Annotated in this window: 51 protein-coding genes (2 of these 51 running past the window's edge); 20 read left to right on the forward strand and 31 right to left on the reverse strand. The window is 41.1% G+C overall.

Translation table 11 applies throughout. The features are described from left to right. Together NIE32_RS04860 and NIE32_RS04865 are read right to left on the reverse strand one after the other, a co-directional pair. Positions 1 to 430: the 5' portion of a DUF2705 family protein gene (locus NIE32_RS04860; RefSeq protein ID WP_253053644.1), read on the reverse strand. The gene continues 377 nt to the left of window position 1, outside the view; only the first 430 of its 807 coding nucleotides appear in the window; it begins with the start codon at positions 428 to 430; the stop codon falls past the left edge of the window. Further along, entirely contained in the window at positions 430 to 1,326 is an 897-nt protein-coding gene (locus NIE32_RS04865) for an ABC transporter ATP-binding protein (protein ID WP_253053560.1), read from the reverse strand. The genes NIE32_RS04860 and NIE32_RS04865 overlap by 1 nt, the downstream gene beginning before the upstream one ends. A 183-nt stretch (positions 1,327 to 1,509) precedes the next feature. Between NIE32_RS04865 and cynS the strand changes: the two genes are divergently transcribed. Next, the gene (gene cynS / locus NIE32_RS04870) at positions 1,510 to 1,953 is read left to right on the forward strand and encodes a cyanase (RefSeq protein WP_253053561.1); all 444 of its coding nucleotides are present in this window, start codon (positions 1,510 to 1,512) and stop codon (positions 1,951 to 1,953) included. A gap of 85 nt (positions 1,954 to 2,038) precedes the next feature. Beyond that, the gene (gene tlp / locus NIE32_RS04875) at positions 2,039 to 2,266 is read left to right on the forward strand and encodes a small acid-soluble spore protein Tlp (protein WP_253053562.1); all 228 of its coding nucleotides are present in this window, start codon (positions 2,039 to 2,041) and stop codon (positions 2,264 to 2,266) included. Between the two features lie 81 nt (positions 2,267 to 2,347). On the opposite strand, the gene NIE32_RS04880 is transcribed toward tlp, so the two are convergent. After that, the gene (locus tag NIE32_RS04880) at positions 2,348 to 2,845 is read right to left on the reverse strand and encodes a GNAT family N-acetyltransferase (protein ID WP_253053563.1); all 498 of its coding nucleotides are present in this window, start codon (positions 2,843 to 2,845) and stop codon (positions 2,348 to 2,350) included. Between the two features lie 74 nt (positions 2,846 to 2,919). Between NIE32_RS04880 and NIE32_RS04885 the strand changes: the two genes are divergently transcribed. Further along, positions 2,920 to 3,375 carry an NUDIX domain-containing protein gene (locus NIE32_RS04885; RefSeq protein ID WP_253053564.1) on the forward strand — a complete coding sequence of 152 codons (456 nt, stop codon included), beginning with the start codon at positions 2,920 to 2,922 and terminating at the stop codon, positions 3,373 to 3,375. On the opposite strand, the gene NIE32_RS04890 is transcribed toward NIE32_RS04885, so the two are convergent. The 3 genes from NIE32_RS04890 to NIE32_RS04900 all read right to left on the reverse strand — a co-directional run bounded on the left by NIE32_RS04890 (position 3,358) and on the right by NIE32_RS04900 (position 5,512). Beyond that, the gene (locus NIE32_RS04890; protein WP_253053565.1) at positions 3,358 to 3,846 is read right to left on the reverse strand and encodes an NUDIX hydrolase; all 489 of its coding nucleotides are present in this window, start codon (positions 3,844 to 3,846) and stop codon (positions 3,358 to 3,360) included. The genes NIE32_RS04885 and NIE32_RS04890 overlap by 18 nt on opposite strands. A 160-nt stretch (positions 3,847 to 4,006) precedes the next feature. Next, positions 4,007 to 4,975 (reverse strand): nuclease-related domain-containing protein, encoded by a 969-nt coding sequence (locus tag NIE32_RS04895; protein ID WP_253053566.1) that lies wholly within the window; start codon positions 4,973 to 4,975, stop codon positions 4,007 to 4,009. A gap of 270 nt (positions 4,976 to 5,245) precedes the next feature. Continuing rightward, on the reverse strand, positions 5,246 to 5,512 hold the full coding sequence (locus tag NIE32_RS04900) for a hypothetical protein (protein WP_253053567.1): 267 nt from the start codon (positions 5,510 to 5,512) through the stop codon (positions 5,246 to 5,248). A 124-nt stretch (positions 5,513 to 5,636) separates the two neighbouring features. Here NIE32_RS04900 and NIE32_RS04905 point away from each other — a divergent pair, with 124 nt between their 5' ends. Beyond that, positions 5,637 to 5,801 (forward strand): hypothetical protein, encoded by a 165-nt coding sequence (locus tag NIE32_RS04905; RefSeq protein ID WP_253053569.1) that lies wholly within the window; start codon positions 5,637 to 5,639, stop codon positions 5,799 to 5,801. A 4-nt stretch (positions 5,802 to 5,805) separates the two neighbouring features. Here NIE32_RS04905 and NIE32_RS04910 read toward each other — a convergent pair whose 3' ends face one another. Next, entirely contained in the window at positions 5,806 to 6,963 is a 1,158-nt protein-coding gene (locus tag NIE32_RS04910; protein WP_253053571.1) for an MFS transporter, read from the reverse strand. A 379-nt stretch (positions 6,964 to 7,342) separates the two neighbouring features. Here NIE32_RS04910 and NIE32_RS04915 point away from each other — a divergent pair, with 379 nt between their 5' ends. The 6 genes from NIE32_RS04915 to NIE32_RS04940 all read left to right on the forward strand — a co-directional run bounded on the left by NIE32_RS04915 (position 7,343) and on the right by NIE32_RS04940 (position 12,605). Beyond that, on the forward strand, positions 7,343 to 9,364 hold the full coding sequence (locus NIE32_RS04915; protein WP_253053573.1) for a sigma 54-interacting transcriptional regulator: 2,022 nt from the start codon (positions 7,343 to 7,345) through the stop codon (positions 9,362 to 9,364). Positions 9,365 to 9,527: 163 nt separating this feature from the next. Continuing rightward, on the forward strand, positions 9,528 to 10,235 hold the full coding sequence (locus NIE32_RS04920; protein WP_290443447.1) for an MIP/aquaporin family protein: 708 nt from the start codon (positions 9,528 to 9,530) through the stop codon (positions 10,233 to 10,235). 39 nt (positions 10,236 to 10,274) lie between these two features. Further along, positions 10,275 to 11,276, forward strand: a complete 1,002-nt coding sequence (dhaK, locus tag NIE32_RS04925; RefSeq protein WP_253053574.1) for a dihydroxyacetone kinase subunit DhaK — start codon at positions 10,275 to 10,277, stop codon at positions 11,274 to 11,276. Positions 11,277 to 11,294: 18 nt separating this feature from the next. Continuing rightward, positions 11,295 to 11,927, forward strand: a complete 633-nt coding sequence (gene dhaL, locus NIE32_RS04930) for a dihydroxyacetone kinase subunit DhaL (protein ID WP_253053575.1) — start codon at positions 11,295 to 11,297, stop codon at positions 11,925 to 11,927. A 77-nt stretch (positions 11,928 to 12,004) separates the two neighbouring features. After that, positions 12,005 to 12,391, forward strand: coding sequence for a dihydroxyacetone kinase phosphoryl donor subunit DhaM (gene dhaM, locus NIE32_RS04935; protein WP_253053576.1), 387 nt, complete (start codon positions 12,005 to 12,007; stop codon positions 12,389 to 12,391). Between the two features lie 76 nt (positions 12,392 to 12,467). Then, on the forward strand, positions 12,468 to 12,605 hold the full coding sequence (locus NIE32_RS04940) for a hypothetical protein (protein WP_253053577.1): 138 nt from the start codon (positions 12,468 to 12,470) through the stop codon (positions 12,603 to 12,605). Positions 12,606 to 12,675: 70 nt separating this feature from the next. Here NIE32_RS04940 and NIE32_RS04945 read toward each other — a convergent pair whose 3' ends face one another. The 6 genes from NIE32_RS04945 to NIE32_RS04970 all read right to left on the reverse strand — a co-directional run bounded on the left by NIE32_RS04945 (position 12,676) and on the right by NIE32_RS04970 (position 27,016). Beyond that, on the reverse strand, positions 12,676 to 17,421 hold the full coding sequence (locus NIE32_RS04945) for an InlB B-repeat-containing protein (protein WP_253053578.1): 4,746 nt from the start codon (positions 17,419 to 17,421) through the stop codon (positions 12,676 to 12,678). A gap of 224 nt (positions 17,422 to 17,645) precedes the next feature. Beyond that, positions 17,646 to 20,660, reverse strand: a complete 3,015-nt coding sequence (locus NIE32_RS04950; RefSeq protein WP_253053579.1) for a hybrid sensor histidine kinase/response regulator — start codon at positions 20,658 to 20,660, stop codon at positions 17,646 to 17,648. Beyond that, positions 20,657 to 21,790 (reverse strand): response regulator, encoded by a 1,134-nt coding sequence (locus tag NIE32_RS04955; protein WP_253053580.1) that lies wholly within the window; start codon positions 21,788 to 21,790, stop codon positions 20,657 to 20,659. The genes NIE32_RS04950 and NIE32_RS04955 overlap by 4 nt, the downstream gene beginning before the upstream one ends. Before the next feature lie 180 nt (positions 21,791 to 21,970). Then, a complete protein-coding gene (locus NIE32_RS04960) occupies positions 21,971 to 23,470 on the reverse strand; it encodes a malate:quinone oxidoreductase (RefSeq protein WP_253053581.1) in 1,500 nt (499 codons plus the stop codon). A 375-nt stretch (positions 23,471 to 23,845) separates the two neighbouring features. Then, on the reverse strand, positions 23,846 to 25,813 hold the full coding sequence (locus tag NIE32_RS04965; RefSeq protein ID WP_253053582.1) for a methyl-accepting chemotaxis protein: 1,968 nt from the start codon (positions 25,811 to 25,813) through the stop codon (positions 23,846 to 23,848). Between the two features lie 264 nt (positions 25,814 to 26,077). Further along, entirely contained in the window at positions 26,078 to 27,016 is a 939-nt protein-coding gene (locus NIE32_RS04970) for an aldo/keto reductase (RefSeq protein WP_253053584.1), read from the reverse strand. A gap of 284 nt (positions 27,017 to 27,300) precedes the next feature. On the opposite strand from NIE32_RS04970, the gene NIE32_RS04975 reads away from it, so the two are divergent. From NIE32_RS04975 to NIE32_RS05005, 7 genes are all read left to right on the forward strand, one after another. Then, positions 27,301 to 28,158, forward strand: a complete 858-nt coding sequence (locus tag NIE32_RS04975) for a fructosamine kinase family protein (protein ID WP_253053585.1) — start codon at positions 27,301 to 27,303, stop codon at positions 28,156 to 28,158. Positions 28,159 to 28,349: 191 nt separating this feature from the next. Then, complete coding sequence (locus NIE32_RS04980; RefSeq protein ID WP_253053586.1) at positions 28,350 to 28,817, forward strand: GNAT family N-acetyltransferase; 468 nt, start codon at positions 28,350 to 28,352, stop codon at positions 28,815 to 28,817. Positions 28,818 to 29,791: 974 nt separating this feature from the next. Continuing rightward, on the forward strand, positions 29,792 to 30,787 hold the full coding sequence (dhaK, locus tag NIE32_RS04985) for a dihydroxyacetone kinase subunit DhaK (protein WP_253053587.1): 996 nt from the start codon (positions 29,792 to 29,794) through the stop codon (positions 30,785 to 30,787). Positions 30,788 to 30,808: 21 nt separating this feature from the next. Beyond that, positions 30,809 to 31,393 (forward strand): dihydroxyacetone kinase subunit DhaL, encoded by a 585-nt coding sequence (gene dhaL, locus NIE32_RS04990; protein WP_253053588.1) that lies wholly within the window; start codon positions 30,809 to 30,811, stop codon positions 31,391 to 31,393. Between the two features lie 509 nt (positions 31,394 to 31,902). Beyond that, entirely contained in the window at positions 31,903 to 32,244 is a 342-nt protein-coding gene (locus tag NIE32_RS04995) for a hypothetical protein (RefSeq protein ID WP_253053589.1), read from the forward strand. Positions 32,245 to 32,308: 64 nt separating this feature from the next. After that, positions 32,309 to 32,920, forward strand: a complete 612-nt coding sequence (locus NIE32_RS05000; protein ID WP_253053590.1) for an RpnC/YadD family protein — start codon at positions 32,309 to 32,311, stop codon at positions 32,918 to 32,920. Between the two features lie 29 nt (positions 32,921 to 32,949). Continuing rightward, a complete protein-coding gene (locus tag NIE32_RS05005) occupies positions 32,950 to 33,192 on the forward strand; it encodes an Rpn/YhgA-type helix-turn-helix domain-containing protein (RefSeq protein ID WP_253053591.1) in 243 nt (80 codons plus the stop codon). A 277-nt stretch (positions 33,193 to 33,469) separates the two neighbouring features. Here the strand turns inward: NIE32_RS05005 and NIE32_RS05010 are convergent, their stop codons facing one another. The 12 genes from NIE32_RS05010 to NIE32_RS05065 all read right to left on the reverse strand — a co-directional run bounded on the left by NIE32_RS05010 (position 33,470) and on the right by NIE32_RS05065 (position 48,982). Next, a complete protein-coding gene (locus NIE32_RS05010) occupies positions 33,470 to 33,718 on the reverse strand; it encodes a hypothetical protein (protein ID WP_253053592.1) in 249 nt (82 codons plus the stop codon). An 81-nt stretch (positions 33,719 to 33,799) separates the two neighbouring features. Beyond that, on the reverse strand, positions 33,800 to 35,275 hold the full coding sequence (locus tag NIE32_RS05015) for an ATP-binding protein (protein ID WP_253053594.1): 1,476 nt from the start codon (positions 35,273 to 35,275) through the stop codon (positions 33,800 to 33,802). 314 nt (positions 35,276 to 35,589) lie between these two features. Further along, entirely contained in the window at positions 35,590 to 36,834 is a 1,245-nt protein-coding gene (locus NIE32_RS05020; protein ID WP_253053596.1) for a tyrosine-type recombinase/integrase, read from the reverse strand. A gap of 3 nt (positions 36,835 to 36,837) precedes the next feature. Further along, entirely contained in the window at positions 36,838 to 37,050 is a 213-nt protein-coding gene (locus NIE32_RS05025) for a DUF3173 family protein (protein WP_253053597.1), read from the reverse strand. Further along, the gene (locus NIE32_RS05030) at positions 37,037 to 37,657 is read right to left on the reverse strand and encodes a replication protein (RefSeq protein ID WP_253053598.1); all 621 of its coding nucleotides are present in this window, start codon (positions 37,655 to 37,657) and stop codon (positions 37,037 to 37,039) included. Before NIE32_RS05030 ends, NIE32_RS05025 begins: the two co-directional genes overlap by 14 nt. A gap of 133 nt (positions 37,658 to 37,790) precedes the next feature. Continuing rightward, positions 37,791 to 38,375 (reverse strand): hypothetical protein, encoded by a 585-nt coding sequence (locus NIE32_RS05035; protein ID WP_253053599.1) that lies wholly within the window; start codon positions 38,373 to 38,375, stop codon positions 37,791 to 37,793. Position 38,376: 1 nt separating this feature from the next. Then, the gene (locus tag NIE32_RS05040) at positions 38,377 to 39,453 is read right to left on the reverse strand and encodes an ATP-binding protein (RefSeq protein ID WP_253053600.1); all 1,077 of its coding nucleotides are present in this window, start codon (positions 39,451 to 39,453) and stop codon (positions 38,377 to 38,379) included. Next, entirely contained in the window at positions 39,450 to 39,767 is a 318-nt protein-coding gene (locus tag NIE32_RS05045) for a hypothetical protein (protein ID WP_253053601.1), read from the reverse strand. The genes NIE32_RS05040 and NIE32_RS05045 overlap by 4 nt, the downstream gene beginning before the upstream one ends. Before the next feature lie 236 nt (positions 39,768 to 40,003). Then, positions 40,004 to 40,750, reverse strand: coding sequence for a hypothetical protein (locus NIE32_RS05050; RefSeq protein WP_253053602.1), 747 nt, complete (start codon positions 40,748 to 40,750; stop codon positions 40,004 to 40,006). 1 nt (position 40,751) lies between these two features. Further along, on the reverse strand, positions 40,752 to 45,578 hold the full coding sequence (locus NIE32_RS05055) for a DEAD/DEAH box helicase (protein WP_253053603.1): 4,827 nt from the start codon (positions 45,576 to 45,578) through the stop codon (positions 40,752 to 40,754). Between the two features lie 387 nt (positions 45,579 to 45,965). Beyond that, positions 45,966 to 47,507 (reverse strand): glutamine-hydrolyzing GMP synthase, encoded by a 1,542-nt coding sequence (gene guaA, locus NIE32_RS05060; protein WP_253053604.1) that lies wholly within the window; start codon positions 47,505 to 47,507, stop codon positions 45,966 to 45,968. A gap of 194 nt (positions 47,508 to 47,701) precedes the next feature. Next, positions 47,702 to 48,982 (reverse strand): ArsB/NhaD family transporter, encoded by a 1,281-nt coding sequence (locus NIE32_RS05065; protein WP_253053606.1) that lies wholly within the window; start codon positions 48,980 to 48,982, stop codon positions 47,702 to 47,704. Between the two features lie 200 nt (positions 48,983 to 49,182). Here NIE32_RS05065 and NIE32_RS05070 point away from each other — a divergent pair, with 200 nt between their 5' ends. Next, complete coding sequence (locus NIE32_RS05070) at positions 49,183 to 49,959, forward strand: carbon-nitrogen family hydrolase (RefSeq protein ID WP_253053607.1); 777 nt, start codon at positions 49,183 to 49,185, stop codon at positions 49,957 to 49,959. Between the two features lie 27 nt (positions 49,960 to 49,986). Here NIE32_RS05070 and NIE32_RS05075 read toward each other — a convergent pair whose 3' ends face one another. Then, positions 49,987 to 51,159: a cation:proton antiporter gene (locus tag NIE32_RS05075; RefSeq protein ID WP_253053608.1), complete on the reverse strand. Its 1,173-nt coding sequence runs from the start codon at positions 51,157 to 51,159 to the stop codon at positions 49,987 to 49,989. A gap of 298 nt (positions 51,160 to 51,457) precedes the next feature. Between NIE32_RS05075 and NIE32_RS05080 the strand changes: the two genes are divergently transcribed. Beyond that, on the forward strand, positions 51,458 to 53,161 hold the full coding sequence (locus tag NIE32_RS05080) for a GH25 family lysozyme (RefSeq protein ID WP_253053609.1): 1,704 nt from the start codon (positions 51,458 to 51,460) through the stop codon (positions 53,159 to 53,161). A gap of 393 nt (positions 53,162 to 53,554) precedes the next feature. Here the strand turns inward: NIE32_RS05080 and NIE32_RS05085 are convergent, their stop codons facing one another. Then, positions 53,555 to 54,262, reverse strand: a complete 708-nt coding sequence (locus tag NIE32_RS05085) for a DUF3298 and DUF4163 domain-containing protein (protein WP_253053610.1) — start codon at positions 54,260 to 54,262, stop codon at positions 53,555 to 53,557. Positions 54,263 to 54,396: 134 nt separating this feature from the next. Here NIE32_RS05085 and NIE32_RS05090 point away from each other — a divergent pair, with 134 nt between their 5' ends. Further along, entirely contained in the window at positions 54,397 to 54,693 is a 297-nt protein-coding gene (locus tag NIE32_RS05090) for a hypothetical protein (protein WP_253053611.1), read from the forward strand. Positions 54,694 to 55,047: 354 nt separating this feature from the next. Here the strand turns inward: NIE32_RS05090 and NIE32_RS05095 are convergent, their stop codons facing one another. From NIE32_RS05095 to groL, 4 genes are all read right to left on the reverse strand, one after another. Continuing rightward, positions 55,048 to 55,500, reverse strand: coding sequence for a hypothetical protein (locus NIE32_RS05095; RefSeq protein ID WP_253053612.1), 453 nt, complete (start codon positions 55,498 to 55,500; stop codon positions 55,048 to 55,050). Then, positions 55,493 to 55,798, reverse strand: a complete 306-nt coding sequence (locus NIE32_RS05100; RefSeq protein WP_253053613.1) for a PepSY domain-containing protein — start codon at positions 55,796 to 55,798, stop codon at positions 55,493 to 55,495. The genes NIE32_RS05095 and NIE32_RS05100 overlap by 8 nt, the downstream gene beginning before the upstream one ends. Before the next feature lie 127 nt (positions 55,799 to 55,925). Then, a complete protein-coding gene (locus NIE32_RS05105) occupies positions 55,926 to 56,357 on the reverse strand; it encodes a YrvL family regulatory protein (RefSeq protein WP_253053614.1) in 432 nt (143 codons plus the stop codon). A gap of 303 nt (positions 56,358 to 56,660) precedes the next feature. Next, positions 56,661 to 57,671, reverse strand: the 3' portion of a protein-coding gene (gene groL / locus NIE32_RS05110) for a chaperonin GroEL (protein WP_253053616.1). 612 nt of this gene lie beyond the right edge of the window; 1,011 of the gene's 1,623 nt are visible here — the last part of the coding sequence; its start codon lies off the right edge, out of view — the gene reads right to left on this strand; its stop codon occupies positions 56,661 to 56,663.

The following is a 57,671-nucleotide window of genomic DNA, read 5'->3' on the forward strand; positions in this document are numbered from 1 at the left end:
AACTTACAAAGGCAAAAATCATTGAAATGAGCCAGTAAGTCGTATAGATGAGACTGTTTGCGACCATTTTCGATGCAACAATGGATAAACGCGAAATCGGTTGTGCGTACAGATAACTGATTGTCCCCTCCGATTCTTCTCGTGCCAATGCATTTGTACCAAGCATCGCTGAAAAAATGCCGGTTGCGATCATCACATATTGAAATTCGTAGCCAAAATATCCTTTAATTGTAGACAGTGCCGCCATATCTGAAAGGTTGAATGCCTTCAGCATTTCCTTTGGCATCGCCTTCAAATCCATTTGCTGAAGACCCATATCCTTCATCGCAGGAAAAAGTGAAACCAATCCAAGGGTCAGTAGCGCAACCACAATGATCCAAACCAACAGCGTTTTCCTATGCGTTTTGCACTCCAGTCTGAAAAGTGTCATCACCGTGCCGCCTCCTGATTCTCATACATTGCCATAAATTGTTCTTCGAGATCACGATCACCTACCGTGATATCGTCGAGATCCGCCGCAAACTGAGATAAGGTCGCAAAAAGTCTGCCTAATTCTTGTTCATAGATAAAACGTGCTTCATGATCTTCTTGTTTGATACATTCGGCACCAATCGCTTCCATCTGTTCAACAGGCAGTTTTTCACCTTTTAGGGTTATGATCTTCACCTTTTTATTGACGGTGGTCAAATCTTCCACACCGACGAGACGACCCGCTTTGATAAACGCCACTTTTGAACAGTAATCCTCTACTTCTTTCAGGTTGTGGCTGGATAAAAAAATGGTGACCCCTTGATTTTGTTTTTCCTTCAATAAACGGAAGAGTCTGGCATGCATCAATGGATCCAGCCCGTTGGTTGGTTCATCCATGATCAGTAGCTCTGGATGATGAATCATTGAACAGACAAGGGCCACTTTCTTTTTATTTCCCAGTGAAAGATCACCAAATTTCTTTTTCCGATCAATTTGAAAAAGATCACAATAGCGATCAATTTCCGCCTTGTCTCCTTTGATGTGATGAAAGTCGAGTGTATAGTGAATTAAATCCTGAACACTTAGCTGTGGATAGAAGCGCACATCACTTGGGACATAACCAATCCTTATTTTCACATCAAGCTCATGTTCGGGTATTTGTTGACCGAACAACGCGATTTCACCACGACTCTGTTTGATAAAATTTAAGATCATGTTCATTGTTGTAGATTTACCTGCACCATTAGGTCCGATAAAGCCAAAAAATTCGCCTTTTTCCACGGTAAACGACAAATCATCGACCGCAACAAACTTTCCAAAGCGCTTGCTAATATGGCTCAATTCAATCACGGACATCTCCATGAACCTCCTCTTCTCAAACACATTGACCACTCGGTCAACAATAACTATATACCCCGTTGACCATGTGGTCAATACGTTAAATTCTATGGCAGATCATATAACAAATTACCCCTAGTTTTTATGCAGAGTGTTAACCTTTATTTGTAAATAAATGATGATCTGGGAGGCATTGCAACTATGGCTTATTCTTCAGCAACAGAATTACTATTGGAAGCAAAAGAAAAGAAAAATCTTACTTTTTCCCAAATTGCAGAAGCCGCGGGTTGTTCAGAGGTATTTTGCACAGCCGCCCTCTATGGACAGCAGACACTAAGTCCCGATCAGGCAAAAGCGGTCACTGAATTACTTGAATTACCAGAAGAAGTTGAACGGGAATTAAAATCGATCCCATACCGCGGTACGAATTTCTCCTTGCCGCCAACAGATCCAACCATTTATCGTCTTTACGAACTTGTCCTTGTCTATGGTGATACCATAAAAGCATTGATCCATGAAAAGTTTGGTGACGGCATCATGAGTGCGATTGACTTTAAGATGGATCTGGATAAAGAGGAGGATCCACACGGTGATCGTGTCGTCATTACGCTGAATGGTAAATTTCTCAACTATAAAACATTCTGATACCTGCGCTGTATCCTTAGAATTTTAGGTATATCTCTCCCCCAAGGTCGCATAATAAGGAGCGAAAAATGAGGAGGGATATACAATGGCTAAACCGGATGATCGTTCAGATAATGTAGAAAAAATTTCGAAGAACATCGGTCATACCCTAAAAAACATGGATGAAGCGAATGACTACTTGAAAGCGCATGGGCAACAAATGAGTGAAGAAGAAAAGCAACAAATTAAAGAAAAGAATCAGCGCCGTGAGCAAAGCATTGAAGGCTTACGCGAAGAAATCAAAGACGAAGCTGCATTTAGTAAATCTAGATAACTAAGAAGAGCGTCACCAGGATTCCGGTTGACGCTCTTTATTTCATTAAGCGAAAAAAAACAGCAGAAGAACACACCAAAATTAGATATACTTCACCATCAAATATTCATCCACGTAGCCATCTTTCTCCTTCATCGCATCCCGGTCTTCCCCATAGATGACGAACCCGAATTTTTTGTAAGCTCTGATCGCCGGCTCATTATCTGTCATGACAAAGAGATATATTTTCGTAACACCTGTTTCTTTTACCGCATCAATCATATACTCAATAATCTTTCTTGAAATTTGCTGACCGCGATAATCGGGGTGAACATAAACACTTGTGAGCGTGGCACGGTGGGCCATTTTTGGTAAAGACTCCCGATGAAGCGAGGCAATTGCAATAAGCCGGTCACCATCAAATCCTCCGACGACCAGCATCTGCTCATCGGATAAATGGGTTCTAAAATGATCCATTGATCGATTTTGCTCTGTTTCAAAATCAGAAGCATAGGCTTCAGGATGCGTTTTTAACGCTTCTAATCTAACGGTTCTGTAGAGTTCGGCATGTTCTGCGGTTAATTTTTTAAAAATGACCACGGGCGGACGCCTCCAAAAAGTATTCTCTGTGTTATTATGAGCGTATTCTCTAAATTTATTGGAAGGTGAATCTCATGCGGATTTTTGGAACAGGCATGAGCAATGTTGATTATTTTGTTCGAAAAGGTGCTTATGCTGTTATCTTCTCCGAAGAAGATCCGGAAAAAGTTGCGCTGATTCGCGCCCATGGCAATCAATATTTTCTGCCTGGTGGAGGGATTGAATCCGGTGAAACAGACGAGCAATGCCTTCGACGTGAACTGCTGGAGGAAACGGGGCATTTGATTGATACGATCCAGTATCTTGGTCATGCGCAACGCTATTTCTTATCAACACTACCCGTTGTTCAGCCGATGATCAATGACGGCTACTTTTACACCGCGCGTTTCGGTCCGAAGATTCAAACTCCTGTTGAACCCGACAACTTTCTAGAATGGGTTGATGTTCAGCAAAGTGCGGATCTCATGTTTCATGAGCACCAGGCATGGGCGATTCAAAAAGCACTTGATCACTTAAAGAACCGACCATGAATCATACACGGTGGCTTCGCTTGGTATCTCTTGGTGCTTGAGCCATTCTACTGCTTTTAACACAAGCGGTGATGCATTTTCTAAGTTCAGTTCGCTCAGACTGACCCAATGTGCACCTGAAGAATCCTGGCCATCAAACTGCTTCGGAAGTTCAAATTGACCTTCCATCTGTGTAATCTGGTAGAACACCGCAACGTGATGCACATGTGTAAAATTTCGCCACATCCACGGCAGAAAGAAATCAAACGTACCAATTTGTGAGTAGTTGGAAACCGTCATGCCGGTTTCCTCCTTAATTTCTCGAATTAATGTTGCTTCCAATGATTCACCCGGCTCCTGGCTTCCGCCCGGCAGATCATAGCGATGAATGTACGGTCCGCCAGTCTTGTCGATCACAATCATTTTGCCGTCACGAGCGGCAATACCGTAGCAACCAAACGCCGTGTGGTACTGTTTTTTCTGCTCATTCATGTTGATCACCTCCAAATCGCAGATATTTAGTGCGTGCAGCGTTTATCGATCATTTTCAAAATTTTATCAGTCATTTTGAAATTTTTATCGATCACTTTTAATTTTTTATCGATCGTTTTGAAAAATTTATCAGTCATTTTCAAAATTTTATCGATCATTTTCAATTTTCATGGAGTATATCCCTCGATAAATAGTAAATTCTGGCTTTATTTTTTCCTTCAAAGTAATCGCATAGTGTATGAAGTAATCGTCTAGCAGTTAATTCAGATTTTAATAGTAGAAAATCCCTGCATTTCTGATTCGTGATCTCTGGACCATAGATCAAAAAATAATCACGAAGCGCAGCTAAATGAGTATTTCGTGAGGCATGGCCGCAATTGCATACCCACTTTTGTTTCATTTTGAGTATTGGTACCGTATCGCAATTCGGGCACTGGACACCTTTTATTATATCGTTAGGTTTTAGTTTAGTCGTGAATTTTTTAATCACCCGTGTTTGATGGTTTGCGAGAAGTGCATCAGCTACCTTTTTCAGCGACTCATACGAGACATAGTCTTTAGAAAATTGTTGATTCACTTGGAGAAGTTCCGCTTTGAGTTTGGCTCTTCGCACAATTTTTTTAATCCGATCATTTTTTAAATCGGTGACCTGAAGCTGGGCGGAAGAAGCAATAACGACTCGATCTACAATCGGTATGGATATCCCGTAGTATCGCTCCAGCCAATCAAGCAACTGCATGTTTAGATTCTCAGCTTGCAAAATTGGATCATCAAACACATCAGTTGAATCATCCACTTCCCGAATTAATTGATTTAAATCGGTATCAAAAGTCAGCTTTCCGATAATATTTTTCACTTCTAAAATGAGTGCAAATCTTGAGCATAGGATAAGAAAATCGATCTGAAAATGGTGATGGCCATCAAATAAGCGAAGATCATGAAAAATGAAGAAATCATCCTTGGGGAGATAACTAAGCGGATAGTCCAGCGACTGTTCACCGCGAAAGCCTGCCATTGCTCTTTTGTAGAGCGACGTTAGATCGTCACGATACGCGCTCGGTTTTACTCGACGAATCAGTACCTCAAGCTGTGACACATGGTAAGGAAGTTGAATGGGTTTTACGTACACGCCACCGCCTCACTTTCTTTTAAAAAAAGTTCGCCGGTAACGCTGTGCATTCCTTTTTGCATGAGGCCACTATTGAGACTATTTTGTGAACAATCTGTATGTATCGCTTAAGTAGATCCTACCTTTGTACTGCGTATATCGATCATTTTAAAAATTTTATCAGTCATTTTGAAATTTTTATCGATCACTTTTAAATTTTTATCGATCGTTTTGAAAAATTTATCAGTCACTTTCAAAATTTTATCGATCATTTTCGAAATTCACTTACAATCAGCTCTCTAAAATCAGATCAAGGCTCTGCTTGCCCCCATCGACGATCTCCTGGTTTTTCAGATCATGGCCATACATCAGCAAAGAAACAGTTGTGAAAATCGCTTTCCATCGAGCACGTACCCTCGTCGAAGCATCTGCTTCCCCATATTGTGAATAAAATAATTCTCGCCCGATTCTCGGCAAGAAACTGTACACAATCGATAGGTCTACAGCAGGATCACCGATATGGGCATCGCCCTTTTTCCTTCCATCATACCCTCTCATTGTCTTTTCCTTTTATTAAAGATAATATTAAGTCAAATAAATACAACTTTTCACTGTTTGAATGTGAGTTGAGAAAGATATTCTTCCTACGCTTCCCTTCCCCACCGATGTAAAAGAAGCACTGATGGGTCAAGACAATGAACTTAGAACCCATCTGAGCGGCGTCCTATTACTCGAACAAGCACATTGGGCAGCATTAATCGACTACTTAGAACAATTCACAATTCCAAAACATGCCTACATGACAGCTTATCTCGATGCAATCCGGTGGCAGCAATATCTTCCTTAATCATTTATAACCAATTCCGAGTGTTCTTTGTCAGCTGCGGAAGTGCCAACACTAATAATGCCAGCACACCGCCCATCACTCCGAAACTGATTGAAAAATTCACCCGCTCAATCAGCCATCCTGTAAACGGGAAAAGGACAATCATCGTCACACTGAACAGCATGCTGGACACACTAAGCAATGTTGCACGGCTAGACGACGGAATCAGTTGATTAAAATAGTTGCTGAAGATTGGCTGACTAATCGCGATCAGCACATTCATGCAGATAAAGCAGATGATCAGAACCGCAAGCTGATTTGTAAATGATACGAGAAGAAAAATGCAGAGCAAGAGCGAAAACGTGTGAATAAGCATCATCTGCCCAGCTCTTTTTTCAATTTGAGGAGATATTTTCGCCCCGATGATTTGGAATACTGCAGACACAATCATTAATAGGCTGATTTGAACGCCTTTAAATCCATTCTTGTCGATCAGTGATTGAAAGTAAAAATAATAGGTTGCGGCGACCCCTTGAAAAAGCGCAAAGAAGATCATTAGGAAGCGTAGCCGACTATTTTCCTTGAGAAAGCGTGCTGCATTCTTCAAGATCGTAAAATAACCAGTAACTTTTTCAGTCTTCTTCTCTTTTTTCTCCGGCTCCACCATCATGAACACAGATACTATCGCAAATAATGAGATGACAATCTGAATCCAATACACGCCTTCAAAGTAGCTGTTGACAAACCACCCGGCTACAAAAATCCCTAAAGTATCCGCAAATTCATATATGGCATTAGTATTCGCCGACACCTTAATGTACTTATCTTTCGCATTCAGATTGCGCAATGATTCATAGACGAGCGCGTCAATCGTTCCGGAATTCAAATTATAGGACCATGCGGAAATGATGAACCCAACTGCAAACCAAAGGAAATCATGCGAAAAAATAAGGATGATGCTACTGATTATTGCGCAAACGCGTCCCAAAATCAGAACGGCTCGATAGTTCAGCCGATCCGCAAGTGCACCGCTCGGCACCTCAAAAAGAAAACTGCTGACGTGAAAAATACTTTCCAGCAAGCCCACTTCGACAAGTGACATGCCGCGATGAGTCAAATACAGTACCCAAAGTGCCGTCACACCAAAAAAGGAACAGAAATTATAAATATAGTTGTAACGCACATTGTTGCTTTTGCTTCTTCCCCACACCATCATCCACTCCGTCCGTGCACATCAAAGAATACTCCTTATGTAAGACAATCAACCTATTTATCGTATCAAAAAAGGGTTCCCTGGCATAGGGGACCCCTTATTATTGAAAGAACCGAATGGGTTCATCAATGACAAAATGCTTTAAACTTAGGCCCCTAGGTTTTGAAACTTATCCCTTAGACAAGCCAACAGGAGAGAAGCTCATTTTATTCAATTAACGATTGTCCTAGTAAACGATTGATTTTTATCCCAGACAGATATACCGTTAATGATGAGCACATTAGTTTCCGCTCGATCCTATCTCTTAATCCTTTTTAGTGATTAATGATTTTTTTCAGGAGTGATTTTCTTGAGGAGTCGCGAAGTTATATTAAATTATGCAAAGGGTTTGCATACACGTACGGCTGCAGCTGTTGTCAATACGGCCGACGTGATTCAGAACAAATACCAGGTCCGCTTATTCATTAACTTTCGTGACCGACGTGTACCCGCCACCAGTCTAATGCCGCTGGTTAATTTAAAGATCCGAGACAAGGACAGGCTAATACTTATCGCATCAGGATCGCATGAAGAACAGGCATTGAATGAATTTGAGCACTTATTTGAAAGCGGATTCGAAGATTTAACCACTCAAACAATCAATGATATTGATGACATTTTAAACGAAAATATGATTACGAACGAAGAAATTTTTCATAACATCGCAAATGGGATTATCGTCACGGATCAAGCCGATCGCGTGATTCTCTTTAACTCGTTTGCTGAACGTTTGTTCAAAATGTCGAGCGATCATGTCATTGGCGAACCATTCGCCTCATTACTCCCCTATCCTGATCTAGAGCTTAAAGCAGATGCGCCTGAAACGATGATCCGCAAGGTTATTCATAACCAGGTGCTCTTAATTACCCGACGACCGCTGGTAATCGATGGGAAGGCCCGAGGAACAATTGCCATTTTGCAAAACATCTCCCGGCTGGAAAAAGTCAAAGGAGAATTGAAAGAGGTCAAAGAATTAAAAGAACGCCTTCAATTAATTTTGAAATTTGTGCAAGACGGGATCTGCGTCATGGATAAACAAGGCATCATCAATTATGTCAACGATGCCTATTTAAAAATACAGAAGCTCAAAAGGTCAGATGTTATCGGAAAAAGTATCAGTGAGCTGTCTCCTCATGGCGTCAGACAGACTGTATTAAAAACCGGCCATGGCGTAAAGAACAAAATTATTAAGAAAAACAACGACGTCATGATCATCTCGAACGTCAGCCCGATTGTTGTCGACGATGAGCAAGTCGGCGCGATTTCGATCGTTAAAGATTTTCGTGAAATCCAACACCTTACTGAAAAATTGAATCGCGTGACCTCGCGTGCCGAATATCTTGAAGAGGAATTGATCCGTTCGCGGAATCCAGAGAAGATCTTCAGCAATTTTATTGGTAAAAGTGGAAAGATTATCGATGCCCTATCCGTTGCCCTTAAAGCTGCACGCACGAAAGCAACGATCTTGATCCGCGGAGAAAGCGGTACAGGCAAAGAAATGATCGCCAAAGGAATTCACTATGCGAGCGCTTATCGCAATGGCCCATTCATTCGCGTCAATTGCGCATCGATTCCAGAGAATCTGTTTGAGAGCGAACTGTTTGGCCATGAAAAAGGATCGTTCACCGGAGCTATCTCCCGCCGGCTTGGTAAATTTGAACTGGCGCAGCACGGTACGATTTTTCTCGATGAAATCGGTGAACTGAATACACATATGCAGGCAAAAATTCTCCGCGTGCTGCAAGAAAAAGAGATCCAGCGTATCGGAAGTGAAACGGTTCAGAAGCTGGATATCCGGATCATCGCTGCAACCAACCGCGATTTAGAAGCGATGGTCAAAACCGGTGATTTCCGCGAAGATCTCTATTATCGCTTAAATGTCATTCCGATCTATTTGCCGCCGCTGCGCGAACGAAAGCAAGACATCGCCCTGCTCGTAGACTACTTCATGAATCGATTTCAAAATGATCGCGAGCACCCGCTTCTGGGTATCTCCAATGATGCAATGGAGTCCCTGCTCGCCTATGCATGGCCCGGAAATGTGCGAGAGATCGAGAACTTATTTGAACGTTTATTCACTCTGGTCGACAATGATTACATTGAAGCGGAAGACCTTCCCGCCTACATTCGCGGCAAAAAATTAAGCACGCAACATGTACAGGACCATGATCTATTCGCCTCCGACCGCGTGCTGCCGATGGATGACTATGAAAAAGCAATCATCAAAAAAGCGCTGGAGAAATACGGGAGCTGCAATGCCGCGGGCAAAGCGCTGCATTTAAATCATAAGACCGTTGCTGCCAAAGCAAGAAAATTTAATCTTATCCAATAGAAACCGTTGATATTGGTGCTTATTACCAATATCAACGGTTTTCTTGTTCTTTTTTACCATGTTCCTATTTGGATAATTCAATTCTCATGCCCTTTTCGCTCTCCCACTCAATTGGCATCAAAATTGCTTAAGTAATTATGGCAAGAGAAAGGGGAGACGGACTATGGAAGCGTTTTTGGGTGAATTGGTTGGTACGTTTATTATGGTTCTCTTAGGCGACGGCGCTGTTGCCAATGTCATTTTGAAAAAATCCAAGGCAGAAAATTCGGGCTGGATCGTGATCAGCGCTGGATGGGCATTCGCGGTCGCTCTTCCGGTTTGGCTTTTCGGTAGCATCAGCGGTGCGCATTTTAATCCTGCTGTGACCTTGGGACTTGCCTGCATTGGAAAGTTTCCTTGGAGCAGCGTGGGCTTATATATCACCGCGCAGTTTATCGGAGCCTTTCTTGCGGCTGTTGTTCTTTTCCTTCATTTCTACAAGCATTTTGAAGCAACAACAGATCCAGCAGTTAAATTAGGCGTATTCTCCACTGGACCGGCAATTCGAAGCAAATTTTTCAACTTCTTTGGCGAATTCGTCAATACCTTTGTACTTTTGTTTGGCATTATTGGCATTGTTTCACAGAAAATGGCACCCGGGCTCATGGGGCTCGCAATTGGGATTCTGATCTTTGCTATCGGACTATCGCTTGGGGGAACAACCGGATACGCTATTAACCCCGCGCGGGACCTGGCTCCGAGAATTGCCCATGCACTTCTCCCCATTCCCGGAAAGGGTAGCTCGGACTGGGCCTATGCTTGGGTACCCGTCGCCGCCCCAATTCTCGGCGGTATTTTCGGTGCAGCTGCCTATATTCTTCTCTTCCATTGAATAAAATAGCTTATCAAACGGAGACAGGGAGGCATCAAGATGAAAAAATTGATCAATCAACCGGAAAACAGTTTGAATGAAATGCTGATTGGCATGGCGAAAGCATACCCTGATTATTTAACAAGACTCGACAATACAAACGTCCTTGTTCGTAAAAACTTAACTGAACAGAAGGTAGCCGTTGTCAGTGGTGGCGGCAGCGGCCATGAACCAACGCACGCTGGTTATATTGGCCAAGGCATGCTCGACGCTGCTGTTGCCGGCGACATTTTCACCTCACCAACACCGGATCAAATCTATGAAGCAATCAAAGCCGTGGACAGAGGCAAAGGCGTGCTGCTGGTCGTAAAAAATTACAGTGGTGACGTGATGAACTTTGACATGGCGAAAGAAATGGCTGAAATGGAAGGCATTGCGGTTGAACAAGTTATTGTGAATGATGATGTCGCTGTGGAAGACAGCACGTTTACTACAGGACGCCGCGGAATCGCAGGAACCGTCCTTATTCATAAAATTGCCGGTGCAGCCGCAGAACGTGGATGGGACCTGCAAAAAGTTAAAGAAACAGCAGAAAAAGCGATCAAAAGTATTCACAGTATGGGCATGGCACTCAGTCCATGTATCGTCCCTTCCGCCGGAAAGCCCAACTTCACGTTAGCTGAGGATGAAGTCGAAATCGGCACCGGTATTCACGGCGAACCGGGTACTCATCGTGAAAAGATCAAGTCGGCTGATGAAATTACGCAAGAACTTTTTGATAAAATCCAGGCGGATGCCCCGATTCAGTCAGGCGATGACGTTGCGCTAATGGTAAACGGTATGGGCGCTACCCCACTGATGGAACTTTATATCGTCAATAACAAAGCTCATGATCTTCTCGTATCGCTCGGTGCACACATCCACCGCACCTTTGTCGGTGAATTTATGACCTCGATTGAAATGGCCGGAATGTCGCTGACCGTGCTGAAATTGGACGATCAACTGAAATCGCTTCTTGACGATGCCGCAGATACACCGGCACTCAAAGTAATCAAAAAATAAATAAGGGATGGATGACTTATGGCAGAACTGAATCAACTAATTGGCGCTTTGAATCACGCCGCAGACGTCATTGAAGAAAACAAACAGCATTTGACGGAGCTAGACGGAGCGATCGGCGATGGAGATCACGGAATCAACATGAGCCGCGGCTTCTCCTTCGTGAAGAAAACACTCGATGAAGGCGGGTTTCAAACACCGGCCGATCTATTCAAAAAAAGCGGTATGGCACTCGTTGCCCATGTTGGTGGAGCATCTGGTCCACTGTTCGGCACTGCATTCCTAAGAGCCTCAATGGCACTCAAGGATAAAACAGAGATCAATTCTGAAGATTATATCAGTATCCTCAAGGCTGCCGCTGAAGGAATTAAAATGCGCGGAAAATCGCAAGCCGGTGAAAAAACAATGCTTGATGCCCTGATCCCCGCTTATGAGGCCGGCGAAACAGCATTGTCTCAAGGTAAAGATACTCAGGAAGTTCTTCAGGCAGTCAAAGCAGCCGCAAGAACAGGCGCTACAGATACTGAAAAATTAGTCGCTAAAAAAGGTAGATCCAGCTATCTCGGTGAACGAAGCCTCGGCCACCAGGATCCGGGAGCTGCATCCACCGCACTCATTCTCGGTGCAATTGCTGATTATTTTGCAGCTCTGTAAGACAAAATGGGTACTCTTTTTCATCCCCGACTTTTCATTAAGAACGTCACAATTAATAGAGAAAGGATTTGTTGAAAATGGTTGGAATCGTATTAGTTTCACACAGTCGTAAAATTGTTGAAGGGATAAAAGAACTCGCTTCTCAAATGTCAAAAGATGCACCTGTAGCGCTTGCAGGAGGAACCGACGATGATCGGCTCGGTACCGACATTACAAAAATCAGCAGCGCGATCCATGACGTGTACTCTGATGACGGCGTCCTTGTTTTCTTTGACATGGGCAGTGCTTACATGAACGCACAAATGGCACTCGATTTTCTGGAAGAGGATAGCAGCAAAGTGGAGATCGTCGACGCAGCATTTGTTGAAGGCGCGATCACCGCAATTGTTGACAGCGGATTAAACAAAAGTATGGATGAAATCAAAGCAGACATTGCCTCGATGAAACTCGGAAAGATGCCGTGATCAAGTAGCCACTTGAACACTAAAAATAACAACAGCCCCATCTGCGCAGCAACTACGCGGAAGGGGCTGTTGTTTAATGTCCGGATTAATTATCCCAGTCGTGGATAAGCGGAATCCGGTCGTTCCAGTGGTTTATCCGGTCTTCGGAAAAATTAATCTGGGCATTTTCGAGCATAATTCGGTCGTTATCTCAATTTTTCCGATCCCTATCTAATGTTATAAAAAAAGGGCGTCCCACAGTCCATAACTGACTTTTGGGACACCTCCATTAATCCATTATTCTTTTAGGATCTTCTCTTTTTTCTCCTGTTGCGAACCGTCAAGAACAGCCCAGACAATACAAGGATCATTCCAGCGATAATCGAATTTCTATCAAATTCGTCTCCCGTTTTCGGCAAGGAAGCCTTTGATTTTGTATCCTTGGAAGGACTTGCTGATCCTGTTTTCTTCTCCGCGGGCTGCGTTGTGCTGCTTCCATGATCTTTTCCCTTAGCTCCTTGATGTTGATCCGTAGTTCCAGATGTTTTGGCAAATAATTTATCTGCGTTTTTCACATACAGCATGGTAAAGGTAGAAAACTTCGTAACGTCAAACTGGATGCCGCGTACACCGGATTCATAGTTTACCAATTGACCACGGATAACTTCTCGCGTTCCATCGCTATGCTCGATAAAGATCACCAAATTATTGAGCATCTCATCCGTTAATTGGACATCCGTCGGAATTGGCAACGTCAATGTCACACGATGATTCTGCATGTTGGTTTCAATTTGCATCGGTTGGCCCAGGACTTGCATAGATGATGAATCCCCGTTAAGTACCGCTCTAACAATGGATTGTTGGGTCGCTTGTTCAACGATTCGTTGTCGATCTGATTGGTTTCTCACTGGAACAAGAGAGAAATACAAATCCTGATTAAAATCAGCAAGCGAACGATGGGGCACAAGGATATGTGCATCATTCGTGATGATTTGCAGACCCGTTCTCGATTGGGATAGAGTGTCCACTGCTTGGTTCGGGACGGAAACATTCACTTTCGACACTGGATCTTTTCCATCAGGAATAACGATACTGATAACCTTATTATTGGTGTCGTTAAGATTTTTCACTGCTTCCAACGCATTTGCATTGGTTAACGAAACAGAATTCGTTACTGTACCATCGCTATTTTCAGATTGAGTGATCGGCGTTTTGGTAAGCGTATCTTTTATACTCTTCGATGTGACATCAGCATAGATAATCTTTGATGTAGATTTAGCAGCTTCAGCTCGTGTCACATGCAGTGTATAGGTTCTTTTTGTCACGCCATCAGCAGCTGTGACCACAATCTTGATTGTATTTTTTCCAACAGTGAGCGGAACGTTCGCATGATCACCTTCGACTGGTGATCCGTCTACTGTAACGTTTTGGCTTCCTTCACTTCTAGAAAAAGTAATCGTTAATTGCGCAATCTTATTATCTACCATTGCCATATAATCCGATTGACCAACATTAAATACCGGTGACAAAGTAGCTGAATCTGGAAGTTTCAAAGCTGACAATGTGCTTTCTGCTGACAGCCATTTCGCATAGAATGTTGTATCTCCGGTAACCGGTGTATCGAAATCATACGGTCTATTAAACGCTGAATCACTATACCAACCAGCAAACGTATAACCAGCTCGTATTGGCTCTGCGGGTTTGTTTGCTTTGTCCTCAAAATCAATGGTTTGATCCGAAACGCTACTTCCACCGTTCGAGTCATAAGTGACCGTATAGCGGTTTTTATCCCACTTAGCATACAGTGTTGTGTTCCCTGTTACCGGCGAATGGAAATCATATGGTTCCGTTAGGTCCGAATCCTTGTACCAACCAGCAAATGTATAGCCGGTTCGTGTTGGCTCTGCGGGCTGGCTTGCCTTGTCTTCAAAATCGATGGTTTGATTTGAAATGGCGCTCCCACCGTTCGAATCAAAAGCAACTATATAATGGTTTTTGTTCCATTTCGCATAAAGTGTTGCGTGCCCGGTAACCGGTGTATCGAAATCATATGGGCTATTAAACTCTGTATCACTATACCATCCAGCAAACGTATAACCCGTCCTTGTTGGGTCCGCAGGCTGGCTTGCCTGGTCCTCATAATCGATGTGTTGATCACCTATAGCACTTCCGCCGTTCGAATCAAACGTTACATCATAGCTATTTTTGTCCCACTTCGCATAAAGCTTTACGTTCCCAGTTACCGGTGTCGTGAAATCATATGGGCTATTAAACTCTGTATCACTATACCATCCAGCAAACGTATAACCAGTTCGTGTTGGGTCCGCAGGCTGGCTTGCCTGGTCCTCATAATCGATGTGTTGATCACCTATAGCACTTCCGCCGTTCGAGTCATAAGTGACCGTATAGCTATTTTTGTCCCACTTCGCATAAAGCTTTACGTTCCCAGTTACCGGTGTCGTGAAATCATATGGGCTATTTAACTCTGTATCACTATACCATCCGGCAAACGTATAACCAGTTCGTGTTGGGTCCGCAGGCTGGCTTGCCTTGTCCTCATAATCGATGTGTTGATCACCTATAGCACTTCCACCGTTCGAGTCATAAGTGAACGTATACTGGCTTTTATTCCATTTCGCATATAAGGTCACATTACCTGTGATTGAAAAAGTATCACCTGATTGATAGTCTGTTCCAGACCCGTCTGCTTTTGTATTCCATCCATTGAACGAATACCCCGTTTTTGTAAGGTTTAATGGATTAAGTATGGTAACAAGAGTTCCTGGGCTATAAGACTGATTATCAACAGGCGCCGCTCCACTGGTGTTCCCATTTTCATTATAAGTTACGGAATAGGTTGGATTTACGATCAATAGTGCAGGAATACTCGTAATTACTCCACCAGCATTTGTCACTTTTACATAATATTGCCCTGCATCAGACAATTGTGCATTACTAATTGTTAAAGAAGGTCCTGTCTGACCAATAATCGGAGCCCCATCTTTATACCATTGAAATGTATTTTCAAAGGATAGAGAAAATACTGAGAATGTAGCTGATTGGCCCCTATTAATCGTCTGATTCATCGGCTGTGAAATAATGGATGGCGGCATTACGCTCCATTTTGCATAAAGTGTTGTGTTTCCGGTAACTGGTGTATTGAAATCATATAGATTTGTCAGGTTTGAATCACTATACCAGCCTGAAAATAAAAATCCCGTTTTGAAAGGAATTAGCGGATTTAATATTTTATCCTGATAGGCAATCATTTGTGGCGGAACAGTACTCCCTTCGTTCGAATCAAAAGTGATCGTATACAGGACTTTGTTCCATTGCGCATATAGTGTTGTATTTTCAGTAACAGGTGTATTGAAATCATACGGCTCTGTCAGACCCGAGTCCTTGTACCATCCAGCGAACGCATAGCCGGTTCGTGTCGGCGCTATGGGTTTGCTTACCCTGTTTTCATAATCAACGGTTTGATTTGCAATTGAGCTTCCGCCATTCGAGTTATAAGTAACTGTATACTGGTTTTTGCTCCATTTCGCATATAGTGTTGTATTTTCGGTAACTGGCGTGTTGAAATCATATGTGTTATTAAATTCTGAATCACTATACCACCCACCAAACGTATAGCCGGTCTGTGTTGGGTCAGTAGGTTTGCTTGCCTGACCTTCATAATCGATGGTTTGAGCAGCAACGGCACTCCCACCGTTCGAGTTATAAGTGACCGTATACTGGTTTTTGTTCCATTGCGCATACAACGTCACATTGCCTGTAACTGTCAAAGCAGACTCCGGCTGATAGGCGGTTCCGGTACCATCTGCTTTTGTATTCCAACCATTGAATGAAAAGCCGGTTTTTACTAAATTGCCGCTGTTTCCCTTAACTGTTACTGAATCACCATTACTATAGTTTGTTGGATCAGTTGGAACCGTTCCCGTTCCACCATTCGGATCATAAGTGATTTGATAAGCCTGATCTACTTGGTAGGAGAGTTTTGGATATTCCCCTGGATTCATTTTCCAGATTGAATTAAAATCCCAACCGGCATTCGTATATGTAGACTTTGTTTGCATTTCCACTGTTGATTTAGCTGCGTTATCAGTAGAGCTACTTAAACCGGCTGTTTCTTTATCATAAAAGCTGTTCGTAATCGTTACTCCACTGGAAGCACCTGTAATACCACCAACACTATTAGTACCGGAAATTGATCCACTTGCATAGGAATTACTGATCGTTACAGATCCAGGCATAAAAATCTGCGCTCGCCCAATCAGTCCACCAACCCCATTACTCCCTTGTACTGATCCACTTGCGTAACTGTTGTTGACCGAAATTGGATCTCCAAAAAAGTCAAAATCAGATGATTGAAAATAGCCAACTAAACCACCGACACTGCCGGTACCTTGTACGTGTCCACTTGCAAAGCTCGTATTAATATTTCCATCATTCTCACCAACTAATCCGCCAACTTCCTGAGCTCCTATTACGTCAGCTGTTGAATAACTTCCATTAATCGTGCCCTCACTATATCCTACCAAACCGCCAACATAACTGGATCCATTTATTTCCCCCGACACACTGCTGTTGCTAATTGTGTCTCCTCTATAAAAGCCAACCAATCCACCGACATTGATACGGCCGTTAACATTCACATTTTCCAATTTTACGTTTTTCACAGTCCCATTCTCAAGATGTGCAAATAGCCCGACATCATCTAGATCAGGGCGATTGATTTTTAAATTACTTATCGTGTGTCCGTCACCGTCAAAGGTTCCAGATAATGCTTGTCCATTGTCAATGGTTCCTATTGGCTGCCAATTGTCATAGCTACTAAGGTCAATATCATTGCCCAATTTGTAACTAGCACTTAGGTCATTCCTCACACTGTCAAGTTGCGCAGCTGTAGTGATTATATAAGGATCAGCAGATGTTCCCGATCCTTGCATAGGTATCATTCCGGCATATGCAACGGTTGCTCCGAACGTTGATTGAATGAGATAAATAAACATTATGATGATCAATCCGACTGAGATACTTCGTTTCAATGAATCGTCCCCCTGTTGAAATCGAGATTGCCTAGTGACACAGCAATGTTCTCGATCCCTGTGCATAAGACGAATTCCCCATTTTTTAACAGCGTACGACAAAGCACCTTAAAAAAACCTTAAAAATGACATCAAATAGACACATTTTGCCGCTTAAATACAATGTCTTAAGAGAAAAAGCCGTACCATGGGTTCTCTCCATGATACAGCTCGTCCTTTATTTTTTATTCAGCAGGAATCCGAAACGAAATACAAGTTCCTTTTTCCGGTTCGCTTTGCACATTCAATTCAGTTCCATATTCGTATTTGAGCCGGCTGCTGATATTCTTTAAACCGACACCACGCTCGGAATCTGTTCGTTTCTCCAGTTGGTCAAACCGTTCGCGCGGCATGCCCACACCGTTATCCTCAACTTTAATTACGTAATCTTCTCCAGCAACAAAGGCGGATACTTTCACTCTCCCGCCTTCTTCACGCTTGCTGATTCCATGACGAATCGCATTTTCAACAAGTGGCTGAATCAAGAGCGGGGGGAGTTTGATAGAATCCAATTGTTCATCAATCGCGTACTCAATGTGAATGCGGTCTTTAAATCTCGCTTTCTCAATTGCTACATAAGTGCGCACGAGATGCATTTCTTGACTGAATGGAACGCATTTTTGAATATTACTGAATTGAAAACTACCTCTCAAGTAATCGGCAAGATGCGTGATCAACTTTCGTGAAGCACCCATGTCGGTATAACTTAGCGCAGCAATGCTGTTTAAGGCATTAAAAAGAAAATGCGGTTTGATTTGCGATTGCAAAAAGGCGACTTCCATATCGAGTGCTTTTCGAAACGAATGTTTCATATTGAGCAGACTACTGATCCTCGCCTTCAATTCAGATCGATCAAAGGGCTTGGTCAAAAAATCGTTCGCTCCCGCCTCGAGTGTCGCAACCTTGTCTCTTGGCTCAATAGCTGCCGTCACCATCAGCACAGGAAGTTCTGCCGGCATATATTTTTCTCGAATGTGCTGGCAAACATCGTATCCGGATAATTCAGGCATACGTATGTCTAATATCGCCAAGTCGATCACTCTGGTCTGTTCGATTTGTTCGAGTGCTTCACGCCCATTTTTCACAGCAATCACATCACAATCAAGCGGTTGAAGCGCATCAATCAATATTTTCAGATTGGCAAAGTTGTCGTCGGCGATCAGAACGGTAGACTTGCCTGAACGATTAACGAATAGAGGTGTGGGAAAACGATAATCAGGTTCTTTCTCATTCGCCCATTCATAGTCGTTTCGAACCGCATCACTCTGAGCAATGGGAAGCGTGATGCGAAACGTTGTCCCTTTTCCTTTCTCAGAGGACACTCTAATTTCTCCATTTTGCAGTTCGACCAGCTGTTTAACAATCGAAAGACCAAGGCCGACCCCTTTCTGTTCATCCGATGAATCGAGCGAGAGAAAGGGTTCGAATATGAGCGGCAATTCTTGAATATCAATCCCGTCACCTGTGTCATGAACAACCAGTTCAATGTGTTCTTCTTGAATTGTTGCGTCAACTTCTACACGTCCATTCATCGTATGCTTGATCGCATTATCTAAAAGATTGCTGATGATCTGCCCAAAACGGACTTCATCTGCATAAACAGATGGAAGATGCTCTGGAACAAGGTTTAATAGCTGAATACCTCTTTCCTTTGCACGGTACTCATGTATGCGCACCAGAACATCAACAGTTGTTTGTACATCGACAGGCTCCGGTTTCACCACCAGAATCCCCTGCTTCAGCTTTGAGAAATCGAGAATGTCATACACAAGCTGTGACAAATCTCTGGAAATGTGCGTAATTAATCCAAGGCTCTTCTTCTGTTCGGTACTCAGCGGATGTTCTGAATCGTTCATCATTGATTTAGAAATATTCATGATGCCATGCAGAGGCGATTTGAATTCATGCGACGTCCGTACAAGAAACTCATCTTTTAACTGATCATTTTTAATCAGTCTCTCAGACAGATCGTTGATTTTCTGATAATCATTCGCAAATCTAAGCGACAACAGCAACGCAAGTATGAGCAAGAAGATCAGCGGATCAAACGAGGACAGCTTATAAATAGGAAAAGAAAAATAAACCGATGCACGTTGCGCCAGTACGTACGTGTCTATAGATACTGCAGCAACAACCAGGTACACGCTTCCAGATCTTCGATGAAACATGGCCAGTAAAAAGACATAGGTCGCATACAAAAAGATGAACATTAAATAGACAGTGACGAGAGAAAAACAGAAATTGACGAGAACATGACCGATAAATCCAAGAACCGCCAAAGTGATCAGACTGCCCGCGCCAATACAGCACTTAATTAGCCATTTTGAACAAAAGGTCTGAAATTCCTTTTGTAAATAAAGAAGTAAGGTGATGCACATCCAAACAACAGACAAGATCTGAAGCCGATAGTAAAGCCAGAAAGGTGTTGATCCGAACAGATCATAGAAGATACGTTCTCCGCTTGTCGCCTTGCCTATAGACACAAAGATACAGGTCAATCCTAAAATTATTAGGGAGTGATCTTTTTTTCGCTTCATGAATAAACTGATGTAATAGATTCCGACAATCAGAAAAGAAACAACAATAATCCAGTCATAAGCAAGCGCCTTATTGTACAACCCGGCAATTTGCCCCGCACGCCCAAAATAAACAGAACCATTGATACCACCACTGCCGATCAAGTCATGGTTTGCCACTTGAATCATGATTGTATTCCAACCGCGATGCAGCGTGAAGTAAGAGGCATAGGGTTTGTTTTTCGCCCAATACCCTTCATGCTCTGCCGGACGCCCGCTCTGTCCCACCGTGAGGCCATTCACAATCAACCGATTTGCCATTTGGATGGAAGACGTTTTCAGACCATATACACTTTTGATATCTGAAATTTTAATGTGCAAGACATAAGTGAATGCACCGAGCGCATGCATTTTTTGATAGGCATTGCCCGGAATCGATAGAGTATCCGGATCGTTATCTGCAGACAATTGCTGGTAAGAAAGAAGTTTATTAGGATAGAAATCCCACTGCCCATTCAGCGGGACGGGACCTTCTTTTGCAAAGTTCCACTTGGTCAAATCGAGATTGCCATTGACTGCCTGCGGGGTTGATCGCTCATTATAAGTAAATACGACAAAAAGCACACCTATCATTAGCGCCAGGATACATACCGTGATTGCCAGTGCTTCAATTCTTTTTTTCATTCGCCTCTCCTAACCCCTGCTGCCATTTGTTCATACAGCTCCACGGTTTCCGGTTCCAGAGATGCACCGATATGTTCCTGAACGTAATCACTCAAACGCTGATAAACTTGGAAAGCCTCGCGACGCTTTCCACTTTTCAGATAAAAGTGAATCAGCGCCCGTCCGTCCTGTTCTGAATCGGGTAGCAGTGTTACTAGGCTTTTGAGGCAGTCTTCCTCATTTTCCAAACTTAACGTCTCTTGGAAAGAGGTACAGAGTTTACGCAACACTTGTATGTAACGTTCTTCAAGTCCCGTTTTTCGCACATGTGCCCAGGAGTAATCACAGCCTTCCATGTAGGCGCCGCGATATTGCTGTTTCAAATGATGATAAACATCGGGATCTGCTACATCTTTGGTCAGAACATCCTTTAGCTGCCGCTCCAAATGCTCAACATCATTTTCTAAATTTAACCCCTCGAATAAGAACCCCTTGCCGATCTTATTAATCTGCGCAGGAATATGATTTTCGGATAAATCTTTTCTCAGATAAGATAAACATGTGTACAAATAACTCTTTGCTTTCGTCAAATCATGTTCCGGCCATATTGAAGCGATGATGAAATCTGAATCTACCGGTTCTTTGCTGTGATGAATCAGGAACGCACAGACTTCCTTCTCTTTTTTCGTTTTCCAAGCAAGCGGTTGATTTCCCGGTAAATAAATATCAAAACCACCCATGCATTGAATGGAAAATTCCTTGACCTGAGCTGTTGCGCTTTGACCTTCTTTAAGAGAATCTCTAAGTAATGAGACGCACTTACTCAGCCGTTCCAATGAAAAAGGTTTGAGCAAGTAGTCGCGTGATTGAATTTCGAACGCCTCAACGGCATATTCTGAATAGGCCGTTGTAAAGACGATCATGATTTTTTTATCTGCAGCTCGGATTTTTCGTGCCAGCTCCGTTCCTTTGATCTTAGGCATCTCGATATCCATGAAAACTGCATCAGGATGCAGGCTGTTTATCGCTTCCAGTGCCTGAACGGCATCTGAATACCGGTCGACCACATCCACATCACCAATTTGTCCAAGTAAAATTTCTAATAAATCCAAAGCATCACTTTCATCGTCAATCAAGAGTACCCGCAGCATTACTAAATCCTCCAATGATCATTTCAGACAGGTTGATATGTTATTAAACTAATATACTACGAATCAGTGAAAAACTCGTCCCTGAATTAACATTTATAGTTATGGGTTAAATACGCCTACAGCCAAAAATTTTCCGGTATCAAGAACAACACCCTCCGCTAAAAAGTGGAGGGTGTTGTTCTATTTATCTGAATCAGATCCATCTAGGCCAAGCGTCTGCGCTGTTGATGTATGAATTTCTTGGAACAGCTCTGGGTTTTCCGCTAATGACACGCCATGTGAAGGGATCATTTCTTTTATTTTCGGTTCCCACTCGTTCATCTGATCTGGGAAGCATTTTTGTACTACTTCAAGCATTACGTGAACGGCAGTTGAAGCACCTGGAGAGGCGCCGAGCAATGCAGCGATGGAGCCATCAGCGGATCGAACAACTTCCGTACCAAATTGAAGAGTTCCCCTGCCGCCGGCATCAGTATCCTTGATCACTTGCACGCGTTGCCCTGCAACAACAATATCCCAATCCTCACTTTTGGCTTTAGGAATAAATTCGCGTAACGCTTCCATGCGCTGGTCATTCGATAACAGCACTTGCTGGATCAGATATTTTGTTAAGACTCTTTGCTTTACGCCTGCCGCAAGCATCGTCAAAATATTGTTCGGATTTATCGAACTTATCAAATCCAGATGCGATCCGGATTTTAAGAATTTCGGTGAAAAACCGGCGAACGGTCCGAATAACAAAGTTTGCTTACCTTCGATATATCTTGTATCAAGATGCGGTACGGACATTGGCGGAGCACCAATCTTCGCTTTCCCATATACTTTTGCATGATGCTGCGCAGCAACTTCCGGATTGTGACAGACCATAAATAGACCACTGACCGGAAATCCGCCAATATGTTTGGACTCAGGTATGCCGGTTTTCTGCAGTAAAGACAAACTTCCGCCCCCAGCTCCGATAAAGACGAATTTGGCTTTATGGTCTTCAATTGTCCCGCTCTCGATATCCTGCACAGTCACTTTCCATAAACCGTCACTTGTACGTTTTATCTTCTCAACACGAGTTTTGTAGGTGATCTCGACATTGTTTTGCTTTAAGTGATCAAACAACATCCGTGTTAAAGCACCGAAATTAACATCCGTTCCCGAATCGATTTTTGTTGCAGCAATGGGCTCTGAAGACGTGCGTCCGTCCATGATCAGCGGAATCCATTTCTTCAGTTGTTCCGGATCATCGGAAAACTGCATGCCTTGAAACAGCGGATGATTCGAGAGCGCGTGAAAACGTTTCTTCAAAAAGGCTGTGTTCGTTTCCCCTTCGACAAAACTCATATGCGGAATCGGCCGGATAAAGTCCCGCGGATTATGGAGTTGTCCGCTCTTCACAAGATAGGACCAAAATTGACGTGAAAGCTGAAACTTTTCATTGACGTTGATTGCTTTCGTAATATCAATTGATCCGTCTGGTTTTTCAGGCGTATAGTTCAGTTCACACAGTGCGGAATGTCCGGTTCCTGCATTGTTCCACTCATTCGAGCTCTCTTGTCCGGCATTTGCGAGTTTCTCAAACACTTTGATTTTCCAGTCAGGCGCTAACTCTTTCAATAATGTTCCCAGAGTCGCACTCATGACCCCGGCACCAATTAAGATCACGTCCGTATTCGTCTGATTGCTGCTCATAATAACCTTCCTTGTCCTTATTTATGAAAAAAGCAGGTATTCCTGCTTAGACGTCACAAAAATAAGTGACCACTTAAGAACATGCCTTGTTGGTCTCAACAATAACTCTATCATAATTTATTGTGTTTATAGAATACAACATCTGCTAGTATCCAATAAATGAAACGACTATTTTTATAAAAAAGTGAGCATTTCTCCATAAAGTCATAGAAACATTCAAAAACTATGCCGTTAACTCAGCTTATGGTAATAAAAATTAGTAATGACGTAAAAAGAATGTTCTAAACAAAATGGCTTTATGATTAGAAAAACTGTCTGCACAATGAAAGTTGCAGACAGTTTCACATTTAATCAACGTTTTTATGTACTACAAAATCATTTAATTTTAAATGTCGACACGAGTTGCTGAAGCTCTTCAGCCATTTCTGACAGAGAGGTTGCATTGCTCGCGATTTCTTCCATTGAAGCAGATTGTTCTTCAGAAGCGGCAGAAGCACTTTGGGTTTCACTGCTGACTTTCGAAGTTGCTTCATTAATACTCTTGACAGCTTCATCAACTTGCTTGGTATCTTGGGTAATCAATTTGATTGCCTTTGTCACTTGTTGTACTTCCTCTGATACGCTATGCATGGAATGTGTAATATTCTCAAATGAGTGAGCTGTTACATTTACCAATTCAATACCTTTACTTATCTCACTGCTGCCCGTTGTCATCGATTCTAATGATTTTTTACTCAATTCTTGCAACATGTTCACAACTTCCGAAATCTTCTTTGTAGAATCATTAGACTGCGCAGCTAATTTTCGAATTTCATCAGCTACTACCGCAAATCCACGTCCTTCTTCACCTGCACGAGCTGCTTCGATCGCTGCATTTAGTGATAGTAATTGCGTTTGTTCGGAGATATCATCAATGAGCTGATTCATTTTCTCAATATTGACCACTTGTTTGTTAAATTCTTCGAAAGTTTTTAGTGCTTCAGCTTGTTTTTCATCGATTATTTTAATTTGATTGCTTGTTTGATTTAATGTTGTTTGTCCAAGTTCAACTTTATTCATGGCATCATTTGAAGCTTGGTGCAGTTGATCTGCATTCCCATCGATGTTAATAATTTGTTGTTTAATTGATTCAGTGGAACCGGCAGTTGCCTCCGTTTGTTGATATGAATGATTTGCTCCAATAGCCATTTCTTGAATCGATTTAGCAATCTCATCAATGGTAGCCTTACTTTCTTCTGTCGAAGCTGTTAACTCTTCTGATGAAGAAGCAAGTATTCCTGATTTTTCATTTACGCTACGCAATATATCACTTAATTCATCAATCATTTTATTGAATCCTTCACCCAATTGTTCAAATTCAACAAAACTTTTTATCCTTACTTTTTGCGTTAAGTCTTTACTCATGACACGAGACGATACTTCGGCAATTTTTTTGATCGGTTTTATGATTATCTGAACAATAAATAATGCGATTAGCGATCCTATAATTGCCATGATCACACAAATAATGATTGTCTGAATGAAAATTCCATGTAGGTCAGCATTAATTTCTGTTTCTGAAATATTTCCTATAATAATCCAACCTGTTAATTTATCGTGGATAAAATTTACTTGATGACGATCGCCTTTTTGATTTGAAAAGTACGACCCCTCACTCTTAGTAAGAAGTTCTTTGTTCGGTGCCAGATTCCCTACTTTAACCAAATTGCTTACTAGCGCAATATTTTTACTACTATAAAGGCTTGCATATCCTTCTTTTCCAATATGTACTTTCTTAACTAATTTCTGTAAAGCGCTTATATCTATAGTTAAATTAATGACTCCTTTATTATCTCTAGTTGTTTTGGCTAGCGACACAACATAATTGCCGGTAGATGTTGAACGATAGGGTTCAGTAAGTACCATTTTTCCAGGATGATTCATCGCTAATTTATACCAAGGACGTGATTGGGGTTTAAATCCTTTTGGCGTTTTTTCCCCATTTCCATTAATATTGAATCCTTGTTCATTAGCAGCCGAAACATTTTCTGTTACATGTGTCCCGTGAAATTGACTACTTAACAGTTGCTTCACAGAATCACTCTTCATACGATCAGCCTGAATCATTTTAGCCAGATAGTTTAATCGAACTTCTTGATCGCCAATGGTTTGGTTAATGTTTTCACTGAGTATATTGATACTATTTCGTGCATTACTGTTAATACTATTCATCATTGCTCTTTTAGCACTTTGATACGAAAAAACCCCAACAACGATTGAAGGAATAATAATCATTAATATAGATGTGAGAATTAAAAATGTCTTAAATGTAATTTTAAAATTTCTTCGTTTCTTTTCGAACATCAGGTTGTCTCCTCTAGTGGTTGTTTTTAATTCTCAGTTGTTAAACCCATCGCAAATTTCTATCTATTCCGCCAACTGCCATTATTATTCTCGGTAATCGATTTTGTAAAATTAAGCTCTTCGCAAATAATTCACATTATTTTTTACACATCAAGTAATTCCATATTGAAAAGATCCTTCCGTTCTGATCCTCGATATAATATAAAAAGAGCGCCACTCAGGCGCTCTTTTTGATTTCCGCTATCATTTTGAAAAATTTTCGAATTACAAAGTCGAAAAGCTTCGATCGATGAGATCGTATTCTTCTTTTGAAAGTTCAACTTTAGCTGATTGCACAATTCCCGGAATTTGACCTGCATTACGGGCACCTGGAATCACTGCTGTCAAACTTGGATTAGCCAAATACCATGTCAGCACAATCTGGAGCACATCAACATGATGACGTTGTGCTATTGGGCGGAGTATGTCAACCGCCTCCATCGTGCTTTGGAATAACTTTCCCGTGAATTTCTCATCTTTACTGCGCGAATCATTTTCAGCAAATGTCATATCTTTCGTATACTTGCCGGTAAGCAGGCCCTTCTCAAGCGGGAAGTACGGAACAAAAGAAATATGTGCGTCTTTCAAATACGGGAATAATTTTTCTTCCTCATCACGGTGAATCAGGCTGTAGTAATTCTCGACGATGTCAACATAGCCATCCTGATTCGCTTCCTTAACCTGCTCAAGCGTGAAATTGGAAACACCGATCGCCCGTATTTTTCCTGCCTCTCGCAGTTCCTGAAGAGCGCCGACCGCCTCACTTTTCGGCGTGTTTTCATCAGGAAAATGAATATAGAAAATATCAATATAATCCGTATTCAGTCGCTTTAGTGCATCATCCACCGACTTTTTCAGAAATTGCGGATCATTATTCAGTACAATGTCACCGCTAGAGAAGTCATGAGCCGCTTTATCGGCAACGATCACTTGATCCCTCGGAAAATCTGCAATGACTTCGCCGATTAATTCCTCAGAGCGTCCTTTTCCGTACATATAAGCTGTATCGAGCAGTTGAATTCCCGATTCTAGAGCAGCACGAACTGTCTCCAAACCGTCTGACTCCGATAAATTTGGAAACAAATTGTGTCCGCCGACTTTGTTTGTACCAAGTCCAAGTGGTGCTGTTTCAACTTGACTCTTTCCGACTTTAATCTTGTCCATCAAACATTCCTCCTCGATCATTCTTCATCACCTCGAATATAGCACAGTAACCGTCAAAAATCCGATTTCATGCTTGGTCATTTGGTGCAAAAACAAGGAGTTCAGGCAATACTGTCGACTTTTGGATAAAATCAAGCAGCATAATCAACGTAAAAAGAAAACCCCACCCTTTTTTTGATTCATTACAGAGGAACATAGCATAATCAATCATTCTCCGATTAATAAATTAATCTCAAAAGTTTTATAATTAGAGTCAACAACTGTGATGAAGAGGAGGAAGAGCGATGGTCAATGACTGGATAAATCAGTTACCGCTGGAGGATGTGCGGCAGGTTACACAGATTGGCGGAGGCGACGTCAATAAGGCTTACCGAATCGACACGAGCAAGGAAAGCTATTTTCTCCTCGTTCAGCCGAATCATCCTCAAAGTTTCTACGCAAGTGAAATCGCCGGCTTAAAAGCTTTTAAAGAAGCCGGTATTCTTGCTCCGAGGGTGATCACCAGCGGGCAGATCAACGGTGATGCCTATCTACTGCTTAATTATCTTGAGCACGGCATGGGGAAACAATCGGATCTAGGAAAACTGGTTGCCCATCTTCATCGACATGAAAGCCCGAATGGCCAGTTTGGCTTTGATTATCCCTATTCAGGTTCCAGCATTTCATTCAATAATGATTGGACGGATTCCTGGACGGAATTGTTCGTCAACCGGCGTCTGGATGTGCTTGCTTCGTTACTCCAAAAGAATGGACTGTGGTCCAGCGATGATGTCATATTGTACGAAAAAAGTCGTGACATCATTATGTCTGAGCTAGCACACCATCCGAGTAGACCGGTGCTGCTACATGGTGATTTATGGGGTGGTAACTATATGTTTTTGGCGGATGGATCCCCCGCATTAATCGATCCGGCAGCGGTTTACGGCGATCGGGAACTGGATATTGGCGTGACTACGGTCTTTGGCGGCTTTACCTCTGAATTTTACCGAGCTTACTCCACCGCTTATCCGTTTGACGAAGGCTATGAAAAACGTTTGGCGTTTTATCAGCTGTATTATCTGATGATTCATCTGCATAAATTCGGGATGAGTTATGCTGGCAGTGTTTCCGCAACGTTGCGTGGGATTATAAATGAAAATTAATGATTGTTGAAACCATGTCAATTTCAAATTTTTTCGTTTTTGGCAAATACAATAATCTATTAAAGTACCATAGCAAATCAAAAAAGAGCCTATAAGCCCATAGATACCCAGATTATCTACACTCATTTCACTTTTGTGTGCAATGGAATAGTAGGAATATTGATCGTTATATAAGAATTGGTGGGTATAAAATGATTAATTTACGCACCGCAGAAGAAAAAGATATTCAATTGATCACAGATCTGATGACTAAGGCGTTTAATTATGATACAGCATTTTATTTTGGCACTGGAGTTACAGGTGGACCTCCTGGATATTCTGATGGGAAATTAGCAGAAAAAATCTTGAATAATCCCAACTTAGACACTTTTCTTATTGTGAAGGGTAATAGTCAAATTGTTGGTTTTATATCTCTTGATGAGACAAATCAAATATTGGTATACTTTTGCATAAGTCCAAATTTTATTAATAAAGGTATTGGGACAGCTACTTGGAAAATTGTTGAAAATAGATACACTATAAAAAGTTGGAAAGTCGAAACGCCTTCTTACTCCAAAAGAAATCATCATTTTTATGAAAAACTTGGATTTAAAAAATATGGTGAAAGAAGTTATGGCGAAGATTCAAAATCATTTTTATTTCGACAAGAACCCTCGTAAAATGTTATATAGTTCCTTAGTATCACCGGCAAAGGATGCACTGAGACCACTTTGTCTTGGGCAATCGCATAGTAGAGTAGATTCGCTCAACCGTTTTGTAGCCCACATTCATTTGCCCGCTGACGGTGCTAAGATCCAGATCCCGAACCTTTCGAGGTGGACACCTATCATTTCCTCTCAATGGTTATAAAACCACAGAAGGGACAGCGTTCAGGTCCTGATTGAGCATCGACTTTCAAGATCATTCGGGTTGAGTAATCTTAAATTCAGGCAATCCTAAAGGTAAACGGATTTCCGTTTTCACTCGTAAATTTCTCCATTGGGTTGGGTTATCCAAAGTATTGACAGGAATTTACGAGTTTTTCGTGCCCAAAACTTTTCTTGTTTCACAGAAAATGACCATGAATCTATTTTTTAAAGTGTCGTAAGAGACATGAACATATTGGCTTCAGTTGGATGACACTTTTGTCATGCTAGGCGTGTGGAGATGTTACCTGGCACATACTCCTCTGTGGTTGAGTAACATTTAATTGCATAGCGCTCTCTCTTGGTATATAACACCAAAAAGAATAAAATCGTTGCGCTTTTTTACCAAACTATAATTTGGAAATACTAATTGCAACGCCATTCTTGTTCCCCTACAAGTTGGCACAATAATTGCTTGTGTTAAAATAGTAAAAAAAAGAAGGCACTAAAAAGAGAAGGTTTATAGGCGAATTGATCGGTACATCACTCATGGTTTTTCTAAGTGATGGTGCAGTTGCGCATGCTGTTCTAAAAAAAAATCTAAGGAGGCGTATCTTATTTAATCACGATGAAGCTCGAAGGAAGCCCAGGAAAAAAAGCCTAGGCTCATTCTTTTGCTTTGATAAGCATGAATGTTCGCCTACATCACTTTCTGAATTACCAAACGTTGCTATTCGTCTTATCAATCTGCCTCGAAAAACTATGTCTTTTAAAGGAGCTAGCTGATTATGAAAAAAATAATCAATAATATAGATGATATCGTCTCTGAAATGGTTCACGGGATTGTTTCCAGTTATCCCCAAAAACTGAAAATACTTCCCGGAACACTTGCAATCGCGAGAAATGATGCCGCCTTCTCGGACGATAAAAAGGTTGGCGTCGTATCGGGCGGTGGTAGTGGACATGAACCGCTACACTCAGGATATGTTGGCAAAGGTATGCTTTGTGCGGCTGTATGTGGTCAGATAAATACCTCACCTACTCCCGATCAGATCTATGAAGCGATTAAATATGCCGATAAGGGACAAGGCGTTCTTTTGATCGTAAAAAATTATGCTGGCGATGATATGAACTTTGATATGGCTAAAGAATTAGCAGAATTCGATGATATTAAAGTTGAATCTATTCTCGTTGATGATGATATTTCTGCTGCTGATGATGCAGAGGATACACAAGGCAAAAGAGGAGTTGCCGGCACGGTTTTAGTAGAAAAAATATGTGGTGCCGCAGCTGAACAGGGCATGGAATTACACGAACTAGCACAGCTTGGTCAAAGAGTCATCAATAATACAAAAACTGTCGCTGTTGCTCTGAGCGCCGCTACTGTCCCCGCGGTAGGACATCCTGGTTTTGAACTGGATGATGATCAGATGGAATATGGTGTGGGTATTCACAATGAACGTGGATTCTCAACAGAAAAAATTGCACCATCGAAACAAATCGCAGAAGAATTAATTAATAAAATTTTGAAATCCTATGATCATAATACTGGTGACTATGCAGTTTTGGTTAATGGGTTGGGATCAACTCCTTTAATGGAACAGTTTGTATTTGCTAACGATGTTTTGAATCTTTTAAAAGAAAAAGGAATTAAGGTTTCGTTTACTAAGGTGGGAAATAAAGTTACTGCCATAGATATGCATGGAATATCTTTAACATTGATGAAACTTGAAAATAATTGGATCGAGTACTTGGAAGCGCCAACGGATGCTATTTCTTGGTGATATTTTTAGGAGGATTTATACATGGAATTAACAATCAATCAGGCAAAAAAATGGATCATCTTATGGACGGACTATGTAAAGAATAATGTAGAACTCTTAAATGAAATTGATACTGCAATTGGTGATGGCGATCATGGAACGAACTTAAATCGAGGAACTCAAGCTACGAAAAAAGCATTGGAAGAAGAGGATCCACAGACTATGCCCTTGGTTTTCCGAACGGTTGCTCTGACATTGGTCAGCACCATTGGCGGAGCATCAGGTGCCTTGTATGGAACCGCCTTTTTAACTATGGCTCGTTTAGTTAAGGACGGGGAAACTCGTTTAGAAGTTTTATTGGTTGAAGCGACTAAAGCAATGAAGAAGCGCGGAAAATCTGATGTAGGCATGAAGACATTAATTGATTTATGGGATCCTGCCAGCAAGGCATTTGCTGAACATAAATTAACTAAAGAATATATCAATGATTGTGTTGAGAAAACAAAGAATATGAAAGCCAAAAAAGGGCGGTCAAGTTATTTACGTGAACGATCTATTGGCCACGTTGATCCGGTTGCCAAGTCTAGTTCTTATCTTTATATTGCATTGTTGGAAGTCATTGATTGACAGTCGATGTAATCCAATTGGGATGAATTGGCCACAAAAATTTGACAGAGTTACTCCCTGTCAAGCAGACAGTCAAGAAAAATAATAGAATTAGCCACTATGCTGAATGACATGATTTTGGTTCTCAACCAGAGTCATGTCATTTAGTTCTTTCTGGCGACGTGAGTGATTGTATCACTCTATGCCTTCTTCAATTAGCCAAACAAGCTCGTCGACTGTGATTTATGAGACGGTAACTATATGTTATTGGCAGATGCTTACCCGTATTAATCGATCCAGCAGCTGTTTACGCCGATCGGGAACCGGATCTTGGCGTGACAATGGTATGAATAACGTGAATCACAGATTAACAATTTAGTTGATTTTGCTCTTTTTCTAGATAAATCTAGTCCAATCTATATTTTTCCAACCGATGTAAGCCCTGACATCTGCTCCTTTTTAGCATTATCGTCATTTGCAATTGAATTAAGTTGTAATTGATAATGAATAAAACGACAAAAGGAGTGAGAGTGATAGGCCTTAATTTTAGTCACTGTGACGCGTATTGGACGTATGGGCTTTTTCATGTGTTCAGAAGAATGCTGGCTGCTGAAATAGGTATGGACTTGAATCAAATGGCAGGATTCAGTGGAACGATCCCATTTTCTGATTTCAACGACCAAATTCTCCCGCTACTTGACCACTCAGACTGCGATGGCAGCTTGTCGGTAGAAGAATGTCGACGAGTTGCGCCGCGATTATACGAGCTAACCGCTCATTGGCCGGAAGTAAACTTTAAACAGGAAATCCGTTCACTCATTGGCGGTATGGAACGCGCCGAGCGAGAAAATCAACCACTCTACTTTTGCTGATCACATGGAGTTATATTAAAGCTTTTCCCCACTTTCCATCTTTTCCTCAAAGGAGCGTGACTGAGTGACTGATCACGACCGCCTTTTTAAAGAATTGCTACACAATTTTTTTGACGAATTCCTTGAAGCTTTTTTCCCAGAAGTTTTCTCCGCACTCGATTTAGCACACAAGAAATTTCTATCAGAAGAATTATTTCCTGATCTCATTGATGGTGATAAAAAACGTGCCGATGTGATTGCCGAAGCTCAATTTAAGGAAAACAAAAAGAATTGCGTGCTCATTATTCACATTGAAGCACAAAATACGCATCAGAAACACTTTCCTCAGCGAATGTTCATCTACTTTTCAATGATTTATTTAAAATTCAGAAAACCTATTTTACCCATCGCCATTTTCAGCTATGATGGAATAAGAGATGAACCCAATGTATTTGTAATCCAAACACCATTTCTTGATGCCATGACCTTCCGTTTTTTCAAGATGGAATTGAGTAAGATGAGTTGGCGTACATTTATGCATGGGAACAATCCTGTTAGTGCCGCTTTGATGAGTAAAATGAACTATAATAAGAAGGAACGAGTAGCAGTTCGGCTTTCCTTCCTAAAACAGATGGCCAGTTTGCAGCTTGATGAAGCGCGAAGCAGCATGATCAACGGTTTTTTGAAACCTATTTAAATCTGAATGAAGATGAGGTGGACCAACTCATGAAGGAAGTACGTGCATTACCAAAAGATGAGCGGGAACAAGTAATCAAATGGCCGAATTCATTCTATGATCGCGGATTGAAGAAAGGTAAGGCTGAGGGTAAAGCCGAAGGGAAAACAGAGGGAAAAGCTGAAGCCCAAAGAGAAATGGCACTTCGCATGCTCCAAAAGAAAATGGAACTCCACACCATCTCCGAGCTAACCGGATTAACTGTAGAACAAATCATCAAGCTGAGAACGTAATCAAAAATAAAGAATAGGTATCAAACCTAACCAAGGCTGGCTTGATGCCTGTTTGCATTAAAGACTCTTTGGTCATCAGTTAAAATCTTTGAATTCAGAAGCAATATTATCTTCCAAATAACCTTAGTTATCTTCCATCTCGTTTCGATTGATCTACTCTTAGAAAGTAGTGAATCATCCAGTTCGTTAATTTCATGCAGAACACGTTCCAACTCTATCTGCTTGGCGTCGAGTAGACCTTGTTTCTTTTTGATTGCTTTTTCGTTTTCCCTCGCGTTTACCGCCAAAGCGAAAGCATTGAAATTCTCGTTCTCTCACCCAGAATAGAATCAAAGCCGTTATACACAGGAACGTCGTGACTATCGGAGAGCTGTGTCCTAATAACCGACGCAAATGTTGATTTTCCAGATCCGTTCTTTGCAAAAATAAAATTCTTTCGTTTCAGAACAACTTCCGGATCCTTGAACTGTTTTATGCCGTCATTAAATTCATGTTTAGATAAGTTAATAGTAATCTCGTCCATCATTACGGATCGAATCTACTGTTGAATTCAAAGGTTAGTCATTATATCGTTTACTAATTCCTCACTCATTTCCAAATCTGCAGACTATTTTTTGAATAATCTTCTAAAGAATCCATCAGCCTTAGTCATAGAAGCTGAATCAACAGTTTTTTCAACAGCAAGACTCCCATTTTTTTGTTTAGCAAACATGTCCACAGCCAGTTTACCAATATACTTACCCAGTGCATTCTCGAAATCACGAGTGTTGTCTGAATATCCCGTCGTTGCGTGCACCAACTCATGAATCAAAGTTTCATAGAAAGATGCGGCACTACTCAGTACCGCTGGTTTCAAGACAATCAATTTTAACTGTGAATCATAGACACCGCGCACATCGCCTGATGTATACTCGTTGATTGTTTTGGATAATTTGATTCGTTTGTCCCACTTTGATAATTCTAGGTACTCCAATAATTGAGTTCGAAGTTTCCAGTTCTGCTGTTGTTTGGCTGTTAATGCTGTATCTTCTACCCAATCATATTCGAAATTATCGTTATATTCCTGCCGAACCACGTCAAACGTGCCAATCGGGTCACCGTTTTCGTCATCTTCGTTCTTCACTCGGTCAAATACCGCATCCGGCACAATGACAAGTTCTCGTCCACTGTCTCGAATCTTCTCTTTATCATCTTCAGTGAGGTCATATGCAGCGAGAGAAGACATGAAGACTGTTGGCTTCAATGCGTTGTATTTCTTGATTGCATATGCCTGAACGTCCATGTAATTGATCTCGTCCCCCTGCGTACCTTCGGGGATCTTCTTAAGCTGCGAAAGCAATACTGAGATTACTTCAAGTGTAGAACTGTTAAGTAGCATACTCTTAATGGTTGCAGAATACGCTGTACGACCTACGGCAGAACGCTCCCGATTTAGAGCTTTTTTTAAAGCGGCGTTCTTTTTTGTAATGTTGTAATCAAAAGTGTAGTTTTCTTCGTCGGCAACTTTTACCCCGTTTACATAGATGCTTGCAGATTGTCCACCTTTTTGATATATCTCACCAAATGAAGTTATATCAAGCGGTGTCTTCTCTTCGAAATACAAAAATAACTTCTTCGCATCTTGAACTTCTTTATCTGTTACTTGCAGTGTAAATTCGGTACCTTCAAAGTCGGGATGAAGCGAATCAGCAAAGACGGCATGTAGTGTTTGCACATCATCAAAGCCTTCTTTACGGTGCATTGCCAGCGTATTATGTGCGTATTTAGAGTCAATTACCACAGAACGTCCCGCCCGATCAAGAACGGCCAATGCATCCTTTAGCCCAACGCCAAATTTACCAATGACATCACTGGACTGCACTTTCTCTGAATTTTGATTTTGCGTGAAGTGTTCATAGTTCAGACCACGACCGTAATCGCGGACATGCCAAAAGCCCTCCCCGTCTTTCACAAATTCAGGTTTCCGACAACCTGTAAGGAGCGTCTCATCAAGCGCGTTGGCAATGATTTCGCGCACTGCGTGGTATACCTCCCAGTTATCGAGGACTTTTTCAATATTCAGATCAAAATAACGTTCACTCATCCGCTTCTCCTCCAAGGATCATTAGTGTATTCGATTACATGATACCGCACCCAATACCATTAAAACAATGGAATTTTGACAGTACCTTCGGCGAGATAGTCCATCGTAAAAAAAGCCACTCCAGATTTCTCCGGACTGGCTCTTCATCTTTGGCAGAAATTTGACCATTCCACCCTATTTCAACCCGTTTCACTTCGTCGAAAGCGCCGTTAAATCAGGCTTTTCTCTTCAAGTGATACCTGCAACTTATTCCCACTCAATGTAGAAGTTAATCTCTATATGCGTTGTTATATCAACGTTTCTGAGTGGTTATTTTATTTTGGCGACAGTGTTGGAGACAGTTGCATTTTCACTGCCTGATTTCCATTAAATGCAACACTGCTTTTCTGTGCTGTTTCAATTTTGATATTTCCATTCATGACTTGTGCAATTTCTTGATCTATCCCTGAATACATATGCGAATAGTGTTTCAATGTAATTTCTGGACTTGAATGACCGAGACGTTTTGACAGTATCAGAACCGACACATTAAACTCATTAATGAGATAGCTTGCGTGACTGTGGCGAAGTCCTTTTGCTTCAATTTCTGGAACGCCTGCAAGTTTTGCATATCGTTTTACAATGCGGGCAATGGTTGACTTAATCATTGGGTTACCATCATAACTGAAAATAAAATCAAGATTGCCGACTTCTTCCGCCTGCCGTTTCTTCCATTTTCTCAGAATTTCAAGCGTATCATCATCAAGGCTGATTATTCTACTTCCTGCTTCCGTCTTTGTGTAGGACTGACGTTGCCATTTTGTCTTGCTTTCAAGTATTAGCATATGCGTTACTCTCAAAGTTTTCTTCTTAAAGTCAACATCGTCCCACCAAAGTGCAGTTCCTTCATTAACTCGAACGCCAGTGTTGAAGTAAAGCCATAACATAACAAAGCAAAGGTGTTCATACAAATCGTCAATGCAAATATGATTGATAACCTTCTCAAAATCTTGCTTCGTCCAATATGCCACTTGTGCTTTTCCTTTTGGGATTGCTTTCACTTTTGAAGCAACATTCGTTTCCAGATATTGCAGACTAACCGCCATCCCTAGAATTTTCTTCAAAGTCGAAAACATCAAACTAGCATAACCATTTGAGTAGTTTGCACCACCTCGCCGTTTTGACAAGAGCCACGTACGAAAATGTTGTACATCCTGAATGGTAATCGCTCGAAGCTGTTTCTTACCGAAACGGTTCATGACGATTTTTAGCATTGGTTTTCGGCTCTGATAAGTCTGTTCAAGCACATCCGTTTCATAAAAAGGCAAATACACATCATTCATGAATTGTTCAAAGGTCATATCATAGTTTGAGTAACCATTTGTTTGAAAGAACTCACTGCGAACACGAGTTAATTCTTTGTAAGCCATCCTTGCAGATGAGAAATGTTTTCCATTCTGATTTTTGCGTGCTTTTTTCTTAATGCGTTTCCCTGTGATAAGATCGAAACCAAGACTGGCTTCGTAATAAAACTGCCCCTTATCATCAGTAAACACACCTGCATATTGTGTTGTTGGCAATTTTTATTCCTCCGTTTCGGACGACAATTCAATATCACCGATAACGGATTTTACCGCCTTCAAAGGAATAACGGACACCCGCTTCCCTTGATAAAACTCATATCCTTGTTGTACCATAAACGCCTTGCCTTGTCGAATGATACTTTTCGCTGTGTAGGGTGGAAAGCCCAAGTGTTCTAAATCTTGCCAATTTACCATTTCTTTATTCATCTTCATCACCAACATTCTTCGTTGCTTTTCTTGTGCTATTTCTTTCCTTCCGAAACTTTCTTGAATCAAGTAACCTTGCAAAGAAATAGGTTTTATCGACTATCAAACTTAACAACAGGGAATTGTTTTTCCTTGCATAGCTAACAAGCGAATCAAAATTAATAAAATCTTGTTCCTCAATAATATCAATCACTGTGTTCAAGAATGTTCCGCTCTCCTGCTCCATTAAAAATTTTGCAATATCAAACCCCGAACCGCTCTCAATATCCTCAATGTTATAAGGTGCTTTATCTGGTGATTGTGCATGTATAAAATAATCGTACATTCCTTTTGGTGAATGAACTGGCTCAACATGCTTCGGGGCATTCAAATTTTCGCTGATTAAATCTGAAACTTGCGAATAACTTTTTAAGCTATCAAAGAACAGCGCCCCATGTTTATGAGCTTTCTTTATTTCCCCTGTTTCTCTATCAACATCTTTATCATGCCACGGACTCAATACAAAGGGCACTTGCAGTTCTTCGAGTATGTCCAGATAATTTTCTGGCACACTTTCCTTGTAAATAATAAACGTCCACTTACTAGAACGCTTCTCTTTTTTCTGTTTTTTCATAGTATCTGTTCCTTTGATTATTGATTACTGGTACATATTGTCGTAGTAATATGTACCGTTTCATTCTTCCTGAAAAATACAGCGGAGCTTCTTTGCCCTTGCCTGTGGCAAGCAAAAGCTCCGCTGTTCTGTTCTATCTAATTCTTGTTCCTTCAAGCCTTAGGTAGCTTTTCGCTCTCTCAATATTTGAAAATGAATACTCGGTAAGCCGATTAGCAAGTTCATCACGCATAGCGTCTTTATTATCCGAAATCATGCCATGTATCCCAAATTCATTAGGGAGTTTCACCATAAACACAACGCTATCATTGCGAACGTCAACAATGGCTTTATTAACCGCCTTGTTGTACCTAAATATCACGTTTGCTTCTTCCTCGTGGGTTGCCCTCATCTGTAAAAACTTTCTTATTCGAGAAGTAAGCCAGATTGATTTACCAATGTTTATCACTGAATCCTTCAAAACCCTTGTAATGACTTCGGGTAAGATAATCGCAAGTGTGATTAAAATCGAAACGATTAGCACCTGTTGCAATCCGTGTTGAACAATCACCACATACTTATTGAGAAATTGATTGTATTTAACCATATTGCCGTTTTCTTGACCTTGCAGGAATATCCCAATCAACTTAAAACCGAAATCAGCAACAAATAGCAATACAGAAATTAATAGCAAGTAGCCATTCAAACGGAACGTTCGCATAAAATACGATTTTTTCATTTTACATTATCCCTTCTAATTTATTGAATGTAGGCGTTAGCAACGGAACAATCTGAAAAGGGTGCTCGGAGTCTATCACCTGTATCAATCCCGTCCCGATACCTTGAGGTATAACTATTCCTTCAAGCGACAGGTCAGGGAACAAAAATTGAGTGGTTTTAGAATTGATGTTACCAACCTGGATGAGCACATTTAATTGTTCCCGAACCGATATAGGTATTGCGTTATTATCAAAACGCTGTGAAACCAAGAGCAGATGTACTTTGCTTGCCCTGCCCAATAGCGCTATCTGCGAAAGCAAACTAAAGAATGCGTCTTTTATTGGCTTCGCCACACCATCACTCAAGGCTAAAACTTCATCTATAACTACCGTATAATGTTCAAAATCTGCGGTAGGATTGTTATATAGCACTTGCTGGCGTTGTTGAATTAATTCAAGCGCCTTACTCAATTCACTATTCACTTCTGAAACAAAATCAGACTTGCTTCTACTTGCATTGGGCGCAACGACAGGCACATTGTTTTTTCTGCCCCATCTGCTTGGCATATCAAATTTGGGGTCAATGATAACAAGTTGTGACGACCGTTTCAGCACACAAAGCATATAAGTGAGTGCATAAGATTTACCTGAACCGCTGTTCCCTGCGATAGCAATACTTGTCACTTTATTCAAATCTACCGTTAGATTTTCCATGATAGGAATTTTGTTGAGTGGTAATCGTTCGACAAAACCATCAATATCTGAAATCACAAGCCGTTTTGAAATACCCTTCACCCACGAAAAGAATAAAGCACGTTCGACATGAATATTATCCGTATCTAATGGAACAAAATATGCTCCTGATTGTTTTAGCAAAGTGTATTTGGGGTAAAGCATAGCGTTCATGATAAGAAATATTTTTTGATAAAGGTCATCATCAACAAGATAGCTTGCAGGCATGCGGGGGATGAAGTAGACCCCTTCATCCGTTACCTTTACATCAAACGAATTTGAGTAACTGGTTTCTCCGCTAATCTGCAATGCCATGTTTAGCCCCTGCAATAAATACTTTGCAAGCTCTAAACTGTTTTTCATCATTTAACCACTCGTACCCCTTCTGCACGGAAGTAAACATTAGAGCGAATTTCAATCGCTTCTAAGTTATCAAGTTTCACTTCTGAGAGGAACGGAGGCAATGACGGCATTTTTTTTGCAAACTTCACAGCAAAGGGATTTACACCCTCCTGCGCAAAGTAAAGTTTATGACCTTTAATTTCATCTGTACGCTTGTTCTCAATGTAGTTGTATTGAGTTTCAATTTCAGATGATACACAGTAAATTGGTTTATCCTCCGAAATGTATTTTGTCGTTGTTTCTGAGCTGTAAGAGCTTTGCGAATTACGTGTTCTCATGGTTTTGCACCTCGTATAATTTAGTAGTATCGGCTATCAGCAGTTCGCCAACCCTTCCGCCGTGTCGTTTGCAACCAACATGGCAATTCATCATCAAGCACTGCTTTACTTGATGAGTACAGTATAGATGACTAAAATTCGCGACGTGTCCGAAGCAGACACTGCCAAAAAAAGAAAAGTTCCCACATTTCAAGTGAGAACTTTCCTTAAATTTCGTGTTAAACTGTGGGATTTACCTACAATGAATTATCATCTGCTAACTCGTTAATCATTTCAGGAAGAATTTTTTCATTCATAAATGGCAAAAACACTTCATCTACAAATTTTTTAATTTCTTCCGAAAAGTGTTCAAAACTACCAAAGGTCAATACTTTCTCTTGTAACTGAACGTCTTCGACATTAACAATTTCTGAACCAACTTGCCTATCCATTAATATGGCTTTGCTATCATCTGTTGCAATCCATTTAACCGTATCATACTTATTTTCGGTAAACTCTTTAAATCGTGATAATAGTGATTTTTCTCCAACAATAATATCTGAATGACTGTTATAAAATTCTTGAATGGTTTTTTCATCTTTTGGAAAATCAGGAAGTAACTTACCTCCATATTTACTATTTTGAGCCACTTCCAAAGCTAAGACTTTGAAGAAGCTTTCAAAGTACTGTATGGGTTCTTTTCCCCAATATAGTTCATGTAAATCGTTGAACAGTCCATTAGTATGCTCACTTTTTACAAGGGAAAAGTCTAAACCATAAGGTATAAAACCTGAATAATCCCAATTTGAAGGTAATTTTTCATGATAGCTGATGACTGCACCAAGTATCTTTCTACCCTGATAAATCTCAGACATTGACACACGCCGTGGTTTTTCAGAATTTTTCCATTGTCGATATTTTTCATCAACACGCTCAGAAACAAGCCGATAGAAAAAGTCACACGTTGCCGGGAACTCGCCTGCTCTAATCTCGTATCTAGCCAAGTTACTCATCCTCCCCAATGTCATACTTAGGAGATTTTTCAGCAACCATTGGCAAGTCATTATCAGTCAGCGATTGATAATCAATTACCTTGTTATCCTCCACAATTTCAAGCGGTGGCAAACTGTTTACCAACCCAACGGTCTGCATAGATACATTTATAATACTTAGTAGCAAATTCAAGATATATTTCGGGTCGTCTGAAAAGTCGTTCGGGTCATCTGTGATACCTGACTTTTTATCAGTTTTCACTTGATACTGGTCAATTATCCACTCAATCGCAGGGCGACCGTTTACCACGTATTCATAGGCTTGTTCAGGAATATTGGTAATCATGATATTTTCATTGTAAATGATAGTATCTAGCACGCCTTTTTTCGGGTGTTTCATTTTCTTCACACGATAGGAACCGTTTACGTCTGAAATGTTTACTTGCACACCTTCGTAACTTGGTTGATTTTCGTAGTTTAAATGTAAATCAGCAAGTTTGCGACCAACCTCAATGTATGTGTCCTTATTCTTTACAATTGGAAGACGTGGAAACGACTTAGACAAATCTTCAAAATACATTTTTTCATATTCTTTACTATGAAAAATTCCATAAACATAATATAGAACTTCATCTTCAGAAAGTCCGTGAATTCTTGAGAGGACTTCCGTACGAATAGCTGAATATTCGCCCATATTGTCATACAAATATTTTGGAAGGTTTTGCGAACCACCCGCAAATAAATTGACATCAGGTATAACATTTAACATGAGTGAAGTAAATTTTTTACCCTCTGTTTTATTTGAAATTCCAATCATCAAATTTTGAGAATCAGCAGTCGGCAATACTTTTGTCATTTGATATTGCTGGTCAGTCCAAGCAGGGTCATAATAAACGTATTTTTTTGTAAATGGGCGATACATTCCAACATACATACGTTCAGCATTAAACCGTTGTAATTCTCGTTTTTCAAATCGTTGCTTCAAAGACCGGGTCCACGAAATTTCATTTGTATTAATGTCGTAAACACTCGTATCTCCAATATGCTCATTATAATAATTGATACTCATATTCATATTTTGTTCTGAATTTTCTTTTGAAAAACTAGTTGTCCAAGCGTCTCTTCCTGTTTTAATTCCTCCCGTATAATTTAGGAATAGTGCATCATCAGACCTTTTATCTCCCAACTTAATTAACTCATCAAAATTTGAATTACGTTGATTAAGCCAATCTCCTTTTTCATTTGGAATTATTTCATCAAAGCTAATAATGTTGTCAATACTACCAATTTGAACAACTTTATCGAGCTTTTCTTTTTTTGATAATTTATCACCGATATTAAAATAGTGAAGTTTTCCATTTCCTTGATAATCTTTATCTTTTACAAAAATAGATATAGCGACACCAGTCATAATATCGAATATATTTCCTCCCTCAATTTTAGCTTGCTCCCGACTTCTTCGACGAATTTGTCCTTTTAAATCAACAATATAAATATCTGAAAATTCTTCAAGTAACGATTTTCTCATTCCATCCATTGCTATTCCGTCAATATAAGAACTGTTTGTTATAAAGCCAATTATGCCTGAACCTTCAATTCTATTAGCAGACCAACGAATAGCCCTAATATAAGAATCTAACAAACCATTTTTATTTGTTGCAGTTGACGTTTCAATCCACATATTCCGAAGTGATTCATCCAATTTTGGATAAACAATTCTTGACTGATTACCATCTTCATTGTCTTGTTTAGCCGAATAAGGCGGATTACCAATAATAGCTGTAATCGGCAACTCTTGCTGACGTTTCAAACGTTCGTCATTTGTTCCAAAATATTCATCATCTATTGTATCTTCTGTTTCAGTACTTTCAAAAGTATCGGTCAATACAATTCCTTCAAACGGAACATAGCTTTCTTCGCCATTGATTTCATCGAAAGTAGCTTCAATGTTAATTGCTGCAATATAGTAGCTCAACAGCACAATTTCATTGGCGTGAAGTTCTTGCGTGTATTTTCTTACAATATCAGAAAGTGTTATTTCTCCATCATCCAATTTTTGTTTCAAATAAGTGAGTGTCCGCACAATAAATGTTCCCGTGCCGGTGAATGGATCTAAGATATTCACACCCTTATCTGCTAACGATTTACCAAAATGTTTTTTCAATACATCGTCAACGGAATGAACAATAAAGTCCACCACTTCAACAGGTGTAAATACAATCCCTAAACGTTCCGTTGTTGACTTAAAGCCAGTAGAGAAGAACTTATCATACAAGGTCACAATAATTTTCTGTTTACCTTCCGCATTATCAATCCCACTTGCCCGAAGTTTTACCGACTCATAGAATGGTTCAAGTTTTTCTTGCTCTTTCTCGAAGCCTGCTTTCTGCAATTCAGCAACGATTGACTCCATGGCTGAAGAAACAGGGTTATTGTTTACAAAACTATATTCATCAAACAACGCTTCAAAGACTGGTTTTGTAATCAAGTGCTGTGCCAACATTTCAACAGCTGACTCTTGTGTGATACTTTCATTGATATTATGGCGCAGACTGCTGATAAACTTATCAAATTCTTCTTTGATAGGGTTGTCTTTATCTTCTAAGCGCTCATTGATCCAACGAATGTATCGTTGGGCAATTTCATTTACATCTTTCGACCAATCTTCAAGATAGCGTCTGTCGCCAACCTTTTGAACAATCTTCCCAAAAATAGCGTCCTCAATATTATCCCAGAGCTCTAATTCTGTTTGTTGTGGAGTATCGACATCTACACCATTTGAAGTATCTGTTTCAGAATAAGGTTTTCTTGGGCGACCTTTTCCGGGGTTGATGATATTAATGTTTTCAGGTTTTTTCTTGTTTAACTGCAACTGATTGACAATCGCATTGAAACGTTCATCTGTTGAACGAAGTGCATTCAATACTTGCCAAACTGCCGCATAAGTCTTGTTATCATCTAACACATTTTCAGGCGTTACACCCGCAGGAATAACAATAGGCAGAATGATATAACCGTATTCTTTGCCTTCAAACTTACGCATGATACGTCCGACTGCCTGCACAATATCTACTTGTGATTTTTTCGGCGAGAAGAATATAACAGCGTCAAGGTTCGGTACGTCAATCCCTTCGGTTAGGAATTTTACGTTAGATAAAACACGGGCTTCATCAATATCAATATCACCTGCAAGCCAATCAATCGCATCTTTTTTCTGTAAAGCGTTCAATGTACCATCTACGTGTTTCACTTCGATATGGAAACTGTCTTCCGCATTGTCGCCAAGATATTCATTTACTACGGTATTGAATTTTTCGGCAATTTTTTCAGAGTTTTTGATTGTATCAATGAATGAAATAGCCCGCTTCATAGGCGTGCCACTAACTTTACCTGTTGCGCCTTCACGTTTAATCATGGCATTCCAAACACCAACGATACGACCGACATCATCGATATTTAAGCCATTTTCTGGGTCAGCAAGTGTCTGTTGAAGATTTTTAGTCATGGCTTCTTCTTCAACAGTTAGCACCATAACTTTATAGTCCGTTAAATAACCACGAGCAACGGCTTCACCAAAGCCTAAACGAAATATTTCAGTACCGAAAATTGACTCATCATCCATTGAAGCAATGATAACACTCTTTTCAATTCCTTTAGATTTTGCGTCATCAGAATAGATTTTCGGTGTAGCGGTTTGATACAAGCGTAATTTCCCTTTTACGTTCTTATTACTATGAACTTTTGCAAAAGGACTTTCTTCTTGGTTTTGCTCATGAAAACCCGTTGTGCGGTGTGCTTCATCCGAGATAATAAAGTCAAATTCGGGAAAGCCGTTTTCTTGCGCTTCGTGCATAACATTAATTGATTGATATGTGCTAAAAACAACATTCAAACGAATTTTATCTGACGGTTCAGATAGGCTTTCATAATTTTTTACAACGTCACTAGCCTTTGTTGTTGCAGGAAAGCCAATATCAGTTGCTTGAATATCTGTGTCATCATCATTTGCTTTTTTCTTGGTAGCTTTTCTATCAGAAGTTACTGCAAATGAATTCATTTCAAAGCCATCCGACACATCCGAGTTCCAACTAAATAGCGATTGTGTTAAAAGTTGAATACTTGGTACAAGGTACAAAACGTTATAAATTTTTTGCTCGCTGTCCTTAGCAAATTGCTCAACCATTTTTAAGGAAGTGAACGTTTTCCCCGTACCTGGTGCCATTACCAACATACCACGGTCATGAGTCTTAAAATATTCGCTTGCTTTGTTAATTGCCAGCTCCTGATAATCACGTAGCCCTTTGTTTGATTTAACGATAACTTCTTTCGGCTTTTCAAAGTTCACACTCGACCAATCAATTTTTGAATGACGCAAATCAGATAAACCAATCAGTTGAACTTGCTTCGTTTGTTCTTGTACTGTTGTAAGAGCATTTTGGTTCCATTCATCCGTAGTGGATACAATCATCCCTAATGAATAATAATCTTTTCCGAGTTCCGCAATGAATGAGTTGATTTCATCTTTCCCGACTTTACCTGAATAAAATTTTGCCTGAATCGCAGTTAATTCACCCGTATTTTTATTGCGTGCGACTAAATCAACACCAGTATCTTTTTTAGAAATACCATACTCAGCAGGTACTTCATGTAAAAGCCAAACATCTGAATATAAATTTTTGTAGATTGGCTCATTTTGAAGATAAATCGCAACAAGCTTTTCAAAATATGTACCCCGGTCACGTTGAACGCTTCCTGCCGACTCGTTTATTTGTTTGAGTAATTTATCAAATGTTTTCTCTGAATCATTTGATACTTGATAATTCGTCATTTCTTCAGACATTTACGCCACCTCCGATTTCAAGGCAACATAAATAGCCGAACCTGATAATTTCAGCTTCGTTAATTCATGTTTTAAAAAATGCGCATTGATTACGCTGTGCTGTGCTATGCTATACCGTGTCATTTTACGGCTCCTTTATAATCTGTCAATTATTTTTCTAACAGATTGAACTTTACTATATAGTTTATTGTATCATCTAACAACTTCATCCGCCGTCCACGAGGAACGGCTAAAATTTCATAAGTAAAAAGCCGCCCACGAGGAACGGCTAAAGTTTTGGAGACAGTTTTGGAGACAATTCAAACGAATTTTCATCTTTTTTCGTCTCTTGAGTTTTATCTAAATGGCGTTAAATCAACGTTTTCAGTAATATATTTTGCCGCTTCTTTATTCCCACTCAATCGTTGCCGGTGGCTTGGAGGTGACGTCATACACGATACGGTTGACGTGTTCGACTTCGTTGACGATTCGGGTTGAGATCTTTTCAAGCACGTCCCACGGGATGCGTGCCCAGTCGGAGGTCATGCCGTCGATCGAAGTGACAGCGCGGATGGCGATGCAGTGGTCGTAGGTCCGACCGTCGCCCATGACGCCAACGCTTTGAATATTTGGCAGCACGGTGAAGTATTGCCAAATATCGCGGTCGAGGCCGGCTTTTTTGATTTCATCACGCAGGATCGCGTCGGATTCACGCACGAGTTTAAGCTTTTCTTCGTCAATCGCACCGAGGACGCGGATGCCAAGGCCCGGTCCTGGGAACGGCTGGCGCCAAACGATGTCGTCGGAGAGGCCGAGTTCAGTACCGAGCGCACGAACCTCATCTTTGAACAGCGTGTTCAGTGGTTCGATCAGCTTGAACTTCATGTCTTCCGGGAGACCGCCGACGTTGTGGTGCGATTTAATGTTCTGAGATGAGCCGCCGGCGCCGCTTTCGACAACGTCGGTGTAGAGCGTTCCTTGTACGAGGTAAGAAATATCCTCAAGTTTGTTGGCTTCATCCTGGAATAAATAGATAAATTCATTGCCGATGATCTTACGCTTGCGTTCCGGATCGCTGACACCTTCGAGCTTATCGAGGAAACGCTTCTTTGCGTCGACATGAATAAAGTTCATATGGAAATGGTTCTGGAATGTATCAACCACGCCTTCCGCTTCGCCTTTGCGGAGCAAACCATGGTCAACGAAAATACAAGTCAGCTGATCGCCGATTGCTTTATGAACCAGTGCTGCTGCAACGGATGAGTCAACCCCACCGCTCAACGCGCACAGTACTTTCTGATCACCAACTGTTGCTTGGATCTTTTCCACTTGTTCGTCGATAAAGTGTTCCATCGACCAACTTTTCTCAGCACCACAGATACCGAACACAAAATTGCTGAGCAGTTCATTGCCATGTACGGAGTGGCGTACTTCTGGGTGGAACTGAACGGCATAAACCTTTTTCGTAGTATTTGCCATTGCTGCAACCGGACAGGATTCGCTGCTTGCCTCAATAACAAAGCCTTCCGGCAGCGTCTTGACGCGGTCACCGTGGCTCATCCACACAGTCTGCTGTTCGGGTAGCCCTTGGAAAAGTGCGTTATCCGTATTGGCCGTTATTTCGGCTTTGCCGTATTCACGGTGATCCGCACGTTCAACCGTCGATCCGAAGTGCTTACTGATCAGTTGCAAGCCGTAGCAGATACCGAGAATCGGAATGTTCAAATCAAAAATTGCCGGATCACACAACGGTGCGCCTTCATCATAGACACTGTTCGGTCCACCTGAGAAGATAATACCTTTAGGATTTTTTTCTTTAATTTGTTCCGCAGTCAGCGTATTCGGAAACAGCTCGCTGTAAACGCCCAAATCACGAATACGTCTTGCGATCAGCTGATTATACTGACCGCCGAAGTCCATAACGATAATCAAGTTATTCGGTTGTGCCATCCTTCTGTTCCACCCCATCTGTTATGATCGATCCGACTCGCGGACCGTCTCCGTGTCGATTAGAAGTCAACTATTTAAAAAGCCGGAGGCCAAGAGGCTTCCAGTTCTGCTTTTACACTCGCATTATTCAACAGGATTCAACAAATTGAATTACTTTTCCTATTTTAACAATGAATGCTGCGTTCAGCAACCCATCAAACTAAATACCTGAAATAGATATAAAGCGTAGAAATGACCATGGATAGGAGCATGACCGGAATGCCCACTTTCATAAAACGAATAAAAGTAATCGGGTGACCGGTTCTACCGGAAATACCGGCAACAACTAAGTTCGCGCTGGCACCGATCAGGAGTCCATTGCCGCCAAGACATGCACCGAGCGAAAGGCTCCACCACAACGGTTCCAGCTGAGTAATGCCGAGTTCGCCCATATCCTTAATCAACGGAATCATCGTTGCCACAAACGGAATATTATCAATGAAGGATGACGTGAACGCGCTCATCCATAGGATCAGAAACGTTGTTGGCACCATGGCCCCATTGGTCAACTGAATCGCATGCTGAGCGAGACTCGAGATCACACCTGTTTCAACAAGACCTGCAACCAAGACAAACAAGCCGACAAAGAAGAAGATGGTCGTCCACTCAACGCCGGCTAACGCACGTTCAAGATGCCGTTCTCCACAGATCAATAATAAGAAAAAGGCTCCTGAGAGGGCAATTGTAGCCGTTTCAACGCCTAATCTTTGATGGAGAAAAAAGCCCATGATCGTGAGTAGGAGCACGCCTACTGCCTTAATTAGTAGCACATCATCTTTAATCGCATCGGCCGCATGCAGATCGTTCAGGCGCACACGCGCCTCGCGATCTCCATGAAGTTCGTGACGATAGTAAGCAACAAGAAACAATAGCGTCACGAGCGTAATAATGAGAATGACCGGTGCTAAATTCGTAATAAAGTCCATAAAACTTAATTCAGGCACCGCGCTGCCAATCATAATATTCGGGGGATCACCGATCATGGTTGCTGTGCCACCAATGTTGGCCATGAAAATCTCCGACATCAAGAATGGCATAGGTGAAATGCCTAACTGTTTCGCAATACTAAGTGTTACCGGGACAACAAGTAAAACGGTGGTGACATTATCCAAGAAAGCAGAACCCACTGCCGTAATCAATGAAAAGACAACAAGTAGAGCAATAGGGTTCCCGTGTACGAGTTGTGCGGTACGAATTGAAATGTACTTAAATAAACCGGTTTCCGCTGTGATCGATACAATGAGCATCATCCCGGTCAAGAGACCAATTGTATTAAAATCGATATGCCGAATTGCAGCACTCTGACTCACAACACCTAAGACAATTAACAGACAGGCACCGGCCATCGCTACAATGGTTCTGTGAATTTTCTCCGTAATGATCAATACATAAGCTATGATGAAAACAATAATTGCAATTTGTGCTTCGCTTTCCATAATCCTCTTCCTTTTTTATATTTACCATTTGGCGCATGCAAAAAAATTTGCCACATGTTCCAAAATATTTTCTCTTTGAATCCGTTCGCTAACATGTGCGATAATCAATGCAGTAGATCTTGATGAAATTCGTGTTCTTAGATTCATTATTTCCATAACGTTCACTACACTCATTAATGATTTGAAGGAGTATCGAGAATATGAAAATCGCATCGATTCAGCTTGAAATCAATGACGCACAGTCTGCACAAGAGCGAATGAAAAGAGCAGACAATCTCCTCAATAATCTCAAGGGCTATGACCTGATCCTTCTTCCGGAAATTTGGATGACCGGATACAATAGCTTTGATCGTTACCTTGAAGAAGCTGAAACGCTTCAAGGTAATTTCGTAGCCCATTATGCACAGAAAGCGAAAGCATTAAATGCCTATCTTTTCGCTGGTAGTTTTGTTGAAAAATCCGGTGATCAGTTCTACAACACAAGTCTTTTGTTTGATCGTGAAGGCACGCTTATTGCTTCTTACCGAAAAATCCATCTGTTTCGCTATGGATCAAAAGAAGGCGATTTGTTAACCCGCGGCACGGAACCGATTACTGTAGAAACCGAATTCGGTAAAGTCGGCCTGTCCACCTGTTATGATCTGCGTTTTCCGGAACAGTTCCGCAAAGAACTAGATCTCGGTGCCAAACTCTTTCTCGTTACCTCGGCATGGCCGCTGGCACGACTTGCTCATTGGAATTTGTTTAACGCCGCTCGGGCTGTGGAAAACCAATGCTTTCTCGTCTCTTGCAACTGTGTCGGTTCCAACCAAGGTGTCGTCCTTGGCGGGCATAGCCAGATCGTTGATCCATGGGGGAACGTGATTGCAACCGGTGATGAACATGAAGCTGTCGTAACTGCTGAGATTGATCTGGAAACTGTTGATAAAACCAGAGAAGAGTTCCCGCAGCTCAAACATCGCGTTCCGATCAACTAATCTAAATCGAGCTCTTCTACGCGTACATTAATCCGTACGCGTTTTCTTTTTCAACAAATCTAATTTGTCTTCGCGTTCAAATAATACCTTAAGCAAAGGCGGCGTAACGAGTGTAGTCAGGATCACAACGATGATTAACGGCGTGTAATAACTTTCTTGTAGCAGATGAGATTGAATACCAAGTGATGCAAGAATCAGTGCTACTTCGCCTCTAGAAATCATTCCTGAGCCAATGCTCATTGAAGCATTCAGTGAAAACCCGGTTAACCACGCACCAGTACCTGAACCTACGAACTTTGTGGCAATTGCGAGTAATGTAATACCGATGATGAACCATAACTGATCCAGAAGTCCGGTAAAGCTTACCTTGAGTCCGACACTGGCAAAGAAAACGGGCACAAACAGACTATAAGCCAACGGTTCGATCTTTTGTTCAACTTTCCGCTTAAAATCAGTCTGAGCAATGGCAACACCTGCAATGAATGAACCGATGATTCCGGCAACACCAAGCTTCTCTGCATACCAGGCAAAGGCAAGGCAGAGCACTACAGCCATGCTGATCACTGGTTCACTCACTTTCAATCGACCGCTCAAGCGGATGAGAAAGGGTATCCCTTTCCAAGCAATCAGAAGAGCCGTCGTAAAGAACAGGATCTTCTCGCCAATAACCCACCAAACATTAGTATTTCCATCACCAAACATGCTCATCGCAAAAGCTAACAAAACAATAACAAGCACATCATCCAACACTGCCGCACCAAGTAATGTTGTACTTTCCTTGGTTTGCAACTTTCCAATTTCCTTTAAAGTCTGAACGGAAATGCTCACTGATGTAGCTGATAGAATAAGTCCAAGGAATACCGCATGTGCCGTATCCATACCAAAGAAAATACCAGAAAGCGTTCCGAATCCAAGCGGTAAGAGAACGCCTCCAACCGCAACTGCAATTGACGAATGCACACTATTTTTTAATCCTTCTAGGTCTGATTCCAATCCCGCAATAAACATCAACAGAAGGACGCCAAGTTCACTGAAAACATGAATCATTTCAGAATCCGGTACCCATCCAAATACTGCCGGGCCAATGATTATGCCAACGAGTAATTCTCCAAGTACTGCAGGCTGCCCCATGCGAACACTCAAATGCCCTGCTCCCTTTGTGGCAACAACAATGATCGCTAAATGAATAAGAAATCCCATGACTTCCCCCTCTCTCCTAAAAAAAGCACAAAAAAGGAGCCTTTGTTGACAGGCTCCACCGTTTGTTGCGCTTTATTCATCTCATGATTTTGCTTAATACTACCAAAATATTTTGTAAAATGTCAACCCCTACACTTTCTCATGAGTTAATCGTTATCTCTTATGTAAAATTTGTTTCTATTATTCATAAACTCTTGAAAACTCGTAATCTACCTACGATAATAATCATAAAGAATCACATTTTTGAAAGAAAGGAGATCATTTGTCGACCATTTTGCAATTTAAGGGAGAGTAAAAAGTGAATAAGCTTACAAAAATCCTTGCCATTTCCCTATTATTCTTCTCATTAGCGGTTGAGAGCGTCTTTACTCCATTTGGGAATACGGCCCACGCATCCTCATCTTTTCAAGCGCGAGTTACCGTAAGCAAAGCAAAAGTACACACCGGTCCTGGGGGAAAATACAGATCAATTGGCACATTGTATCGAAATGATTCGGTCTCGGTTCTAGGAAAAAAAGGAAACTGGGACAAGATCAGCTTCAAAGGGAAAACCCGCTACATATACGGAAAATACGCAGCAAGAACCATCCGGGCGAAATTCTCCTCATATAAAGCCTATGTCAAATCATACTCCTTGAAGATCCGTAATAAAGCAAGCAGCAGATTCAAAACAATTCGCACGATTCACATGAACACCAAAGTCACGATCATTGGTGCCAAAGGCAGTTATGCATATATTTACTCTGGTGGAAAAAAAGGGTATGTGCAAAAAAAGTGGCTAAAATCAAAAATCAGTTCCTATAATGCGTACGTCACTGCCAAAACATTAAACATGCGCTCAGGACCAAGCACAAAATACAAGCACATCATCTATCTGCATAATCGTGACACGGTCACCGTTTCGGGAAGTAGCAACGGTTGGTACAGGATTCAATTCGCTAACATAACAGGTTACGTTAAAGGGCAGTACATAAGAAAAGGTACTCCACCGGTAGTGAGTGCAACACCCGCACCCGCGCCTGCGCCACAGCCAGCTCCAGCACCGCAGCCTACACCGGCTCCTACACCGCAGCCCGTAGTGGATCAGCCAATTAATACTTTACCACTACGTAGCGAACAAAATTTTAGAACGTACCAGGCATACGTTATTGTTGCTACCCAGGACGTATACTCATCTGCGAAAGTTGATAGTACACAGATAATAGGCCAATTAAATAAATATGATGTGATAACTGTTAAATGGGAGACTGGGAATTTTGTAAAGATTGACTTTGGTGGAAGAGACGGCTATATTCCCGCTTCGTCTATACTCAAAGGTACTCGTTCAACCTCTGATGGTTCTGTAACTGATCCACCAACTACTTCAACAAGTGTTAATGGTATCGATATCTCTCATCATCAAAATGATAGTGGTCAAATTGATTTTGGATCTTTAAAAAGTGCAGGTATTTCTTTTGTCATTGCAAAAGCATCTGAAGGGTACGACTATGTAGATCCTAAATTTGTAGATAATTATACAAATGCAAATGCTGCAGGTTTAAAAACCTATGCATATCATTTCCTTTTTGATCCGCAAAACGCTGTCAATGAAGCGAAAAATTTTCTTCAAACATTACATAATGTTAACTATCCGACAGACAGATACGTTTTTCTCGATATCGAGTCTATCCCAGGTCATAACGATCAAAACTATAAAAATTTAGATGCAAAAACTTTGACAAATGATGTTGATATCTTTTTAAGTGAGTTAAACAAAAATGGCTATACAAAATTCGGGATTTATACGGGAAGTTATTTTTACTACAATAATTTACTTCCACAAAATCTCCCTAAGGATGCACTAATTTGGATCGCAAGATACGGGACTGATGCTAAACCTAATCGTTTAGGGCCAACCGTACCTGCAGATATATGGCAATACCGATCAGACGGTTCGGTTAATGGAATTAGCGGCAATGTCGATCTTGACATTTGGTACTATGATCCATCAAATCCGATATGATCATCCTATTTTGACCTTCATTCGAAGGTCTTTTTTTTGCAAAAAAAGGAGCACCTATGATTTAGGCGCTCAAGAGTTGATTCTATAAAAAGGGGAAGTTAAACATGTTATTGGTTTAACATCCTTTATATTAATGGACAATCCTTAACAAAGGATTAATGAAATACCGTATGATTTCTATATTTGTGAAAAGACAACCGTATTTTTAGATATCTAGACAGTACCTAGTCATTACCGCAAAAAAATAAACCCTTTCTCAAGGGTTCTAAATAAATCTTATAGTACAGGGGGAAGTAAACAAACACAATTTATTGAACAAATACAGCATAACCCATATTCGCCACTTCCCAGTAATTTCGGTAAAATTTCCAAATATTTGTTAGCCATTTCACATTATTCATGATCTTTTATAAAAACATGGTAAGGAACTCTCAGATGAATAATTCCATTTGAGTATGGAGCAACTTCATATTCTTGAAAAACAATCACAATCCCATCATCGTAAAAATAAAACTGTCCCTGATCCAGATCTACGCTCTTAAAGGCATCAAGAAAGAAATCATACCGGCCTTCGTTCTTCAGCTTGATCATTTGTTTTTTCAAATACGCATTCACTTTCTTTAATTCCCGTTTCTTGCGAATGATCTCCTTCAGCGTGTATTGTCGGCCGCTTCGTGTATCATAATTGTACACTTTCTCATAGTGCATGCCATGTGCGCCGCCGGTATATGATTCATCGAGAGATGCAACACTAATCAGACAATTGTCATTGTAACGGATCGTCGGTTGCGTATGCGCGTAGTAAGGTCCTGCCGCACTGATGAGTTGGTCATGTTCATAGTGTTTCTTATACTTTTTATCTGTCCGCAGTATATTTTCTGCGTGATGACGAAAAGTCCTATTGATCTGATCCATGATTTGCGCACTACCTGTACCAGAAACAATAACCGGATAATAGATGCCCTCGGACAATCTATCGATCCTTACTTTTACAGGTTTGCATTGAGCAGCTTTTGATTGGGGTGGGTATGTCATGAGTAGAAGACAACAAATTGCAAGCAGACTAATGGTCACTCTTCTAAAGGCACAGTTCATGATCATTGACTAACGCTCCTTTCCGTTCTTTCGCTTAGTATGTCCAGCAAAAGAATGTCTATCAGGGGCATCACATTCACTTTTATTTCTTTATTCTTGATTAATCAATGATCGTGTAAACTAGTGTTGAGGTGATGCAAATGAAAGCTTATCTTTGGCTGATTTTGATTTATTCACTCGCAAATATGTTAGGCACTTTTCTTTATTTTTTAGCAATCGTTGTGGCGGCCTTTTCCGTCGACAGTGGTCCTATGACCTTTTTAACCTTCCTGATTCTTTATGTACCTATTTTTCTCGTTCATCTCATCCTCTTGCTGATTACACTCGCCATTAGAAAAATTACCCTCCCGCCGGCAAAAAAAGTACTGTTCGCCGGTGCCTATATGTCTGTCGTGCTGACCCTCTATTCATGGATATTATTTACACATTTCATTTAACAACTCAGAGCAAGAAAAAGGAATCGGATAAAAAGATCCGATTCCTTTCTTTCAGCCTAAACTTGGATTTAATTCGGAAATCGGAACTGAGCTCAATTTTTATCCGTGAAAAAGCCGGAACGATCCGTAAAAAGGTGCGCCTAATCCGGGAATGGATTTAAGCACATGCTTAACCCAGGTAAACTTGGAATTTTTCGCACATTGATCCTGCGTTCCGCGCATTAGCTTGAACTCTTCGCGCATTGATCCTGTTGCTCCGCGCATTGACGTGAACTTTCCGCGTATTAAATCCCTAAACCACAAAAAAGAAGCTTGCCAAATGGCAGGCTTCCTTTTTGTCGTGACGCGTTGTTCCTATTCATTTTTATTTAATGAGACGCCTAAAATCTTGGCAACTTTAACTAAATTTTCACGATTTATCTTAATCAATTTTGTGATCTCCGATGGATTCTGACTCTTCACCGCATCTTGCAGTTCATCGTATTTTCCATGGATCTCTTCTGCATAGGCTGCTCCTTTTTTCTCTTTCAAAGGAGGCACAATATGCATATGAAATACATTGTGCAGGTTGTTTGCAACAGATGTTGCGGACTTAAAATCCTTTTTCTTTACATCTTTTTCAATCGTCTTAAAACCGTTCAATTCATCCTCAAAAGCTTTAGGCAATGCCTTCTTCCCCATCGGCATATTTTCCATTGACGTATCTTTAGCCGACTGCGAGTCATTATCTTTATGGACTGTTCCGCACCCTGCAAAGCTGAGAACGAGAACCGCACCCATGATGATTGCACTAATTTTTTTACCCATTCCTTCTTCTCTTTCCTTTTCTTATTTTCAGTACAAAGCTGATCCACATCCAAATTCCTGAGATACTGAGAACGATCATACAGATTGCACCGAGATCGGTAACCCAAACAATTGATGTATTTCCAATATTTCCAGAATGCAGTGCAAATATTAGTTCCTGCATGCGCATCGACGTTTTGGATGAATAACCAATAAGCGTGCGATGGTTCAGAAGAATCCCTGTTACAGCCATTAAGAGAACGATTATTGAACCGACTAATCCAGCAGTATAGTGGATCATTCTCAGATATTTAAACATTGACAGCACTCACGATCTATTGTTTCTTCGGAACAACAAATGAAAGTTCCATCTATGAAATATATCACAAGTTGGTCATCATCTTCTACTTTTTCGTTTGAGAATTCGGTCACATCCACCGGGATGGTCAATCCGTGGCAATATCTAATAGTGCAAGGAGCATGGAAATAACGATTTGGGTGATGAACTGGATAACTATCGACTGCATGAAATAATCGAGAGTACTAATGACAGTCAAATTGATTGCACTATAGGATATGAATAGGATGATATAGTTCAGAATTCGATTTTGTTCAATCAATATATCTTTCAACAGCATACGAACAAGTTTTTCGAAAACATCTGCAAAACATGAAAAAATGAGAAAAAGGAGGGTGAAAAGAAACAAGGCGAGTAGATTGTCATATTGAATACCTAACAGATTAAATAATCCAAGAAAGCCAAAATAGAAAATACCAAACATCAGTGCAAGCACAGTCAAAATGATTACACTTAACGAACAAATAACAAATAGTTTTCCTGATAAAGACTCATTTTCGAACAGTTTATGAGGTGCCATTGATGTTCTCCTTACAATGTGAATGTCTGAAACACTATTTAAGTACACCCTCCCATAAACAGTCAATCTAGTCAAATCCATGAGACGCCACCCATGTTCTTTACCTTTGTTTTTTTTTGTTAAGCTCTTTTGCAACTACTTCTGCGGCTGTTTATTTCTTATGGGTGATGACATAATGCAAATGATCTATTTACATGGTTACGAAGGCACAAAAAAAAGAGGTCTCACAAAGGTTTGAAACCATCATGAGAAACCTCTATTTTCCTTGGACCCTTATTTGCACATCATGGGTTCAGGTGTTTATTACATCATACCCATGCCTGGTCCGCCTGCTGGCATTTGTGGTTCTGGATGTTCTTCCGGCTTGTCAGCAACAACAGCTTCAGTAGTCAGCAGCATTGCGGATACGGAAGCAGCGTTTTGCAGTGCGGAACGCGTAACCTTAGTAGGGTCAACAATACCGGCAGCGATCATATCTACCCATTGATCTTTGGCAGCATCATAGCCAATGCCTGGTTTCTGAGACTTGAGTTTTTCAACGATGACAGAACCTTCAAGGCCTGCATTTTCACCAATTTGGCGAACAGGTTCTTCAAGGGCACGAACGACGATATTCACACCGGTCTTTTCATCGCCTTCAGCGACGACTGCTTCGACATTCTTAATCACGTTAGCAAGTGCAGTACCACCACCAGCTACGATACCTTCCTGAACAGCAGCACGTGTCGAGTTCAAGGCATCTTCGATACGCAGCTTGCGTTCTTTCAGTTCGGTTTCGGTAGCAGCACCGACTTTGATCACTGCTACACCGCCGGACAGCTTAGCCAGACGTTCTTGCAGTTTTTCTTTGTCGAAGTCAGAAGTTGTTTCTTCCAATTGTGCTTTGATTTGGCTGACGCGTCCGGCAATCTTATCTGATTCGCCAGCGCCTTCAACAACTGTCGTGTTGTCTTTCGTCACGATGACTTTTCCAGCCGTTCCTAGTTGATCAACCGTTGTTTCTTTCAATTCGAGACCGAGGTCACTTGTGATCACCTGTCCACCGGTCAGTACGGCAATGTCTTCAAGCATTGCTTTTCTGCGGTCACCGAAGCCAGGAGCCTTAACAGCAACAACATTGAATGTACCACGCAGTTTGTTCAGTACGAGCGTTGCCAGTGCTTCGCCTTCAACATCTTCAGCGATGATCAGCATTGGTTTGCCTTGTTGAACAACTTTCTCAAGAACAGGAAGGATTTCCTGAATGTTTGAGATTTTCTTGTCCGTAATCAGGATGTATGGATTATCAAGAACTGCTTCCATCTTATCTTGGTC

The organism is Sporolactobacillus kofuensis, from assembly GCF_024125425.1.
Lineage (GTDB): Bacteria > Bacillota > Bacilli > Bacillales > Sporolactobacillaceae > Sporolactobacillus > Sporolactobacillus kofuensis.

Bases quoted from the DNA above. Each gene is read 5' to 3' on its own strand.
- NIE32_RS04905 (WP_253053569.1), top strand. From the start codon at position 5,637: ATGGGTCAAGACAATGAACTTAGAACCCATCTGAGCGGCGTCCTATTA.
- NIE32_RS04955 (WP_253053580.1), bottom strand. From the start codon at position 21,790: ATGCTGCGGGTACTCTTGATTGACGATGAAAGTGATGCTTTGGATTTA.
- NIE32_RS05030 (WP_253053598.1), bottom strand. From the start codon at position 37,657: ATGAAAAAACAGAAAAAAGAGAAGCGTTCTAGTAAGTGGACGTTTATT.
- NIE32_RS05025 (WP_253053597.1), bottom strand. From the start codon at position 37,050: ATGAAGATGAATAAAGAAATGGTAAATTGGCAAGATTTAGAACACTTG.
- NIE32_RS05015 (WP_253053594.1), bottom strand. From the start codon at position 35,275: ATGAGTGAACGTTATTTTGATCTGAATATTGAAAAAGTCCTCGATAAC.
- NIE32_RS05090 (WP_253053611.1), top strand. From the start codon at position 54,397: ATGAAAGCTTATCTTTGGCTGATTTTGATTTATTCACTCGCAAATATG.
- NIE32_RS05010 (WP_253053592.1), bottom strand. From the start codon at position 33,718: ATGATGGACGAGATTACTATTAACTTATCTAAACATGAATTTAATGAC.
- NIE32_RS05005 (WP_253053591.1), top strand. From the start codon at position 32,950: ATGAAGGAAGTACGTGCATTACCAAAAGATGAGCGGGAACAAGTAATC.
- dhaK (WP_253053587.1), top strand. From the start codon at position 29,792: ATGAAAAAAATAATCAATAATATAGATGATATCGTCTCTGAAATGGTT.
- NIE32_RS04885 (WP_253053564.1), top strand. From the start codon at position 2,920: ATGCGGATTTTTGGAACAGGCATGAGCAATGTTGATTATTTTGTTCGA.
- dhaL (WP_253053588.1), top strand. From the start codon at position 30,809: ATGGAATTAACAATCAATCAGGCAAAAAAATGGATCATCTTATGGACG.
- NIE32_RS04865 (WP_253053560.1), bottom strand. From the start codon at position 1,326: ATGTCCGTGATTGAATTGAGCCATATTAGCAAGCGCTTTGGAAAGTTT.
- guaA (WP_253053604.1), bottom strand. From the start codon at position 47,507: ATGGCACAACCGAATAACTTGATTATCGTTATGGACTTCGGCGGTCAG.
- tlp (WP_253053562.1), top strand. From the start codon at position 2,039: ATGGCTAAACCGGATGATCGTTCAGATAATGTAGAAAAAATTTCGAAG.
- dhaM (WP_253053576.1), top strand. From the start codon at position 12,005: ATGGTTGGAATCGTATTAGTTTCACACAGTCGTAAAATTGTTGAAGGG.
- NIE32_RS05055 (WP_253053603.1), bottom strand. From the start codon at position 45,578: ATGTCTGAAGAAATGACGAATTATCAAGTATCAAATGATTCAGAGAAA.
- NIE32_RS05085 (WP_253053610.1), bottom strand. From the start codon at position 54,262: ATGATCATGAACTGTGCCTTTAGAAGAGTGACCATTAGTCTGCTTGCA.
- NIE32_RS04950 (WP_253053579.1), bottom strand. From the start codon at position 20,660: ATGAAAAAAAGAATTGAAGCACTGGCAATCACGGTATGTATCCTGGCG.
- NIE32_RS04965 (WP_253053582.1), bottom strand. From the start codon at position 25,813: ATGTTCGAAAAGAAACGAAGAAATTTTAAAATTACATTTAAGACATTT.
- NIE32_RS04900 (WP_253053567.1), bottom strand. From the start codon at position 5,512: ATGAGAGGGTATGATGGAAGGAAAAAGGGCGATGCCCATATCGGTGAT.
- NIE32_RS05045 (WP_253053601.1), bottom strand. From the start codon at position 39,767: ATGAGAACACGTAATTCGCAAAGCTCTTACAGCTCAGAAACAACGACA.
- dhaK (WP_253053574.1), top strand. From the start codon at position 10,275: ATGAAAAAATTGATCAATCAACCGGAAAACAGTTTGAATGAAATGCTG.
- NIE32_RS04890 (WP_253053565.1), bottom strand. From the start codon at position 3,846: ATGAATGAGCAGAAAAAACAGTACCACACGGCGTTTGGTTGCTACGGT.
- NIE32_RS04940 (WP_253053577.1), top strand. From the start codon at position 12,468: ATGTCCGGATTAATTATCCCAGTCGTGGATAAGCGGAATCCGGTCGTT.
- NIE32_RS04970 (WP_253053584.1), bottom strand. From the start codon at position 27,016: ATGGACAAGATTAAAGTCGGAAAGAGTCAAGTTGAAACAGCACCACTT.
- cynS (WP_253053561.1), top strand. From the start codon at position 1,510: ATGGCTTATTCTTCAGCAACAGAATTACTATTGGAAGCAAAAGAAAAG.
- NIE32_RS05035 (WP_253053599.1), bottom strand. From the start codon at position 38,375: ATGAAAAAATCGTATTTTATGCGAACGTTCCGTTTGAATGGCTACTTG.
- NIE32_RS05095 (WP_253053612.1), bottom strand. From the start codon at position 55,500: ATGGGTAAAAAAATTAGTGCAATCATCATGGGTGCGGTTCTCGTTCTC.
- NIE32_RS04960 (WP_253053581.1), bottom strand. From the start codon at position 23,470: ATGAGCAGCAATCAGACGAATACGGACGTGATCTTAATTGGTGCCGGG.
- NIE32_RS05040 (WP_253053600.1), bottom strand. From the start codon at position 39,453: ATGATGAAAAACAGTTTAGAGCTTGCAAAGTATTTATTGCAGGGGCTA.
- NIE32_RS05070 (WP_253053607.1), top strand. From the start codon at position 49,183: ATGAAAATCGCATCGATTCAGCTTGAAATCAATGACGCACAGTCTGCA.
- NIE32_RS05065 (WP_253053606.1), bottom strand. From the start codon at position 48,982: ATGGAAAGCGAAGCACAAATTGCAATTATTGTTTTCATCATAGCTTAT.
- dhaL (WP_253053575.1), top strand. From the start codon at position 11,295: ATGGCAGAACTGAATCAACTAATTGGCGCTTTGAATCACGCCGCAGAC.
- NIE32_RS05075 (WP_253053608.1), bottom strand. From the start codon at position 51,159: ATGGGATTTCTTATTCATTTAGCGATCATTGTTGTTGCCACAAAGGGA.
- NIE32_RS04920 (WP_290443447.1), top strand. From the start codon at position 9,528: ATGGAAGCGTTTTTGGGTGAATTGGTTGGTACGTTTATTATGGTTCTC.
- NIE32_RS04980 (WP_253053586.1), top strand. From the start codon at position 28,350: ATGATTAATTTACGCACCGCAGAAGAAAAAGATATTCAATTGATCACA.
- NIE32_RS05100 (WP_253053613.1), bottom strand. From the start codon at position 55,798: ATGTTTAAATATCTGAGAATGATCCACTATACTGCTGGATTAGTCGGT.
- NIE32_RS04975 (WP_253053585.1), top strand. From the start codon at position 27,301: ATGGTCAATGACTGGATAAATCAGTTACCGCTGGAGGATGTGCGGCAG.
- NIE32_RS05105 (WP_253053614.1), bottom strand. From the start codon at position 56,357: ATGGCACCTCATAAACTGTTCGAAAATGAGTCTTTATCAGGAAAACTA.